Origin of the sequence: Winogradskyella sp. A3E31 (assembly GCF_046720935.1) — a bacterium.
Taxonomy (GTDB): Bacteria; Bacteroidota; Bacteroidia; order Flavobacteriales; family Flavobacteriaceae; genus Winogradskyella.
The window spans coordinates 115,344-168,331 of the sequence record NZ_JBHNWH010000009.1 but is presented as its reverse complement, the minus strand read 5'-3'; the positions used below and the strand labels follow the sequence as shown (position 1 = coordinate 168,331).

Annotated in this window: 60 protein-coding genes and 1 tRNA gene (1 of these 61 only partly in view); 24 read left to right on the top strand and 37 right to left on the bottom strand. The window is 34.2% G+C overall.

Translation table 11 applies throughout. The features are described from left to right. Both ACFEMA_RS12665 and ACFEMA_RS12660 read right to left on the bottom strand, forming a co-directional pair. A partial coding sequence (locus ACFEMA_RS12665; protein ID WP_411768579.1) for a hypothetical protein occupies positions 1-906 on the bottom strand: 906 nt, incomplete at its 3' end. A 306-nt stretch (positions 907-1,212) separates the two neighbouring features. After that, the gene (locus ACFEMA_RS12660; RefSeq protein ID WP_411768578.1) at positions 1,213-4,617 is read right to left on the bottom strand and encodes an amidohydrolase family protein; all 3,405 of its coding nucleotides are present in this window, start codon (positions 4,615-4,617) and stop codon (positions 1,213-1,215) included. Between the two features lie 237 nt (positions 4,618-4,854). On the opposite strand from ACFEMA_RS12660, the gene ACFEMA_RS12655 reads away from it, so the two are divergent. The 17 genes from ACFEMA_RS12655 to ACFEMA_RS12575 all read left to right on the top strand — a co-directional run bounded on the left by ACFEMA_RS12655 (position 4,855) and on the right by ACFEMA_RS12575 (position 16,501). After that, positions 4,855-5,331: a VOC family protein gene (locus tag ACFEMA_RS12655; RefSeq protein ID WP_411768577.1), complete on the top strand. Its 477-nt coding sequence runs from the start codon at positions 4,855-4,857 to the stop codon at positions 5,329-5,331. Positions 5,332-5,410: 79 nt separating this feature from the next. Next, positions 5,411-5,698, top strand: coding sequence for a hypothetical protein (locus ACFEMA_RS12650; protein ID WP_411768576.1), 288 nt, complete (start codon positions 5,411-5,413; stop codon positions 5,696-5,698). Then, the gene (locus ACFEMA_RS12645) at positions 5,695-6,387 is read left to right on the top strand and encodes a DUF6090 family protein (protein ID WP_411768575.1); all 693 of its coding nucleotides are present in this window, start codon (positions 5,695-5,697) and stop codon (positions 6,385-6,387) included. Before ACFEMA_RS12650 ends, ACFEMA_RS12645 begins: the two co-directional genes overlap by 4 nt. A 32-nt stretch (positions 6,388-6,419) precedes the next feature. Then, the gene (locus tag ACFEMA_RS12640) at positions 6,420-7,166 is read left to right on the top strand and encodes a DUF6090 family protein (protein ID WP_411768574.1); all 747 of its coding nucleotides are present in this window, start codon (positions 6,420-6,422) and stop codon (positions 7,164-7,166) included. Between the two features lies 1 nt (position 7,167). Then, on the top strand, positions 7,168-7,920 hold the full coding sequence (locus ACFEMA_RS12635; RefSeq protein ID WP_411768573.1) for a hypothetical protein: 753 nt from the start codon (positions 7,168-7,170) through the stop codon (positions 7,918-7,920). A 24-nt stretch (positions 7,921-7,944) separates the two neighbouring features. Beyond that, positions 7,945-8,709 carry a DUF6090 family protein gene (locus ACFEMA_RS12630; RefSeq protein ID WP_411768572.1) on the top strand — a complete coding sequence of 255 codons (765 nt, stop codon included), beginning with the start codon at positions 7,945-7,947 and terminating at the stop codon, positions 8,707-8,709. A gap of 3 nt (positions 8,710-8,712) precedes the next feature. Beyond that, entirely contained in the window at positions 8,713-9,456 is a 744-nt protein-coding gene (locus ACFEMA_RS12625; RefSeq protein ID WP_411768571.1) for a DUF6090 family protein, read from the top strand. Positions 9,457-9,491: 35 nt separating this feature from the next. Next, positions 9,492-10,220 carry a DUF6090 family protein gene (locus ACFEMA_RS12620; RefSeq protein WP_411768570.1) on the top strand — a complete coding sequence of 243 codons (729 nt, stop codon included), beginning with the start codon at positions 9,492-9,494 and terminating at the stop codon, positions 10,218-10,220. A 408-nt stretch (positions 10,221-10,628) separates the two neighbouring features. After that, positions 10,629-11,303, top strand: a complete 675-nt coding sequence (locus tag ACFEMA_RS12615; protein WP_411768569.1) for a hypothetical protein — start codon at positions 10,629-10,631, stop codon at positions 11,301-11,303. A gap of 166 nt (positions 11,304-11,469) precedes the next feature. Further along, positions 11,470-11,916, top strand: coding sequence for a hypothetical protein (locus ACFEMA_RS12610; protein ID WP_411768568.1), 447 nt, complete (start codon positions 11,470-11,472; stop codon positions 11,914-11,916). A 151-nt stretch (positions 11,917-12,067) separates the two neighbouring features. After that, on the top strand, positions 12,068-12,682 hold the full coding sequence (locus ACFEMA_RS12605; RefSeq protein ID WP_411768567.1) for a hypothetical protein: 615 nt from the start codon (positions 12,068-12,070) through the stop codon (positions 12,680-12,682). Positions 12,683-12,773: 91 nt separating this feature from the next. Continuing rightward, the gene (locus ACFEMA_RS12600) at positions 12,774-13,073 is read left to right on the top strand and encodes a hypothetical protein (protein WP_411768566.1); all 300 of its coding nucleotides are present in this window, start codon (positions 12,774-12,776) and stop codon (positions 13,071-13,073) included. Positions 13,074-13,328: 255 nt separating this feature from the next. Next, positions 13,329-13,994 (top strand): hypothetical protein, encoded by a 666-nt coding sequence (locus ACFEMA_RS12595; protein ID WP_411768565.1) that lies wholly within the window; start codon positions 13,329-13,331, stop codon positions 13,992-13,994. Continuing rightward, positions 13,991-14,308, top strand: coding sequence for a hypothetical protein (locus ACFEMA_RS12590; RefSeq protein ID WP_411768564.1), 318 nt, complete (start codon positions 13,991-13,993; stop codon positions 14,306-14,308). Before ACFEMA_RS12595 ends, ACFEMA_RS12590 begins: the two co-directional genes overlap by 4 nt. Before the next feature lie 387 nt (positions 14,309-14,695). Then, positions 14,696-15,322: a hypothetical protein gene (locus ACFEMA_RS12585; RefSeq protein WP_411768563.1), complete on the top strand. Its 627-nt coding sequence runs from the start codon at positions 14,696-14,698 to the stop codon at positions 15,320-15,322. Positions 15,323-15,442: 120 nt separating this feature from the next. Then, positions 15,443-15,859, top strand: a complete 417-nt coding sequence (locus ACFEMA_RS12580; protein ID WP_411768562.1) for a hypothetical protein — start codon at positions 15,443-15,445, stop codon at positions 15,857-15,859. A gap of 93 nt (positions 15,860-15,952) precedes the next feature. Beyond that, positions 15,953-16,501 (top strand): hypothetical protein, encoded by a 549-nt coding sequence (locus ACFEMA_RS12575; RefSeq protein ID WP_411768561.1) that lies wholly within the window; start codon positions 15,953-15,955, stop codon positions 16,499-16,501. Between the two features lie 506 nt (positions 16,502-17,007). Here the strand turns inward: ACFEMA_RS12575 and ACFEMA_RS12570 are convergent. Beyond that, a tRNA-Met gene (locus tag ACFEMA_RS12570) sits at positions 17,008-17,081 on the bottom strand. A 127-nt stretch (positions 17,082-17,208) separates the two neighbouring features. Here ACFEMA_RS12570 and ACFEMA_RS12565 point away from each other — a divergent pair. Both ACFEMA_RS12565 and ACFEMA_RS12560 read left to right on the top strand, forming a co-directional pair. Beyond that, the gene (locus tag ACFEMA_RS12565) at positions 17,209-17,601 is read left to right on the top strand and encodes an START-like domain-containing protein (protein WP_411768560.1); all 393 of its coding nucleotides are present in this window, start codon (positions 17,209-17,211) and stop codon (positions 17,599-17,601) included. Positions 17,602-17,664: 63 nt separating this feature from the next. Further along, positions 17,665-18,519 (top strand): aminotransferase class IV, encoded by an 855-nt coding sequence (locus tag ACFEMA_RS12560; RefSeq protein ID WP_411768559.1) that lies wholly within the window; start codon positions 17,665-17,667, stop codon positions 18,517-18,519. Here the strand turns inward: ACFEMA_RS12560 and ACFEMA_RS12555 are convergent. The 5 genes from ACFEMA_RS12555 to ACFEMA_RS12535 all read right to left on the bottom strand — a co-directional run bounded on the left by ACFEMA_RS12555 (position 18,516) and on the right by ACFEMA_RS12535 (position 23,043). Continuing rightward, entirely contained in the window at positions 18,516-19,076 is a 561-nt protein-coding gene (locus tag ACFEMA_RS12555; protein ID WP_411768558.1) for a YqgE/AlgH family protein, read from the bottom strand. The genes ACFEMA_RS12560 and ACFEMA_RS12555 overlap by 4 nt on opposite strands. 115 nt (positions 19,077-19,191) lie before the next feature. Continuing rightward, entirely contained in the window at positions 19,192-19,464 is a 273-nt protein-coding gene (locus ACFEMA_RS12550; RefSeq protein WP_296345964.1) for an HU family DNA-binding protein, read from the bottom strand. A 196-nt stretch (positions 19,465-19,660) separates the two neighbouring features. Next, positions 19,661-20,617 (bottom strand): methionyl-tRNA formyltransferase, encoded by a 957-nt coding sequence (gene fmt, locus ACFEMA_RS12545; protein WP_411768557.1) that lies wholly within the window; start codon positions 20,615-20,617, stop codon positions 19,661-19,663. Continuing rightward, positions 20,610-22,502 carry an ATP-dependent DNA helicase RecQ gene (locus ACFEMA_RS12540; protein ID WP_411768556.1) on the bottom strand — a complete coding sequence of 631 codons (1,893 nt, stop codon included), beginning with the start codon at positions 22,500-22,502 and terminating at the stop codon, positions 20,610-20,612. The genes fmt and ACFEMA_RS12540 overlap by 8 nt, the downstream gene beginning before the upstream one ends. Position 22,503: 1 nt before the next feature. Continuing rightward, positions 22,504-23,043, bottom strand: coding sequence for an AAA family ATPase (locus ACFEMA_RS12535; protein WP_411768555.1), 540 nt, complete (start codon positions 23,041-23,043; stop codon positions 22,504-22,506). A gap of 90 nt (positions 23,044-23,133) precedes the next feature. Here ACFEMA_RS12535 and ACFEMA_RS12530 point away from each other — a divergent pair, with 90 nt between their 5' ends. The 3 genes from ACFEMA_RS12530 (at position 23,134) to murA (ending at position 25,483) form a co-directional block, all read left to right on the top strand. Next, positions 23,134-23,427 carry a DUF493 family protein gene (locus ACFEMA_RS12530; protein ID WP_411768554.1) on the top strand — a complete coding sequence of 98 codons (294 nt, stop codon included), beginning with the start codon at positions 23,134-23,136 and terminating at the stop codon, positions 23,425-23,427. Positions 23,428-23,515: 88 nt separating this feature from the next. Beyond that, the gene (locus ACFEMA_RS12525; RefSeq protein ID WP_411768553.1) at positions 23,516-24,160 is read left to right on the top strand and encodes a DUF4290 domain-containing protein; all 645 of its coding nucleotides are present in this window, start codon (positions 23,516-23,518) and stop codon (positions 24,158-24,160) included. A gap of 6 nt (positions 24,161-24,166) precedes the next feature. Then, positions 24,167-25,483, top strand: a complete 1,317-nt coding sequence (murA, locus tag ACFEMA_RS12520; RefSeq protein ID WP_411768552.1) for a UDP-N-acetylglucosamine 1-carboxyvinyltransferase — start codon at positions 24,167-24,169, stop codon at positions 25,481-25,483. A gap of 230 nt (positions 25,484-25,713) precedes the next feature. On the opposite strand, the gene ACFEMA_RS12515 is transcribed toward murA, so the two are convergent. From ACFEMA_RS12515 to ACFEMA_RS12425, 19 genes are all read right to left on the bottom strand, one after another. After that, positions 25,714-27,018, bottom strand: coding sequence for a cryptochrome/photolyase family protein (locus ACFEMA_RS12515; RefSeq protein WP_411768551.1), 1,305 nt, complete (start codon positions 27,016-27,018; stop codon positions 25,714-25,716). A gap of 106 nt (positions 27,019-27,124) precedes the next feature. Further along, a complete protein-coding gene (locus tag ACFEMA_RS12510) occupies positions 27,125-27,586 on the bottom strand; it encodes an SRPBCC family protein (RefSeq protein ID WP_411768550.1) in 462 nt (153 codons plus the stop codon). Positions 27,587-27,598: 12 nt separating this feature from the next. Further along, positions 27,599-28,063 carry a TspO/MBR family protein gene (locus ACFEMA_RS12505; protein ID WP_411768549.1) on the bottom strand — a complete coding sequence of 155 codons (465 nt, stop codon included), beginning with the start codon at positions 28,061-28,063 and terminating at the stop codon, positions 27,599-27,601. A 1-nt stretch (position 28,064) separates the two neighbouring features. Beyond that, a complete protein-coding gene (locus ACFEMA_RS12500) occupies positions 28,065-28,238 on the bottom strand; it encodes a Lacal_2735 family protein (RefSeq protein WP_411768548.1) in 174 nt (57 codons plus the stop codon). 2 nt (positions 28,239-28,240) lie between these two features. Next, positions 28,241-28,780, bottom strand: coding sequence for a glutathione peroxidase (locus tag ACFEMA_RS12495; protein ID WP_411768547.1), 540 nt, complete (start codon positions 28,778-28,780; stop codon positions 28,241-28,243). A 3-nt stretch (positions 28,781-28,783) separates the two neighbouring features. Further along, the gene (locus tag ACFEMA_RS12490; protein ID WP_411768546.1) at positions 28,784-29,467 is read right to left on the bottom strand and encodes an SDR family NAD(P)-dependent oxidoreductase; all 684 of its coding nucleotides are present in this window, start codon (positions 29,465-29,467) and stop codon (positions 28,784-28,786) included. Between the two features lie 2 nt (positions 29,468-29,469). Beyond that, positions 29,470-29,697: a hypothetical protein gene (locus ACFEMA_RS12485; RefSeq protein ID WP_411768545.1), complete on the bottom strand. Its 228-nt coding sequence runs from the start codon at positions 29,695-29,697 to the stop codon at positions 29,470-29,472. A gap of 3 nt (positions 29,698-29,700) precedes the next feature. Next, a complete protein-coding gene (gene folE, locus ACFEMA_RS12480) occupies positions 29,701-30,387 on the bottom strand; it encodes a GTP cyclohydrolase I FolE (RefSeq protein ID WP_411768544.1) in 687 nt (228 codons plus the stop codon). Positions 30,388-30,442: 55 nt separating this feature from the next. Next, positions 30,443-30,715 carry a TIGR03643 family protein gene (locus tag ACFEMA_RS12475; RefSeq protein WP_411768543.1) on the bottom strand — a complete coding sequence of 91 codons (273 nt, stop codon included), beginning with the start codon at positions 30,713-30,715 and terminating at the stop codon, positions 30,443-30,445. Continuing rightward, on the bottom strand, positions 30,712-31,140 hold the full coding sequence (locus ACFEMA_RS12470; RefSeq protein WP_411768542.1) for a hypothetical protein: 429 nt from the start codon (positions 31,138-31,140) through the stop codon (positions 30,712-30,714). Before ACFEMA_RS12470 ends, ACFEMA_RS12475 begins: the two co-directional genes overlap by 4 nt. A gap of 77 nt (positions 31,141-31,217) precedes the next feature. Further along, positions 31,218-32,717 (bottom strand): deoxyribodipyrimidine photo-lyase/cryptochrome family protein, encoded by a 1,500-nt coding sequence (locus ACFEMA_RS12465; RefSeq protein WP_411768541.1) that lies wholly within the window; start codon positions 32,715-32,717, stop codon positions 31,218-31,220. Next, positions 32,707-34,242: a cryptochrome/photolyase family protein gene (locus ACFEMA_RS12460; protein WP_411768540.1), complete on the bottom strand. Its 1,536-nt coding sequence runs from the start codon at positions 34,240-34,242 to the stop codon at positions 32,707-32,709. Before ACFEMA_RS12460 ends, ACFEMA_RS12465 begins: the two co-directional genes overlap by 11 nt. Before the next feature lie 3 nt (positions 34,243-34,245). Next, on the bottom strand, positions 34,246-35,556 hold the full coding sequence (locus ACFEMA_RS12455; RefSeq protein WP_411768539.1) for a DASH family cryptochrome: 1,311 nt from the start codon (positions 35,554-35,556) through the stop codon (positions 34,246-34,248). Then, positions 35,535-35,666, bottom strand: coding sequence for a DUF2256 domain-containing protein (locus ACFEMA_RS12450; RefSeq protein ID WP_411768580.1), 132 nt, complete (start codon positions 35,664-35,666; stop codon positions 35,535-35,537). The genes ACFEMA_RS12455 and ACFEMA_RS12450 overlap by 22 nt, the downstream gene beginning before the upstream one ends. 12 nt (positions 35,667-35,678) lie before the next feature. Further along, the gene (locus ACFEMA_RS12445; RefSeq protein ID WP_411768538.1) at positions 35,679-37,100 is read right to left on the bottom strand and encodes an SDR family oxidoreductase; all 1,422 of its coding nucleotides are present in this window, start codon (positions 37,098-37,100) and stop codon (positions 35,679-35,681) included. Beyond that, entirely contained in the window at positions 37,097-37,738 is a 642-nt protein-coding gene (locus ACFEMA_RS12440; RefSeq protein WP_411768537.1) for a flavin reductase family protein, read from the bottom strand. Before ACFEMA_RS12440 ends, ACFEMA_RS12445 begins: the two co-directional genes overlap by 4 nt. Beyond that, entirely contained in the window at positions 37,739-39,049 is a 1,311-nt protein-coding gene (locus ACFEMA_RS12435; RefSeq protein WP_411768536.1) for an ABC1 kinase family protein, read from the bottom strand. After that, positions 39,050-39,706, bottom strand: a complete 657-nt coding sequence (locus ACFEMA_RS12430) for a TetR family transcriptional regulator C-terminal domain-containing protein (protein WP_411768535.1) — start codon at positions 39,704-39,706, stop codon at positions 39,050-39,052. 119 nt (positions 39,707-39,825) lie between these two features. After that, the gene (locus ACFEMA_RS12425) at positions 39,826-40,485 is read right to left on the bottom strand and encodes an MIP/aquaporin family protein (protein WP_411768534.1); all 660 of its coding nucleotides are present in this window, start codon (positions 40,483-40,485) and stop codon (positions 39,826-39,828) included. Between the two features lie 118 nt (positions 40,486-40,603). On the opposite strand from ACFEMA_RS12425, the gene ACFEMA_RS12420 reads away from it, so the two are divergent. Beyond that, on the top strand, positions 40,604-41,449 hold the full coding sequence (locus ACFEMA_RS12420) for a DUF2911 domain-containing protein (RefSeq protein WP_411768533.1): 846 nt from the start codon (positions 40,604-40,606) through the stop codon (positions 41,447-41,449). Positions 41,450-41,650: 201 nt separating this feature from the next. On the opposite strand, the gene ACFEMA_RS12415 is transcribed toward ACFEMA_RS12420, so the two are convergent. From ACFEMA_RS12415 to ACFEMA_RS12370, 10 genes are all read right to left on the bottom strand, one after another. Continuing rightward, positions 41,651-42,622, bottom strand: coding sequence for a Gfo/Idh/MocA family protein (locus tag ACFEMA_RS12415; RefSeq protein ID WP_411768532.1), 972 nt, complete (start codon positions 42,620-42,622; stop codon positions 41,651-41,653). After that, positions 42,615-44,426, bottom strand: coding sequence for a sodium:solute symporter (locus tag ACFEMA_RS12410; RefSeq protein WP_411768531.1), 1,812 nt, complete (start codon positions 44,424-44,426; stop codon positions 42,615-42,617). Before ACFEMA_RS12410 ends, ACFEMA_RS12415 begins: the two co-directional genes overlap by 8 nt. A 117-nt stretch (positions 44,427-44,543) precedes the next feature. Beyond that, positions 44,544-47,072, bottom strand: coding sequence for a PIG-L family deacetylase (locus ACFEMA_RS12405; RefSeq protein ID WP_411768530.1), 2,529 nt, complete (start codon positions 47,070-47,072; stop codon positions 44,544-44,546). Positions 47,073-47,150: 78 nt separating this feature from the next. After that, positions 47,151-48,242: a magnesium/cobalt transporter CorA gene (gene corA / locus ACFEMA_RS12400; RefSeq protein WP_411768529.1), complete on the bottom strand. Its 1,092-nt coding sequence runs from the start codon at positions 48,240-48,242 to the stop codon at positions 47,151-47,153. Next, positions 48,229-48,756 carry a mechanosensitive ion channel domain-containing protein gene (locus ACFEMA_RS12395; RefSeq protein WP_411768528.1) on the bottom strand — a complete coding sequence of 176 codons (528 nt, stop codon included), beginning with the start codon at positions 48,754-48,756 and terminating at the stop codon, positions 48,229-48,231. Before ACFEMA_RS12395 ends, corA begins: the two co-directional genes overlap by 14 nt. A gap of 48 nt (positions 48,757-48,804) precedes the next feature. Next, a complete protein-coding gene (locus tag ACFEMA_RS12390) occupies positions 48,805-49,743 on the bottom strand; it encodes a septum formation inhibitor Maf (RefSeq protein WP_411768527.1) in 939 nt (312 codons plus the stop codon). 25 nt (positions 49,744-49,768) lie between these two features. Then, entirely contained in the window at positions 49,769-50,365 is a 597-nt protein-coding gene (locus ACFEMA_RS12385) for a Maf family nucleotide pyrophosphatase (RefSeq protein ID WP_411768526.1), read from the bottom strand. After that, positions 50,365-51,291 carry a geranylgeranylglycerol-phosphate geranylgeranyltransferase gene (locus ACFEMA_RS12380; RefSeq protein ID WP_411768525.1) on the bottom strand — a complete coding sequence of 309 codons (927 nt, stop codon included), beginning with the start codon at positions 51,289-51,291 and terminating at the stop codon, positions 50,365-50,367. Before ACFEMA_RS12380 ends, ACFEMA_RS12385 begins: the two co-directional genes overlap by 1 nt. Positions 51,292-51,309: 18 nt before the next feature. Continuing rightward, positions 51,310-51,843 (bottom strand): KdsC family phosphatase, encoded by a 534-nt coding sequence (locus ACFEMA_RS12375; protein ID WP_411768524.1) that lies wholly within the window; start codon positions 51,841-51,843, stop codon positions 51,310-51,312. Continuing rightward, positions 51,840-52,658: a Rossmann-like and DUF2520 domain-containing protein gene (locus tag ACFEMA_RS12370; RefSeq protein WP_411768523.1), complete on the bottom strand. Its 819-nt coding sequence runs from the start codon at positions 52,656-52,658 to the stop codon at positions 51,840-51,842. Before ACFEMA_RS12370 ends, ACFEMA_RS12375 begins: the two co-directional genes overlap by 4 nt. Positions 52,659-52,728: 70 nt before the next feature. Here ACFEMA_RS12370 and ACFEMA_RS12365 point away from each other — a divergent pair, with 70 nt between their 5' ends. Further along, positions 52,729-52,988: the 5' portion of a group III truncated hemoglobin gene (locus tag ACFEMA_RS12365; RefSeq protein WP_411768522.1), read on the top strand. 151 nt of this gene lie beyond the right edge of the window; 260 of the gene's 411 nt are visible here — the first part of the coding sequence; its start codon is at positions 52,729-52,731; the stop codon falls past the right edge of the window.

Below are 52,988 nucleotides of genomic sequence, written 5' to 3'. Positions count from 1 at the left end.
GGAGGATCCGTTGTCTACTTGAGCGGCAGTAACAGAAGCGTTACCAGCAGCATCAAGTTGAATAGTTACATCTTGGCAAACCGCAGTCGGGTCTATATTATCTTCTACAGTTATTTGAGCTGTACACGTATCCGTTTGTCCTTGAGAATCTTCAACCGTTAGAGTAACAGTGACTGGTGTGCCGATATCAGCACAACTAAAAGCTGTTCTATCTAAAGAATAGATTAAGGAACCTCCATCAAAATCATCAGAACTACCATTGTCAACGTCACCTGTTGTAAGCGTTGCGTTGCCAGTACCATCTAAAACTAGAGTCACGTCTTGGCACATTGCAGAAGGCGGGTTATCAACTCTAAATGAAGCTCTGTAGTTTAATGAACTATTGCTGTAAAATCGAGTAGTGTCTGAAATATTATCAAACGTAAAATCTACTTCAGAACTCAGAAATACTTCTAAATAATAATCACCTGATGGCAGAGAGTTTAATATATCAATATTTGAACTAGTGGTAGTCCATCTCTGTTGTAAGGCAGGGAAACAATCAAAATGATTTGCGTTACCATTATCAAAATCAAAAGAAATATTTGTAGAGGAAAAGACTGGAGCAGTTGAAGACTGCTCGTATATCCTATAATTTAATGCTGAACTTAATACATTATCAGGATTGCATTTAGCTGTATTAACTTCTGCACCATTTAATATTAGGACATCTCCAGGTAAAAAAGTACCTAAGTTAGTTCCGTTAAAATCAAAGTTACCTGTTTGGGTACTAGGATTTAAATCATAATAATTATTACCTGAGCCGCTATCTATAACAACAAAGCCATCATAAATACCTGAAAATACTTGGGCAGGACTAGATATGACAAGAAAAAAGAATAATAAAACAAAGTAAAATTTCTTCATACGTAGGCAAATTAAATTTCATAAAACAAAGCAATACACCATAGCGTTTCCGCTAGGTTATGCAGTTTAAATTTTAGTTTGCTATTAATCGTATCTTTTGAGGGTATAGTAAAAGTACATAGGGAAACCCCATGTTTGAAATATTATCGGTGAACTACGAGTTTATTAGCATAAGATGTAATTTCCATCAATTCAAGGGGTTGTGAAGTTTATTTGTGTTTATAAATCTATCATTTTGTTAATAAATTGAATCAAAAAAGACTCCTATTTTAGGAGTCTTTTCGTACAAACAATGCATTTTATGAATTAGTTCTTAATTCCTGGGATATTTTTTGGCCGTTTGGTCTGCCAGGTAAAGGGTTCCGCTTTCTTTTCTTGAGGCGCAATTTCATCTAGCGTATCGGCATCATAAACGATTCCATTTTTAACCACATGGGTCAACGTATTCGTGTTCCGTAAATCGTCTAGTGGGTTCTTGCTCATGATCAATATATCGGCAATTTTACCTGTTTCAATGCTTCCTAAATCCGTGTCTAAACCTATGGCTTCAGTACCCTTAATCGTCGCAATTTTTAGGGCATCAATATTTCGCATGCCACCACTGGCAATGGACCATAGCTCCCAATGAAAGCCTAGTCCTTGTAATTGGCCATGACTACCAACTCCGCCAATACCATCAGCTTCAATTAAATCTTTCATGAATTCAGCATGTTTTTGGAACACATGTTCTTCATCCATAAACCATCCTGGACGACGTCTAGATTTTTGGGCTAATTCTTCATACGGTGTAAAATATTGAAGTTTCTTGTCACTATATGGGTTCTCTCTTGAATAAAAGTAATTTTCAGCCCATGGGCCACCATAAGACACTAAAAGGGTAGGAGTAACGGCCATCTGAGATTCTACTACAGTTTTAATAACGTCATCATATATTGGATATACAGGGAATGAGTGTTCATGACCAGGGTAGCCATCTATAAGATTCACCATGTTTTGTTTAAAGTCTAGACCTCCTTCAGTGGTTGGCATCAGTTTTAATTCCTTTGAGGCTTTAATGACCCATTGACGCTGTTGACGATTACCCACTAAATACATTTTTATAGACTTGGTATCGTAATATTCACTGTATTGTTTTAAAACCTCTTTGGCATGGTCATAATCTTCAATATTATAAGCCCAAAAACCAACACCTGGTCCTGTGCTATACACTCTGGGTCCGTGCATCATTCCGGCATCGACCATATCTGAATAGGTTAGTACATCAGTACTCGCCGTTTGTGGGTCGCGCGTAGTCGTCACCCCATAGGCAAGGTTTGCAGAGTAAATCCAAATTTGATTTTTATGAATCCCCCAATTTGGCCACATGTGAGCATGGGTGTCCACAAAACCAGGGGTTAAGGTTTTACCTGAAACATCAATAACCTTAGCATCTGAAGGTACAGAAAAGCTTCCCGAAGCACCGACGTTGATGATTCGATTGTTTTCAATAAGAATATCTCCGTTTTCGATCACCTCTTCACCTTTCATGGTGATAATTCGTCCGCCTTTTAACAACACTTTTCCTTTTGGGATAGAGCGCTTGTAGGTCACTTTTACTTTATATTCTTCAGCCTTAAAGGTCGGCGTGTCCTTCTTTTCTTTCTTCTCATCAGTTTTGGTTGAATCGGACTCTTTATTAGCCTCTTTCATTTCCTTTTCTGCTTTCTTAGCTAATTTTAAGCTGTCTGCAAAGGCTTTTCCTTCTGCAAGATCATAGATAAAGTGACTTGCCCCTAGAGACCAATGTACTTTTTTGCTATTGCTTGACCATGCAGGAAATTCTCCACCCATAACCGTTAATTTATCAGCAGGAAACGCAGCATTTTCTGCTTTAGCTACAGAAATAGAAGGTGTTTCACCAATCATCGGAATAATAACACTATACACATCATTATTGATTTTAGCCAGGGCGTGTGTACCATCCGGAGATATTTTGATGACTGTTGGTCTTGAGGCTGTGTTGTTTTCTCTCCAACCTTCTTCATGTGTTGGTAAGGAAGCATGAAGGATATCGTGCTCAATTCCGAAGACATCAGAAGACCCATACGTTTTAATTCCTGTTAACTTTAAATGCTCTTTTTCATCTGTTCCGTCCCAACGCAAAGAAATCAAACCTTTTGAGCCATGATTTAGATAAATGCGATCATTTACTTTTGTGAAGTGAGGAGTGTTTCGTCCTTTGGATTTGTCAATGATGTTGATTTTACCTCCGCTTGAAGAAATCCACGCTAAATCCTCTTGTGCTCTGGCAGCTCTTGGTCCAATAGCATCAATATAAGTCTGGGTGGTTCCTTTTGTAAAGGCAATACGATTGGAATTGTAAGACCAAGCTGGATCTGAATAAATACCAGATTCATTGGTTAGCTTGGTTGGGTTACCGCCAGAAGCATTCACTTTATATATATGGCCTTGATCCTTATTCCATGTCACAAATGCAATTTCCTTACCATCTGGAGACCAGGTTGGCATGGCTTCTGTGAAGTTATGCTTTGTCAATCGTTTTGGAGTGCCATTTGGTAATTCCATCACATATAGTCTGTTGAGTGCTGTAAAAGCAATCTGTTTTCCATCTGGTGATGGTACGGCATCTCTAATTTGTGTGACTAAACCTTCTTCAGCATCATCAATTGGGTATTTAAAGGACACCATCGGTCCCATATCCAAATCAATATTGACTTTAAAAGGAATCTCTGTCGCCTTGTTATCTGCTATTGAAATGGAATATATTTTTCCGCCATACGAAGCGATCAGGTTTTTATTATCTGGTGTAAATGACATGGCAGGGAGTACACCTAAAGGCGCAATAGATTCCTGCTCGTCTCTTTGTACTGGGTATGCTAACCAACGCTCATCTCCATTTTCAAGATTTCTTAAAACGAGTCCTGTGTGCTCTTCAAATCGGCTACCATAGACCATATACTTTCCGTCGTTAGAAAAGGTAGGGGTAAAAGCAGAACCATATCGCGATGTTATGGTTTGCGTATCTCCATCTTCTCTGTCGTAACTCATAATTTGGTATTGCGGCAATTGTGCGTTATAATTCCAAGCACCATTTCTGGTTGAAAAATAGATATGATTGCCATCTGCACTAAATGCTGGGTCTATTAATTTACGTCCTTTAGGTTCCTTTAAAATATCCGCACCAGAACCTCCATCTTTATGGACAATAAAGGGTTTAATATTTCTACGACCTCTTGTGCCTACTATATATTGCCCATCTGGACTCCAATCTGCAGAAACATGATATTTATTTTTGTCCTTAGTGAGCTGTGTTTGTTCCTTGGTTTCTAAATCCATAGTCCACACATTATCAGAGCCGCTCTTATCCGAAATAAACACAATGGACTTGCCATCTGGGCTATACCTTGGATGCACATCGTAAGGCATGCCTTCGGTAACACGCGTTGCGGTGCCACCACTTATAGGAATAGTGTACAAATCCCCCATCATATCGAACATAATGGTTTTTCCATCAGGGCTGACATCAACAGATATCCAGGTCCCTTTATCAGTAGTAAACTGTACTTTGCGTTCTGGTTCTAAGGGTAATTCTTTAGTTGCTTTTTTGGTAGAGTCTGCTTCTTTTTTTTCAGAATCTTGAGCATTTAGTAGGTTAGGCATTAAGAAAAGGGATAGGGCTGCAATGGTTAAATAGCGCAATTGAGTTTTCATAAAATGTGTTGGTTTTTGAAAATTAAGTGCTCTAAGTTAGTTAATTGGATTAAATGAGTAATTAAATACATTCATTTTAACGTTCTATTAGATGTGGTCCAAAAAGACAATTTTGCTTTTGTCTATTTAAATAATTTTAAGCATGATAAAAAAGCACATGCTTAAATGCTGAATTAACATTTAATAGGGAAATAGTATGCGAATCTAGTTTAACTTTATCTTGCTAATACAATGACAATGAAAGACAAGGTTATCTTAATCTTCATTATTCTAATTTCTTTTAAAGGATTCTCTCAAGACAAACCCTTACCAAGTCCAGAAGCTTATTTCTCAGCGATAATAGTAAGTGATATTGAGTCTTCCATCGATTGGTACTCTAATGTTTTTGGGTTTAAGGTGTTGAGTAATGTTGAATCTGAAGAGAGAGGATTTAAACAAGCTAATTTGAAATGCGATAACATATTGGTTGAATTGTTAGAGCTTAAATCAGCACTAACTCCTGAGAATGTATTGGAAAATTATCCGAAAGGCTCAAAGATCAATGGGTTTTTTAAGTTCGGTTTTATAGTTTCTGAATTTGATGCATGGGTTGAACATTTAAAGGAGTTAAATGTTGAATTTCATGGTAACGTAGTTATAGATCCTTTAGTAAACAAAAAAATGCTAATCGTTAAAGATCCTGATGGAAACAGGATTCAAATTTTTGAAAAATAGATAACTTAGAGCATGGAGCTATATTGCATTGAGAAGTCGTTACAGACGACGTTATTGTAAATAATTAAAATTATAAAAGATGAATCGGTTAATTATAGTTGTGTTTTCTCTTTTCTTAGTTACTTGCTCTATAGATAGAACCATTGCTGAACTATCAGAAGCGGAAATCAGTATCCATAGTGATTACCAGAATTTACCAAGTGAGAATAAGTTAAAAATCGCAAATAAAAATGAACCTGGAGAAAAACTTATACTCTGTCTAACATTTATTGATAAAGAAACCAAAAAGGCACTCTCTCATCAACAAGTTAAATTTTATCATACATCTGCAAACGGAAATTACGAACAATCCGATACAATCTTATGAATCAGAATAAAACAGGCAAATACATTAAATATGCCATTGGTGAAATTGTTCTTGTAGTTATAGGTATTTTAATTGCACTTTCAATTAATAATTGGAATGAAGCTCAAAAAGAAAAACTGAAGGCTATCACTATTTTGGAAGCAATTCGTTCGGATATGCTTGATGATTTAGAGGATATGGCTCGTTATAAAACACCCTGGGAAAGGCATATTATGTACTTTAAAAGAGTATTTCCTTCATTTAACCCAAATGATGAAATACCTCCCTTTGCAGACATTGATGCTATGAGTCAAGTGTCATATAAAACATTATTTAACTATATGGCACCATTTCGATATAGTACTAGTGCCTTCGATGGAATGATTTCAAATGGCAATTCTGATCTTATAACAAATGACACCCTTTTTTCAAATATTCAAGAATTCTATACTTTTAATGTACCTACTAATGAAAATCTATTTGAAATTCTTAGGCAACAATCATCAGATTTAAACTATAAGTATGCTCACATAATAACCTATAGACCCTATAAAAATATAAGCGATTTAACAGATGAATATTTAATAGCTGATCTTAATATTTTTTTTCAATCAAAAAACTTCTATTATTCGAGAACATTTGTCAAAAACAAAAAAGATCTTACAGATATTATTTCTCAGATTGACAAAGAACTAAAAAACACTAAATGATAAAGTTTTTTAGACATATAAGACTAAACCTTATGGAAACTGGAAAAACAAGCAAATATTTCAAATACGCCATAGGCGAAATCGTGCTTGTGGTTATTGGTATTTTAATCGCCTTACAAATTAATACTTGGAATACTAACAGAATAAATAAAGACAAAGAACAAGAGTATTTAGTTGGACTTAAAACTGATTTAGAAAGTCAAATCGCTTCCTTTAATGGAAGACTTAACATTTTTGACTTCATAATTGATAAAGCAGAGACGATTATTTTTGAATTCAGTGTCACTGGAAAATTGACTGAAATAGACAGTATCAACCATAAATTGAACTTTATGATCTACACTTTAGATTATCCTGAGGCAAAAACAACATTTAATGAACTCAATACTACTGGTCAGATAAATTTAATTCGCGATAAATTAATCAGGTCAAAAATAATCGCGTATTACCAATACTCTGAAGAAACAAAGTCCCAAGTAAGTAATAATGTTGAAAAGGTTTATTACGATCAAGTATTTCCAATTATTAAAGCTTCAGTGATGATTAACCCTGAAGGTCTTGGTTTCCCTCTTGAAAAAATTGACCAAGAACTTCTAAAAAGTAGATTAAATTCTGAATTCGAAAATAATCTTAACAACCCTGTAAAAGCGTTTGAAATCGTTAATGCAGTTAGTTTACATCTTATTGAAATGAAGACTAATAAAGGATTTATAATTCTGGCTAAAAATGCTGCAGAAGTGCTACTAAAGGATATCGTAGCAGCATTAAATAAACAATAGTATGATCAAGTTCTTTCGACACCTTCGCCAAAAAATGCTTGCTGAAAACCCGTCTACGGGACGGGCAGGCAAAATCAGTAAATATCTACTTTATGCCATTGGTGAAATTGTACTTGTGGTTATCGGAATTTTGATAGCTCTTCAAATTAATAACTGGAATCAGCAGCAACTAGAAAAAAAGCAAATCAGAAATATTTATGCTCGAATTGTTAAAGATTTTGAAAATTCTGCTAATGAGATTGAACGCGATATTGAAAAAAAGGATAATTTTTATCCTTTACTGCAAAACATTCTTAAAGGTGAGGTTAATAGTGATTCGCTTTTAACAAATCTGGAGTATTTTAATAAATATTTTAATTCAACAACTGGATTTCCCGATATTCAGATTACTGACACTGGAATTAGGTTACTAGAATCTAAAATAGAACTTAATTACGAGCTAAATAATGAGCTAACAGAAGCACTTACATTGTTGTATTCGGAACATCTATATGAAATTGAAATTGATAAAGAAGCTTTTAATAAATGGTGGTGGCAATTACAAACCTATATCGTTGAAAAAGGAATACGAGTAGATTATAGAATCCATGGTATTAGAACCACATTTGCAAATATGATTTTTGAAGATGATATGTTTAAAAACTACTTACATAGATACGCTGGATCATGGAGAGGATATAGTAATAAACTGAAAAAATTTAAAACTCAGGGTGAAATTTTAATTGAAGAAATTAAAAAAGAATATCATTTATAATAGTTTAAACTTTAATTATAACCAATGATAAAGTTCTTTAGAAAAATACGATACGACCTTATGGAGCAAAACAAAACCGGAAAATATTTTAAATACGCCATAGGCGAAATTGTACTTGTAGTAATAGGTATTTTAATAGCCCTTTCTATTAATAACTGGAACGAGAGTAGAAAGGAAGCCATCCAAGAGCAGTTTATTTTAAAGCGTTTGCGCACTGACATTTCTTCCGATATAAATCAAGTGTCACTTGAAATTGATTTGATTGACAAAAATACTAAAGAACTGAAATTTTGCATAGACGTGATGCTAGATAAGAAAGAAGCAAGTATTGAGGCATTTCGTGAAAATTTAGAGTCTATGCTTAATCTCAGTTCGTTTGACCAAAATAAAACAACATTCAATAATATTATATCATCTGGTCAAATCGAGTATATAAAGAACCAAAATTTAACGGACTCTATTACAGTATATTACAATTACAGATACCAAGGTTGGGATACTGCTATGTTAGATTATACACGAAATATTATAGCCCCCTTTATATTAAATTTCGATCATACTCCACAAGCTACACCAGGCTTAGTTGGGTATGATGATTTTACAAGGGTTGATATAATGCAGTCTAAAATCCCACCTAAAACTATTGAAGACTATAGAAATGAGATTTTTGTATTAAATATGTTACGTCAAAAATTATATAATTTGGAGGGTCAGAAAACGGCATATAATATGTTAAAAATAACTATGCTAGAATTAATAGAACAAATAGATGTTGAAATTGAAGACTAACCAATGATTAAATTCTTTCGAAAAATACGATACGACCTTATGGAGCAAAACAAAACCGGAAAATATTTTAAATATACCATAGGCGAAATTATCCTTGTTGTTATAGGTATTTTAATAGCTCTATCTATTAATAATTGGAATGAAAAAGCAAAGGATAGTGTAAGGGAACGAGAAATTTTAGTGGATTTAAAAACATCCTTAGAAGACAATTTAGATTTGTATTCTGAGGTTTTTGAACCTCGTTTTGCAATTAAGAACAAAGGTCTAGAGTATTTAAAAAAAGCGACCTATGAAAATCAGAATCTACCAAATGACACCTTAATTATATATATCAGAGCTATGCAACGAGATGTTATTTTTAGATACGATAGCGGTCCTTATGATGCTTTAAAATCATCAGGTTTTGAATTGATTAGGAATAAAGAATTGAGAAAGCGAATTATTAAAACTTATGAAGTGATCTTACCTGGATTTAGCTCGTTCATAAATAAATATAATGATGAACGCGTAGCATTAGAACAGCAATACGAAAATGACATATTGAAGGAAGTCATTGTAAAGGAAGAAGATGGTACACTAGAAATTTATGGAAGGATAAAAGTGGATAACGTATTAGAACATCCTTCGTTTATATCCTTAATAGCCTTAGAAGAGGATAAATATGAAAACTATATATACCGAATGGATTTTGTAATAGAGACGATGAATTTGCTTATTGGCCAAATAGAAAACGAACTTAGTCCATGATAAAATTCTTTAGAAAAATTAGACAAAACGTGCTTATGGAAAATAAGACTGGAAAGTATTTTAAATACGCTATTGGCGAAATTATCCTTGTGGTTATTGGAATTTTAATCGCGCTCTCAATTAATAACTGGAATGAAGACAGAAAAAACAATATTACAGAATCTCAGTATTATTGTAAACTACTTTCAGACTTTGAATTGGATCGTGTGAACATTGCCGAGCTTTATAAAGAATCTGAGTATAAAATTACTGTCAGTAAAAGACTCCTATTAGATTTAAACTCTAAAGGCAAGGATAAAACCTATTTGGTAAATGGCTATCTCCAAGGCTTAAGAACTAATGCCTTTGTGCCGAGCAAAGTGGCTATGACGGATTTAATATCATCCGGAAAATTAAATTTATTAACTAAGGATGCTTTAAAGAATGATTTAGTGAGATATTATGGTGAGCTAGATAAACTGCTTTATCAACTAGAAATCAATCGCTCAAAAAGCTTGGAAAGAGCGTTTTTATATGATGACGTTAATCAATTTGGACATCAGTATTTTGATTACGTAGCCAAGTCCTTAGGTCCTGAAATTTTACAGACCTTGCCTATTAATAATTGGCATTTAGATAGTGACTCAAAATATTACAGACAATTTCAAAATGATTTAGTGTTTTTTGTAACAATGAGCGAACGCGAAAAACAACATTACAGTAACATACGTAAAGAAATGGAATCTGTGTATCAAAAACTAAAGGTAGAGTGTACTAGGAATTGAAATAACTGCTGCCCATATAATATTATTTCAGTTATTTATCAAAGATGAAAGTTTTAGATTAATAAGTTAATTTTTTTAGTCTTGGAATTTACGTTTATATCAATTAAACATAGGAGAAATACCTAGGAGCAGCCTGTTCTTAAGGTTTTGATGCATCCTGAAAAAAGAATATAATCTTATAAATGTACTATTGATGATAGAGTTTATATGGGTTCAGAACCATGGCAATTACAGATAAAAACGATTATATTATAAATTAACAATCATTAAAAGATTTTCAATCTAATTATTAGTAATTCACTATATTTCGATTTCAATAAGAAAATATTTATGCATATCATTTATATGCCATACAAGGAACGCTATTAATATTAAATATAAAAAATGATAAAATCAAGACAATTATGTATGCTGTTAATTATTGCAGTTATTGGGTTTGGGTGTAGTAATGATGACTCAGAACCAAATCCAAACACCAATTTTAATAGTTCGGACTATTTGTATTTTGTTTCTGGTAAATTAAACGGAGATGATTTTATATATGGTCAACGTATAGACGATACAACATTTAATTACCAAATCATTTCAAATATACCATTAGAGTCTGCCACATGTTCATTTAGTGCAGATCAAGGTTTGGACTATAAGTTAAGTTATGGGTCTTCTATTTACCCTGGTTTTGAAAATGAAGATTCCCAACCACTTATCGGAATTAATTTTATTAGGTTTTACAGATGCTCAGATACCGAAAGTTCTACTGATGTCTTCAATAGTTTGTTTCCGGTTGACGATTATGATTATGCGGTAGATGATAATGATGGGGGAACAATGGGGCAAATCGGAATAGAATATGCGCCAATAGCTAACGGTGATAACTACTATGAATCTTATGGAACTATTGCATCAAGCAATACATTTAAAATCACAGATTCTCAAGAAAACAATAGTTTTTTATTAGGTGACCTAGTGACTCAAAGTCAACTAATTGAAGGCGAGTTTTCGGTTACGCTATTTAACAATGATGACAGCTCGGATGTTATAGAAATTACTGAGGGTAGATTTAAAATAATAGTAACAAAATAGCTGTTCGGCTTGTGTTCACTTTAATAATAATTCAAACCTACTAAAATGAATTTTGTTGAAGGGTTATTCTGATGTTTTATTTAGCTTTGAGGAAAACCATATAAGAAGGATATAGTTAATAACTATATTCGGTTGTTGTGCTACATTTGAGAAAATGAGAATATTATTGATTTTATTAATTGGATTTTTAGGTCTGACGGCTTTTTCGCAAAATTCGAATTCTGATAACAGTTACGAATTATTGTCTAAGCGAAAAGATAACCTTTTATTTTCGTTCTTTTCTACAAAAACTCAACTGAATATTGTTTTAGAGACTAATGGAAAAGATAAAAACACCTATTCGATTAACTCAAATGAGACTCAGAAAATCTTAGAAATATTTAAAGGATTCGAACTTTTAAAAACTGAAAACCTTATTCCTGCGGATAATCCTGACTTTGACTATCAATATAATGATTCTACAAAATTGCTTGTTATTATTGGTAGAGAGGATTTTGACTTCTATTTGGTCATTCGTGATTTAAAAATGGCGGAATTAGTACTCGAAAAATTAATTGAGGTACTTGAATACGATGAAGTTTTTACAAAATTTAAAAAAGAAATAAAAACGTAGCACAATATTGTATAACCGCAATTACAGTGGATTTTGACTACATCCGAATCCACTCGGAATTGCTACAGTCGATCTCTGCCTTAAGATTGTTTAACTTTAAGCCGTAACTGACGGTTATACGAGACCGCTGTAAAACAAGTTAAACAAACATATGAACTTCATTAAAAAACTTTTTGGAATAGACAGAAGTGAAGAAGCAGAAGACTCTGGAAATTTTATCGTTGCGACCTTGAATGATAAGGTAATGCCAATCGACCGAGGAGAAATTTATGAAGATCCGTTAGATAAATTTCTTCAGGCAAATGGAATTGGTGAGGTGACAGGTGGAGGAACTATGCAATTGAAATCTGGAGAATTAGAATATTGTGATGTTGAAATCCAACTAAACTCTAATGAAATTGATGATATCCAAATAAAATCGATTATCGAAAAGTTAGAAGAACTTGGTGCGCCAAAAGGTTCTAGACTAACTATCGAGAAAATAGAACAAAAACTAGAATTTGGTAAAAAAGAGGGATTAGGGATATATCTCGACGGAATAAATTTATCGGATGAAGTTTATAAAAGCTCCGATTCTGAAGCTTTGGCTGTTGAAATAAGAAGATTAGCTGAAATAAAGGACAATACTCTTCGATATTGGCAAGGTAACACAGAAACTGGACTTTACTTTTACGGAGATTCATTCGAACACATTAAGAGTTCGATTAATGACTTTGTTCTTTCTCATCCAGAATGTGAAAATTGCCGAATTGAAAGAATTGCCTAAGGTTTGTTTAAAACAATATATAACTGTAATTGCTATTAATTCGAATACGTCCATATCCATTTGAAAATTCTAAAGACTATACAAATCCAACATGACTTATAATCAACTTATAATAGAAATAATAAAGAATGTGCGTTCGCGAATAACGGATCATACAGATGTAGCTTGGACAAAGTATAATGACGCAAAAGAACTAAAGGAAGAATTAGATTCTGACATCAAGGAGCTCGAAGGTGGAAATCTTAAACTATTAGAAAAATATAAAATTTACTTTCTACCAACAGGAACATTTCAAGAAATATCGATACCGAACGGTTGGGCAGAAGATTTTGTTAAATTGGCAAATAGTTTTGATCAAATGTATGAACTAATAAAATCCGACATGCAATAAAGGTTATGGTTGTAAAGAACTGACTTTTTTTCTCTAAAATCTTATCATAATTATGTTTAGAATAGTTTTAAGTATTTTAGTGCACAACTCTCAGCTGAATGAACACCACCAGTTAAATAGAATTTAAACATGAGCAATATGTATAGAAAAGTACTTTTAGTAATAGTTTTGATCTCCGCTGCAAATATTGGATTTTCTCAATCCGAAAAAATTACAATAAAATCAGGTAACCTTAGTGAAGTAAATTACCTGAAAATGGATAATTTCTATTTGACTCATTATCTCTATATCGATTTGTTTTTAAGAGAGAATTTATTCCCTGAAGCTACTCCTGAGGATGTTTCATCAATATTGAAAGCATTGAAAACATATGTTTCAGTAGAAAACAATTTAGATATTGAAATAGAAAAACCTGGTAAGAATAATTATTTAATAAGGTTTGCAATTTGGAAAACAGATGATGGTAATGAACTATTGATTGCCTTTACAAATTGGAGTGTAAAGGAAAAAATGTTCGAAAAAGAAATAAAGCGAGAGAATGATTCTTATACCAGATGGTATTTTCTCAATGGAAACAAAATGACCTATAGAAAGGATATGTCTGATCAGAATGACTATTCTAAAATGAGCCAAACGGATTTGGCTAATGCCTACCTATTAGATGAGTTGTCTGATAATGATTCTGAGATCACAAAAACAATAGATGACATACTAAGCCAAAGCGATTTGAGCGTATCAGATAAAATTATGGCTAATTTAATCCTATTGAAGTATCAAATTTACAAAGGAGATGATGACATGGCCGAAAAGCAGAAAGAATATATAAATGAACTTTTTGTAACCAATTCATCAGAGTCTAATCTACGTGGTTTAGAGATGGCCTTTGATGCCACAAAATTTCAAATGAAATTAATGAAATGATGTTGAATGTAATTTTAGAAAAAACTAAATTTATTTTTAGCATTGGGTTTTTCTTACTCACTTCTTTTTTATATTCACAAGTCACCTTAAAATTTGAAGAATTGTATGTCAACGGTGATTTGGCGTTCAAAATTTCTAACGATTCAATTTTCACTGGCATTGCTGAGGGTAGACGTCGAAACGGACATTTAGTATATGAAGAATATTATAAAGCAGGCGAGTTAATAAAATCAATTTCCTACTATAACAGAACTGAGACACCGGTTTCTGCCATGATTACAGAATATTACAGTAACTCATTCGACAGGAATTAGAGTTTGCTAAAAACAAAAAGTCAAGAATTGATGAAGTTCTTAAATTGTATAGAATTGACTACGATATAGAAATAAAATTTGGCGAGAAATATCACGGGAATCAAGATGTTTATGTAGAATTAAAAACAAGTAGAATACGATAAATTAAATCAAAATATTCGCAAATGAAATTTTAGAATTCGTTTAAATCTATTAAGAGTTATTAACTCGATTTCTAAAGCGAAAATCACTTTAACTAAATGAAGAATAAAATTAATTGCCTGTTTAAGTTTACTCAAATAAATCCCTGTGAGTTTTGTAATTAATTTGTATTCTATAAATTTAATGTTTATTCCTTTTGATGATCTTTTACAAATCTGTTGATAGTAATACAAACAAATTATATAAATGATAAAACTATTTTTAAAAGCTAAGCATTGGCAATTATTCACACTAATGTTTGGTCTTCCTATAGTATTCCAGATATTCATTATGATTTCTATGTTTGCGAATATAGGTGCAAATGGTAATCCAAACCCAGAAACCTTTTTTAACTTGTTTAAATTGTTTCCAATTGTAATGCTACTCTACATGGGACTATTCTTTGGCTGGTTTTGGTCGATTGCAATTGGCTTACAGGGAAAAGTGCCAGTAAACATAAAAATGAAAACTAAGAAATTTAAAATATTTTTCTTTATACCATTAGTGTATATACTTAGCATTTCTATTTTTATTGCTGGTTTATTTGGTGGAATCATGGAAAGTGGAAATGAGCCTAATGTTGCGTATATAGGTGGAGTTTTTGGAATAATTATACCATTACACCTATTATCTATGTTTGGAATATTCTACTCCATGTATTTTGTAGCAAAAACATTTAAGACAGTACAATTACAAAAGGAAGTCGGTTTTGCAGATTTTGCAGGAGAATTTTTTATGATATGGTTTTACTTTATTGGAATTTGGATTTTACAGCCGAAAATTAATATGATGCAAAATGAAAAAAGCGAAATTACAACTGACAAGGATTTCTAATAGTTACTACTGTAGATTTACTATGTTAAAACCTATAAAAATTGCTAAGTAGTTTTTAGGAAAAACGGCATCAAATTGAAAGCCAATAAGACCCATTTTAAACAAATTTATTAGTTTCTTATGAAAAAACTTTTAATACTATTATTCCTTATTCCATTGCTCTCATTTAACTCTAATCAATCGGAAATAAGTATTATTGGAAAATGGCAAGGTGTAGATGAAGCCAGAGAATTAGGTTACATGATTTTTGATAATGATGGATACGCAACTATTGAAATTGAAGGTGTAGTTTATGGTGGAAAAGAGTTTGAAATAAATGGAAAAACAGGGTCGATGACTTATTCCATTAATTCGGATATTGAACCTGTTCAAATTGATTTAATTATGACGATAATGGATTCTATTAATCAAATGAACATGTTATTCATTGCAAAATTTAAAGACAAAAACACAATGATATTAGCTAGCAATTTCAACTCTGAAAGACCATTTGAATTTAATTCTGACAACTCAATTACACTAATCCGGATAGAATGAAACATGGTCATGCCCCCTTATTAAATTATTTAACGCACGTTTAGACTTGATAGAGTTTTTCAAAATCTCCATTTTCTATAATAAAACTGATTAATGAAATACACTTTACTTTTAATGTTATTAGCATCATTTTCAAGTATTTTTTCTCAAGAAAAAGAATATATAGTCACAAATAGTAATGATACTATTTATGGAGAAGTAATTAGAGGAACAAACTGGCTTAATACGTCGAAGGTTATTTTTAAAATTAAGGGTGAAGAAGGGAAGAAGTCCAAGGTTAATCCAAGTGAAGTAAAGACTATAAGATCTATTAAGGGGTTAGATGGTGACTGCTATATTACAACCATTTATGGTGAGAGATTTATTAAGAGAATTATTGAGGGCAGGATAAAAGTGTACCAATTAGTCGATGGTACAATTTTTTATGTATCAAAGGATGATTCTGATATTGTGTCTACTGACATTGGATGGTTTTTTGCTGGTAATAAAGCCCATTCTCAAATAAGACCTTTATTAGAGGATAATGCTGAGATTCTAAAGGAATTTGATACCCTTAGAGGGAATCAAAAAAATATAATGCACATCATCGAGAAATATAATAAAGCAGAGAAAAAAGCTATCAATGGTACTTTAGATCATTAGTTATCACACTAATCGATTAAATACTCTCAATTTAATCTTTTGTCAATATATTTATTTACTTATTGATTTGGCTTTAAAGTATTGATAACCTTTTGATTTTTTAAAATAGCAATCTTAATATTACCTAAAACTACTACTTACTTAGTGTTTCGTTTGTAGGAAGAACGAGAATTACCTATCGATGATTTTCAACAATGGGAGATTTAAAATAATAAAAGTCAACAACTCTAGCTCATTATTTCATCTTTTTAATACTTATGTGCCTTAAAAGCAAGCTTCAGCGTATTACATAAAAAAAAGTCCAGCACTTCCGTGCTAGACCTTTATTTCTGTAGCGAGAACGAGAATTACCTTTAGTGATTCTTCGCAGATAAGCTATACAATACTAAAAACCCGCAACGCCATAGCATTGCTCAGACTTTTTTTATGCATTCTCATTTTGAAGCTAGCTTCAATTCAGCGCATAAAAAAACCCTGCACTTGTCAGTGCCGGGCTTTTACTGCTGTAGCGAGAACGAGAATTGAACTCGTGACCTCCGGGTTATGAATCCGACGCTCTAACCAACTGAGCTACCTCGCCGTAATTGCGGCTGCAAATATATAAACAAATTACATCGCAGCAAACAGAACATTCCAAAAAATTATTTAAGAATTATCTTTTAAGGACTTTACAAAATGTTATATATTGAGCACAGAATAATATTTTTATGGAAGATAGGATTAAATACGAAATGGAATTCCCAATACACGCCTCACCACAATTGTTATATCAATATGTGTCAACACCTTCGGGGCTCTCAGAGTGGTATGCTGACAATGTAAATAGTCGAGGCGAAATTTTTACATTTATCTGGGATGGTAGTGAAGAAAAAGCCAAACTTTTAGGAAAGAAAAGCGGTGAGCGTATTAAGTTTAGATGGATGGCCGATGAAGAGGAATTAGAACCATATTACTTTGAAATTAGAATTCAAGTCGATGAGATCACCAAGGATGTGTCTTTAATGATTACTGATTTTGCAGAAGAAGATGAGGTAGAAGAATCTAAAATGCTATGGGAAAACATGATTTCTAGCCTAAAACAAGTCTTGGGATCTACTTAAAATAGAATTACTCTTAATATCTTTGTCTCGAAATTCAAATTATCGAATATCGAGACTTTTTTTATGGTAAATAATAACGGAAACATTGTCGATTCTAGTCAAGCAACAACTCCCTTTAATAATCGAGGTTATAAATATGGGGACACGCTTTTTGAAACATTAAAAGTGATTAATGGAGTAGTGTTCTTCTGGGAGGATCATTACTTTAGGCTAATGTCCTCTATGCGAATTTTACGAATGGACATTCCTATGAACTTTACTATGGAATTTTTAGAGGGAGAAATACTTAAAACGCTTGATGCTAATAATTTATTGAACAGTTCTGCAAGAGTTCGGCTAAATATAGATAGAGGTGAAGGAGGAAAGTATATGCCAAGTGATAATGCTTCAGTTCAGTACAATATTGAAGTTGAACCCCTCGAAAATCCTTTTTACAGCATTCCTAAATTTGAAGATTATACAGTAGAACTATATAAAGATTTTTATTTGGCTCCAGGCCTTCTATCTGGATTAAAATCCAATAACAAAAACCTCAATGTCATCGGGAGTATTTTTGCCAAGGAGAACGATTTTGATAATTGCTTGTTGCTTAATACTAATAAAAGTGTAGTAGAAGCTCTAAACGGAAATGTGTTTCTTGTTAAGGGTGATACTATTAAAACACCACCATTAGAAGATGGCTGTCTAAAAGGAGTCATGCGAAAACAGATTTTAGATGCTCTTAAAAATAATCCAAATTATAAAGTTATTGAAGAATCTATTTCGCCTTTTGAGCTTCAAAAAGCAGATGAGCTATTTATAACTAATGTTATCAAAGGTATTCAACCAATCGGGCGATACCGTAAAAAGAAGTATACTGCTTCAACAGCAACAGAAATTTTAAAATTGGTAAATGCTAAACTAAGATTGATGTCTTAGTTATAACTCGGATTTTCGGGAGCGTTGGACCAAATGCTGTATTCGCCACCTAACTCTAACATCTTTTCTTTCCAGAAGGTTGTTTCTCCTTTAGAGATAATCTTATTTTTATAGGTGTTGTTACTAACCAACCATGCATTAGACCTTAATTCTGAATCTAATTGGTTTTCATCCCAGCCAGAATAACCAAGAAAAAATTTAATGTCCTCGTTGGTGATTTTCTGATCATTTATAAGGTTTAACACTATTTCAAAATCTCCTCCCCAAAAGATACCATTGGCAATTTCCACACTATCTGGAATCAATTCTGGGGACTTATGGATAAAATACAAATTATCCTGTTCCACAGGACCACCATTATATATTGGAAATTCAGAGTTGGTGCCTTCAACTAAATCTTTTAAAATGTAGTTTAAAGGCTTATTTAAGATGAAGCCTACCGATCCAAGCGCATTGTGATCAGCCAAAAGAATGACAGCTCTATTAAAGGATAAGTCACCAATAATAGAAGGTTCAGCAATAAGAAGATGTCCTTTTTTTGGTTGCTTCAATGCCATTTTTAGGTCGATTTGAATAGAAATCTACTACATATTTATGACATAAGCAAGTTTAATAAGGGCTAACAAAAAAGCCACGCAGAGCGTGGCTTTACTATATAATGCAAAATATGGCTTAGTTTACAGCATCACTTAAGTCAGAACCTGCCTTAAATTTTACTACGTTTTTAGCTTTTATTTTGATTGTTTTTCCAGTTTGTGGGTTTCTTCCATCTCTAGCAGCACGTCTAGTCACTGACCAAGATCCAAAACCAACTAAAGAAACTCTGTTTCCTTTTTGTAAAGCACCTTCAATATCGATTAATAAACCGTCTAATGCTTTTTTTGCAGCTGCTTTAGTAATACCTGCATTCTCTGCCATACTGTTAACTAAATCTGTTTTGTTCATAAAATGTAAATTTTAAATTATTAAAAATTAGGTTTTAAATGTTTGTGTTAAAAAACACCATAACAAATTTATCAGTATAATTCACCTATGCAAGTAATAGCGTGGGAAATCGGGGATTTTGTTGATAACTCGAGCCAAATGTTAATAAAGGAATGTATTTCGTCGGATATTTGCCAACGTCAATGCTCATAGGCTATTAGAGCATTTTAGCATTTTCTTTAAATTCATAACCATTTAAAAGCGATTTTGAATCCATTTTTCTTTTGTTCGGCAATTGTAGTTTTTCAATTTTTATAAAGCCGCTTTTGCAGGCGACAAATAATTCTTTTTCCCTAACAACAACATCACCTACATTATAATTATGTGTCTCTTTTATTTTTTTAGAGTCATATAGTTTTATGGTTTCTTTTGCATCTCCATTAATTAAATAGCACCAAGCGGATGGAAAAGGATTTAAGCCTCTTATTTTGTTGTAGATATTATTGAGCGAGTCTGACCAATCTATTTTGCAATTCTCTTTATTCAACTTATAAGCGGTCTTTAAATCATTTGAATTTTCCTGTTTTTTAGTTGAAACAGTATCTGATTCAATTTTTATAACAGTTTCTATAACAACATCACTTCCAATAGCCATTAGACGGTCATGCAGTTCACCTACAGTTTCGTCCTCACCAATTAAAATCTCTTTATTCATTATGATTTCACCAGTGTCAATTTTATCATCAATAAAAAATGTGGTGACACCAGTTTTGGTTTCACCATTTATAATGGCCCAATGTATTGGTGCAGCACCTCTATAATCAGGAAGTAAAGACGCATGTAAATTAAAAGTGCCGTATTCTGGCATTTGCCAAACTACTTTTGGGAGCATCCTAAATGCTACAACAATTTGAAGGTTAGCTTCTAAATCCTTTAACTCTTTGATGAACTCCTCAGATTTTAGGTTAGTAGGCTGAAGGATCTTTAAGTTCTGGTCTAAAGCGTATTTTTTTACAGCAGAGGCTTTCAGCTTTTGGCCACGTCCGGCAGGTCGGTCTGGAGCGGTAATCACTCCAACGATGTTGTAATTGCTTTCTATCAAAGCCTTTAATGTGGCAACAGCAAAGTCTGGAGTGCCCATAAAGACAATACGTAAGTCTCTTTTTTTAGTCATTTAATTGGTAGGTGTTATAATGGGTAACAACGATTTTATTCTGTTCTAATAGTATTGAAAGACTATGTAATAATTCGGTTTCAGAGCACTTTAGTTCCTCTTGTAAACGTCTTGATGAAAGGTCCGAAAATTTAAGACATTTTAAAATCGCACTCGTAATTTCAGTCGCATTGCCTGTTTTCTTATCCAACTTTATACATACTGAACATTTTCCACAGGCTTCAGCACTAGTATCTCCAAAATAATTTAAGAGTTGTGCCGACTTACATTTTTTGTCATTATTAATATAAGTAATAACATCCTCAACCTGCTCTGTTTTTAAATTGTGTTGCTGGTTTATGATGTGGATTATTGGGTTAATCGTTTTTTCATCCTCTCGTGGTTTTACAAAAGTGATTTCAGAATCTGTATTAGCAATATTGAGTGCAATGATCTCGTCTTTTTCTAAACTTTTTAATATTGAAATAGTCTGCTTTTCATTTAGGCTAGATTTACGACTTACTATTGAAAGGTCAATTTTAGTTTCAAAATCAAAGACACCACCATACGTTCTTAGTAAAGCTTTTACAACCGTTGCTTTTGAAGGATTCTTTTCTAAATAACTAAACAGAGCTTGGTTAGAAACTATAAACTGAAGTTTAGTCTTAAAATTAAAGAGTTGGTTTAAAGTAATAATGCTATTTCTATCTAGAATGTTTAAGCTATTATAGGTCATCGTGTATTTTAGATCATACGTTTTGCAAAACTCAGAAAAGTTTAAATGATGTACACTGTGTTCACCTTCTCCATAGGAAATTTGAAAATAGTTACAGAGTTTCTTATACACATGTTTTATATAATCTACGCTTGGCAATGCACTTAAAAATTGTCCCTTTAAGTGTGACTGATCAATGGATTTTGTAACGATGATGGCTTGCGCTTCATTACCATTTCTACCTGCACGGCCAGCCTCTTGGTAGTAACTTTCTATACTTTCGGGCAGATTAAAATGGATAACAGTTTCAACATCGGATTTATCGATGCCCATACCGAATGCCGTAGTGGCAACCATAATGCGTTTTTGGTTTTTGGTCCAAGCCTCTAATCTGTCGTTTTTTTCCTTGCTAGTAATACCACCATGGTAAAAGGTGGCTTCAAAACCTTTGTTCTCAAGATAACTCGATACTTGAAGTGTCGCTTTTCGACTTCGAACATAAACAATGGAAGACCCAGTATAGGTCTTTAAAATATGCTCAAGTTGATATAGCTTGTCCTCTGTTTTAATAACATTATACGATATATTCGGACGATTGAAAGAACCTTTAAATATGTCGGTGTCTAACAAATCTAGTTCTTCAATAATGTCGTCAACAACATTTGGTTTGGCAGTTGCCGTCAGCGCAATGCAATTTACATGTGGATGTAACTGTCTTAAAATAGAAATTTCTTTATAAGCTGGTCTAAAATCATTGCCCCATTGGCTGATGCAATGCGCTTCGTCAATAGCAATAAGGTTGACATTCATCTGCTGAATACGCTCTTGCACCAGTGTTTGTTGCAAACGTTCTGGTGATAGGTACAAAAACTTATAATTACCATAAATACAATTGTCTAATTGAGTGTCCAGATCGCTGTAAGACATGCCAGAGGTTAATGCAATGGCTTTGATGCCCTTACTTTTTAATGTTGAAACCTGGTCCTTCATTAAAGCAACCAAAGGTGAAATCACAATACAAATGCCTTCTTTTAGTAGTGCAGGAATCTGAAAGCAAACCGATTTACCTCCGCCAGTTGGCAACAGGGCAAAAGTATCTTCATTATTTAATACCGAAGTAATAATATCTTCTTGTAAAGGTCTAAATGCCGTATGGTTCCAATACCGCTCAAGGACTTCGATAGGATGCATATTACAAAGGTATAGACTCTAAAATAAAGTCGGTACGTTTTTCAACACTTTCAAATGGCACATTAATTAAATCATAGCCAAACCGCTTGTAGGTATCTATTAAATGTGTATGAATGACTTGGGATTGCTCAAAATTTTCGTAACGCTCATTGTCACTTTTAAAAATGCTCTCCCATGGAGCAAGTATAAAAGCTTTATCGTAGGTGTAAGCTTTACATGTTTCAATGAAATTATCAGGATAGGTGTCACCGATATAATCCATGTAAGCCAATATGTCTGGCAATCCACGATCTAAAAAAACAAGGTCTTCATCAGCCTTTATAGCTTCCAAAAATTGATTTTTACGACCTTCCAATAACTTTTCACTAAACAATAGCGGTTTTGTTAAGAATAGCTGCTCAATACCTTGTTGCCTTGCTTCTAAGGTTACCTGTCTAGAAATTTCCTCAAAACAAGTGTACCCTCTTTTGAGAAGTTCATTTATAATCGACGACTTTCCTGTTCCTGGGCCACCTGTAATAGTGATAATTTTAGTATTCAACCGGTAGATTTTAGAATGTAAAATTCGGTATTTAAAAATGAAATAAAAAATGTAAGTTAAATGTATCTTTGTAAGCGAAAATTTGCACAAATGAAATCACCTGAAGAAAAAGAAGCCTTTTACAAAAAACTGAAGTCCCAATTATCGGATACGGCGATGTGGCCATCAGAGTATTTATATAAGTTTATTGTAAAAACAGATACTGTTAAAATTGAGAACATAGAATCGATATTTAATCATTTAGGAGCTGTTATAACGACGAATGCGTCTAAAAACGGAAAATACACAAGTGTTTCTGTTAATGTTCGCTTAAAAAATCCAGATCACGTTATTGAAAAATATAAAGAGGTGGCAGAGAAAATTCCAGATGTAATTTCATTATAATTTATCGCTATCGTTAATATTTTTTGTATTTTGCACAAAACCTAGTTTCTACGGGTTAACAATTATTTACTACACATTTTTTACAATTTTGATAGACAATTTAGAATACAACACCGAGAGAGAACATTTAATTATTCCAGAGTATGGGCGTCACCTTCAAAAGATGATTAACCATGCCAAAGCCCTTGAAGACAAGGAAGAGCGCAATAAAGTGGCTAAATCCATTATTGCTGTTATGGGTAACTTGCAACCACATTTGCGTGATGTGCCGGATTTTCAGCATAAGCTATGGGATCAGCTTTTTATCATGTCCAATTTTGAATTGGATGTTGATTCGCCTTATGATAAACCAGAACGAGAAGTGATTTACGCGCATCCAGAACCTTTAAAATACCCTCAAAACCATCCCAAATATCGCTTTTATGGTAACAACATCAAAACGATGATTGATGTTGCCATAACATGGGAAGATGGGGAATTAAAGGAAGCTTTGGTTTATACCATTGCTAACCATATGAAGAAGTGTTTTTTAAATTGGAATAAAGACACTGTTGAAGACGATGTTATTTACGACCACTTATTTGAACTGTCCAACGGTAAGCTGAACTTAAAAAATACCGAAGAAGATTTAACTGATGCGACTAGCTTAATGCGCTCAAAATCAAAATACGGAAAAAGTAGCAAGGGTAAAAAAGGTTCGAAAAAGAAGTATTCTAATAGAAAACGCTATTAAGAGGTAATGGGTACATTTAGAATTGAAGGAGGGCACCAACTCAAAGGCGAAATAACTCCACAAGGTGCAAAAAACGAGGCATTGCAAATTTTATGTGCTGTGCTTTTAACGCCAGAAAAAGTTACAATTAAAAACATCCCGGACATTGTAGATGTCAATAAGCTAATAAAGCTACTTGGAAATTTAGGTGTTGAGATTGAAAAATTGAGTTCAAATTCTTATTCCTTTAAAGCCGAAAACGTAAACCTCAATTATTTAGAATCTGCAGCCTTTAAAGAAGAGGGCAGAGGTCTTCGTGGTTCTATTATGATTGTTGGGCCTCTATTGGCACGCTTTGGTAAAGGCTACATTCCAAAGCCTGGAGGTGATAAAATCGGGCGCAGACGTTTAGATACACATTTTGAAGGTTTTATTAAGCTAGGGGCAAAATTCAGATATAATCGAGAAGATTATTTCTATGGAGTGGAGGCCGATGAGCTTAAAGGGACTTATATGCTTTTAGATGAGGCCTCTGTTACAGGGACCGCTAATATCGTTATGGCAGCAGTGCTAGCAACAGGAAAAACGACCATTTATAATGCTGCTTGTGAGCCTTATTTGCAGCAGCTATGTAAAATGCTCAATAGAATGGGAGCTAATATATCTGGTATTGGTTCTAATATGCTCATTATTGAAGGTGTTAAAGAACTTGGTGGAACCGACCATACCATGTTACCAGATATGATTGAAATTGGAAGCTGGATTGGATTAGCCGCTATGACCAAAAGTGAGTTGACCATAAAGAATGTAAGCTGGGATGATTTAGGACAAATACCTAATGTGTTTCAAAAAATAGGAATTACGGTTGAAAGACAAGGAGATGATATTCATATCCCTGCACATAAAGATGGTTATGAAGTTCAAAGTTATATCGATGGTTCAATTTTAACTATTGCTGATGCTCCTTGGCCTGGGTTTACACCAGACTTGTTGAGTATCGTTTTGGTTGTATTGACTCAAGCTAGAGGAAGTGCATTAGTCCATCAAAAAATGTTTGAAAGTCGTTTGTTCTTTGTTGATAAGCTTATTGATATGGGAGCAAAAATTATTTTATGCGATCCTCATAGAGCGACAGTTATAGGTCATGATTTTAAATCTAAGCTGAAAGCAACGACAATGACCTCTCCAGATATTAGAGCAGGTGTATCACTTTTAATAGCTGCACTATCAGCGAAAGGAACATCTACCATTCATAATATTGAGCAGATTGATCGTGGTTATGAAAATATTGATACGCGCCTTAAAGCTATTGGTGCTAAGATTGAAAGAATAGAAGGAAACTGAGTATAACTCGGTTGTCTGAAAAATATAAAAGCTTCAAGTTTAACTTGAAGCTTTTTTTATTGTACGTTAAAGAAAAAGCTCCGAGACCAACCGGAGCTTTAAAATTGTTTATTGAAATGGTTATTTCAAAAGACCGAGAGGTCTTTGCTGTTGATAACGCAACATTTTTTTAAATATTGTATTTAATTTAAAAAATTAAATAAAAAACAATAAATAATAAACAAAGCATGTTAATTTAATGCAGATTTATAAGTGTTTAAACAGCGTTCTCTAGCCTCTTTGTGGTCTACCATTTTTTTAGGGTAGGCATCAGTTTTATATTCTTCTACCCATTTTTTAATATACTCTCTGTTCTTGTCGAATTTATCAATTTGTGTAGTAGGGTTAAAAATCCTGAAGTAAGGTGCAGCATCCACACCCGAGCCAGCAACCCATTGCCAATTACCCACGTTGCTTGCCATTTCATAATCATGAAGTTTTTCTGCAAAATAGGCTTCTCCCCAGCGCCAATCGATTAATAAATGCTTACACAGAAAGCTGCCAACAAGCATACGCACTCTATTATGCATAAACCCAGTTTTATTTAATTGACGCATACCAGCATCAACTAATGGATAGCCTGTTTTTCCTTGGCACCATTTTTTAAATTCATCTTCATTATTACGCCATTCAATGCGGTCGTATTTAGATTTGAATGCTTTGTCTTTTGTTTCTGGAAAGTGCCAAAGAATCTGCATAAAAAACTCTCTCCATATTAATTCTTGCCAAAAGGTTTCGTTTTTTTCAGCAATAGCTTTTTTCATCATTTTTCTTACGCTTACGGTTCCAAAACGTAAATGAGGACCTAAACGTGATGTGCCTTGTTTCGCTGGATAATTGCGTGTCTTTTCGTATTCTTGAATTAAAGTCGGAGTGACATCATAATCATGAATTTGTTGTGATGTAGGCTTGAACCCAATGTCCGATAAGCTAAGATTAGGTAATCTTATATTTTCAACCAAATTGTCTAAATGTTGACTGGTATAGTAAATATTTAGATCATGATTTTTAAAATTCTCTTTCCATGTACGCATGTAAGGTGTATATACTACATAGGGATCTCCGTCTTTTTTAACGACCTCGTCTTTTTCAAAAATGACTTGATCTTTAAAGGTCTTAAAATCGATAGATTGCTTCTCTAGAAGATTTGAAATAGTAGTGTCTCGTTCTTTTGCATAAGGTTCATAATCATGGTTTGTATAAACCGTATCTATATCGTAATCCTCAGAGAGTGTTTTAAAAATATCTTTCGGAGTACCATAGTACATTGCAATACTACTGCTATAATCGTCTTGTAATTCTTTTCGCATTTTTTGAAGCGTATCAAAAATAAAATTGACACGAGCATCATCTTTTGGTAATTCGTCTAAGATATGTTTATCAAAAATGAATATTGGTAAAACTGGATTATCTGACTTTAATGCCTCTAAAAAGCCAACATTATCGTCTAGTCTTAAATCGCGTCTAAACCAGAATATATTTACTTTTTTTGTCATCAGTGTTGTGTTTTGTCATTCCGCATGGAGGTTGAGGCTCTCGAAACCTTGATGCGGAATCTAAATGAGTAAAATGGATTCCTGCCTACGAAGGAATGACATATACTTAATAAGTTCCAAATAGCTTTTCGAGTTTTTCTTTTCTAAAATTAAAAATTTCTTCAAGTTTTGGTTTCACTAAAATAGGGTGAACCAATTCACCTAGCCAGCCCATCGGAATTTTATAGTCTATAATATCTTCCATTTCAACACCACCATCAATAGCTTTTATAAAGTGTTTATGGTGCCAAAGTGCATAGGGCCCGAATCGCTGTTCGTCTACAAAATATTCTTTGTCTTTAATATGGGTAATTTCTGTTACCCATTTTGTTTTTATGCCTAAGACTGGCGTAACAATATATTGTATGATTTGACCCTGGTACATGTCTCTATCGGCTCCAGAGAGAATATGAAACCCCATATAAGGTGGTGTGATAGTTTTTAGATTTGCTGGGTCTGATAGAAAGTCCCAAGCTTTATCTACCGAAATAGGTAGGTTTTGCTTTTTGTGTAACGTATATATTTTCAAGTTTGAATAATTTTAGTTGTATAAAACAATATAGGCATTTAAGGAAGTTGCAAGACTGAGCCATATTAAATAGGGTAGCAGTAGCATCCGTACATTGCTCAAGGTATTATCTCTAAAGCTAATGAAGAAATAGGCTATTAGAAGCGTCAATAAAATAATATTAATCAGGGCTACCATAGTTAGGTGCTGATTGAAAAACCAGTAATTCCATACAATATTTAAAAGAACTTGAATAACAAATAGTGTTTTAACATATTTTGAATTCCGAATAGTGAAAAGAAACGTCAAATAGATAGAGAAGCAGATCATTATAATAGTCCAGGCAACACCGAACAGCCAACCTGGTGGATTCCATGGTGCTTTATTTAAGTTTTGATACCATTCTGATGATGGACCGTCGGACATAAGTAAGCTTCCTAAGGCCAATGACCCAAAATTTATGAAGAGGAAAAACGCTAAATAGCCTATTCTCTTCATGCTAATTAGATTTTAAAACTTCAATTTGCTCAATAACTTTTTGGGCTTCTGCATATTTTTTATCGCTTTCAGAACGATTTGTTGTAGAAAGTTTGTGCCATTCCGACATCAGTTTTTCGTATTCTTTTTGAAGTTTTTCTAATTTCGATGTTTTTTTTTTAAATAAGCCTAACATAATTATTTTATGTGTTTTGTGATACGTGAATTCGATGGTCTTGTAATAGAGTAGAAGTAGTCCACCAAGTTTCCATTGTCGTCCACCAAATATTTTTGAAAATTCCACTTTACTTTAGAACTTTTATTACCGTTGAGACTTTTATCCGTTAACCATTTATACAATGGGTGCTGACCAGTTCCCTTTACATCAATTTTTTCAGTTATAATAAAAGTTACTCCGTAATTGACTTCACAAAATTGTTGAATTGTCTCCGCTGAGTCCGGTTCTTGACCTCCAAACTGATTACACGGAACACCTATTACCATCAGTTTCTCTTTGTGCGTTGTGTACAGTTTTTGGAGCGCTCTATATTGTGGAGTATATCCACAATGAGATGCCACGTTAACGAATAGGATGTGCTTTCCTTTTAATTCAGAAAGGTTTAAAGGTGAACCGTCTAGTTTATTGATTTCAATATCGTAAATAGGTTCGTTTGCTACTTTCTGAAGAGGATCATTAGTTGTTTTCAAAGTCGATGCAAATGTTGTAATAGGGTTCATAAATTAAACTTTTAAGCTAACAATACCACAGTCCATTTCAAATACCTGTCCTGTTAGTGAAGCTGCTTTATCAGAAATTAAAAATGTAGCCATATCAGCAACTTCTTCTGGCTCTAAAAATTTCTTTAGAGGGTGACGATCGGTAATATTCTCAATCATTTTGTCATTTCTTAATAGTTTTGATGCCAAATCTGTATTTGTTACTGTAGGTGCAATAGCATTAACTCTAACTGTTGGAGCTAATTCAGCTGCCAAAGATTTCATTAAACCTTCAACGGCTGATTTAGATGCGGCAACACTCGAGTGGAAAGGCATACCTAATTTAGATGCGACAGTACTAAATAATAAAATAGATGGTTTATTACCCTTTTTTAAAATTGGCAAATACTTCTGAGTGGCTTTTACTGCACCAATAACATTAATATCAAAGTCTGATTTAAAGTCTTCTACATCTAAACGATTTATTGGCTTTAGATTAATACTACCAGGACAATAAATAAGACTATCAGCCTCGTCAATATCAGGTAAGTTATCATTTAGTACATCACATTCAAAATGCTGAAGGTCAGAACTTTCTAATTCTGGTTTTGTTCTACTTATGTTTATGATATTATGGTCTTTAATAAGAGCCTTGACAATGGCATTACCAATACCCTTACTACCACCAATAATTATTATTTTACTCATGTTTATGCTGCTGTTAATGGGCGTCCTTTGAGACGCTTTTCAATTTTCTGTTTTATTTTAGTAAGACGCTTCATAATGTCCATTATTTTGGCGTCTTTTTTCTTTTTATAAATTTCATTCAGATCTAAGATCAGTTCTTTAGCTTCTCTAGAAGCTAAAATTCGGTCACTTGTGGTTTTAAAAGAAAGCTTTCTTTTTTCAAATTCTAGGGCTTTTTCGATTGTTTCCATGACTTAATTGTTTATATAATTCTGTAATTCATTTATTTTTTCAGAAGTATTAAATTCACCTCCATAATAGGTGGTTACAGTTGCAGAGGTGTCGTCTTTAACGCCTCTTGATGATACACACAAATGCTTGGCATCGATGATTACTGCAACATCTTCAGTATTTAAAACAGCCTTTAATTCACTTGCAATTTGGTTTGTTAACCGCTCTTGTACCTGAGGTCTTTTGGCATAATACTGAACGATTCTATTTAGTTTTGAAAGTCCAATGACCTTGCCTGATGATTTATAAGCAATATGTGCTTTACCAATAATTGGTACAAAATGATGTTCGCAATTAGAATAGAATGTTATGTTCTTTTCAACTAACATCTGATTATACTGATACTTGTTATCGAAAAGTGCAATCTTTGGTTTATTTTGAGGGTCTAAGCCTGAAAATATTTCTTCAACATACATTTTTGCAACTCTATCTGGCGTACCATTTAATGAGTCATCTGTAAGATCTAAACCAAGCACATCCATGATCTCAGAGAACAATATGGAAATCCTTTTCTTTTTCTCTTCGTTGGGCATATCGAAAGCATTAGCTTTCATCGGGGTTTGTAAACTTGTGAATAAATGATCGTCGCCAATGTCTTCTGGTGAGAAACCTTTAAGTTCATTGGTCTTGGTAAGAGTTTGAGTTTTCATAAAAATCTTTTTTATGTGCTGTCTTTAAGGGCTCTAATCTTAAATCAAAGCACGATTAACGTTTTGAAATAGAGTTGTGTGTAATTGTTTTCTGTCGGCTACACTTAAATCGACCTTTATCAAAATTTCTTTTCTTTATATGTTTAGTTTGCCTGCCTTGAACTCGCTTTCGCCATAACCTAAAACTGCTAGGCTTCAGTTCTCTTCTCATTAACTCAATGACATTTTGTTCTTTTAAATCAAACTGGAATTCAATAGCTTCAAAGGGTGTTCTGTCTTCCCATGCCATCTCAATAACTCTATCTGTTTGTCTATCATTTAAAGTCATAGAGCAGGTGCTGAGTATTGGAGGTCATATCTTACTTTGTGATCCAGAAGCTTATCAAAAAACTTTTTATTCTCCTTAAAGGTCTTATTGGCTTTAAAATGAACAAACTTTCCCTGAGCATGAATACTTGAGCCATTAACTTTATAAATAACCAATTGATAGAAAGGGATGACCCACGTAAAGTTTTTCAAACCTTTTGTAATTCTAATAAGGATACCTTTTGGCCTAAGTTCTATACTAGCGTAGTTAATATCGCTGACGGTATTGATTACCGATGCTAAATTTGGACTTACTTCACTTATCATCATGCGTTTTGACCCTATACCACCCAATCGCAATTTCTGTACCAAAGAATAGGGTTTGCCTACCAAGTCTTCAATGAGATCCTTATCATCTTTGTTGTCGTACGTTGTATTAAGTAGCATATCTCAAAGCTACAAAATGTTTAACGTTTAATTGCAATAGTTAAACAAAATTAACATAGAATTATGAGCGTAGCTATTTAAGAATCTTCATCGCTTAATAAACGCCTTCTGTCTAGTAGTGTATGTCGCTTTAAAATCCTTAAACTTTCACCCCTTACTTTAGGGTCATCTTTTAGGTTCCATAGTATACTACTCGCTTTTTTTCGATTTTTAGAAATATCAACAATGGGGTTAGGATAATCCTTACCTAATTCAAAATTATACAGCCCTTGTTCTAGAGCTGTCATTAAATATGGCTCGTGTATAAATGGAATTGGTAATTCGGCTAATTCTGGCACCCATTTTTTTATGAATGTGGCATCGGGATCGTGTTTTAAACTATTTACGGTTGGATTATAAATGCGAAGCGTATTTATCCCTGTTTCACCTGCTTGCATCTGGAGTTGAGGAAAATGAATACCTGGTTCAAAGTCTAAAAATTGTTGAGAAAGATGTTCTGAAGCATCTTGCCAAGGTTGCCAGAGAATATGTGTAAAAAACGAAACAAGCATAGCACGCATTCTAAAATTAATATAACCTGTTTCTATTAAGCACCGCATTGATGCATCAACTAAAGGAAAACCAGTTTGTCCTTTCCGCCAGGCTTTTTGATATTCTGAAGAAATACGTTTCTTTAATTTTCTATAGCCCTTATTTACACTTTCGTTTTCCATGGTATGTTCCATTTCAAACTTTTGAATAAAATGTGCCTGCCATCTCAATCTAGAAATAAACCCCTTAATCTGTGATTTGTTTTTTAAATTACTTGAAAGTGCCTTAGCTTTTTGATATACCTCTCTTACAGAAAGGTTTCCCCAGGCAATGTAAGGTGATAAGCGACTACAGCTTTGTCGTGATGCTTCAGGTTTGGAGATGTTAAAGCTATATTCTTTATAACGTTCTTTTAAAAATGATTCGAGATATTTTTGACCTGTTGTTCTTCCTCCGTTTTGAAATGACCTGTCTTTTTTTGTAGAGAGATTACTTATGGTTAAAATGCTTTCAAGGTTTTCAATAGCTTTTAAACTTAAAAATTGATGCTGTTTTGGTTGAAAAGGAAGTATAGAACTATTCATGTATTCATCCCATTTCTCAAACCAATCTGTTCTATTCACCAAGCCTCGCTCAACACCATTATTTTTATTTTCGTTCCATTCTATAAAATTGTTTCTACAATAACGTTGAAACTCTTTATCTCTATTGTACGTAATCAAAATTCCAGTCTCAGAATGAGAATACACTGCTTTAACTTTATACAGAGATTGAATTTGATTAAAAGCATTTGTAATATCTGATGTAACTGTTAATACCTTTGTGTTATATGGTTTGAGTCTGTCGTTAAGGTCTACAATGGACTGTTTTATAAAATCAAAATGACGTTTGCTATAGTGGTTATCATTTAAAATAATATGCTCAAACACATATAACAATAGCACAGGTCTATCACTCATCAATGCGTTGTAAATGGCTTCATTATCATGTAGGCGTAAATCTCGCTTAAACCACACAACTGATATGTCTCTTCGATCAGTATTCATCTGCGTTTTCGATTATATGTTGCGCCCTCTCTTTTAGTTCAGTAAGTTTATCAGCATTCATTTTATCTAATAAACTATACATCATACCCATTCTGTGATTATTTCCTAATTGTTGACGTTTATCATCGAGGAAATTCCAATACAAACTATTAAACGGACATGCGTCTTCTGTTACTTTCTCTTTGTGACTGTAATGACAATCTTTGCAGTAATTACTCATTTTATTGATATAACTGCCTGAAGAGACATACGGTTTTGTTGCTATAAGACCACCATCTGCGTATTGACTCATACCTCTGGTATTTGGTAATTGCACCCACTCTATAGCATCAACATAAATACCCAAATACCACTGGTCAACTTCGTCGGGATTAATTTGGGTTAACAAGGCGTAATTACCAGTCACCATTAAGCGTTGAATATGGTGTGCATATCCATTATCTAAGGAGTTGTTAATTGCATTTTTTAGGCAGTTCATTTTGGTGTTACCAGTCCAGAAAAAATCTGGAAGGGCATTAGTGTTTTCCAGCTCATTTTTCTTTTTGTAATCTGGCATCAACGCCCAATACATACCTCTCATATACTCTCGCCATCCAATAATCTGCCTTACAAAACCTTCTACCTGAGAAATATCGATATCATTTTTATGTTCGTAGTAATAATCAATGACCGTATCAATGACTGTTTTTGGATTAATGAGTTTTAAATTCATTGCAAATGAAATACGTGAATGAAATAAATTGACTTCATTAGTATGCATTGCATCTTGAAAATCCCCAAAATGAATCAGTAACTGCTCGCAGAAATAGTTTAATTGCTGTAACGACTGTTCTCTGTTTATAGGATAACTGAATGTTTTTGTGCTTAATGTACCAATCGTTTCGATTTCTGCTTTTTTTATATCACTTACGATTTCTGAGACATCGTTAACAAACCATTTGTAATGTGGAATACTTGTGTTGCCTTTCCATTTTTTTCGATTACTCTTGTCATAATTCCACTTGCCACCTTCGGGTTGTTCGCCTTCCATAAGGACTTCGTGTTTTTTACGCATGTGGCGGTAAAAGTTTTCCATGAGGTATTGTTTCTTACCCTCATAAAATGTTTTTAACTCATTGCGTTTGGTGTAAAAGTGTTCGGTATCCACAGCAGTGGAATCAATTGCAATAGAAGTACAAAAATCCTTTAATTGTTGGTCTAGGCGATACTCATCGGGTAAAAGATATTCAAAGCGCTTAATACCTTTTTCTTCTATAATCTTTGAAAGATTATCAGTTAGTTTTTGAGTGTTTTTTGTATCATTGATTTTATAATAAATGACATTATAACCATTAGATTTCAACTCTTTTGAAAAATTGCGCATAGCTGAGAAAAAGCCAATGACCTTTTGGATATGGTGAGTAACGTAATCTGTTTCTTGTCGCATCTCAAACATGCAATAGATTAGGTTGTCATCTACTTCTTTAAACCATGAATGCTCACTGTTGAGTTGATCTCCGAGAAGTAGTCGTAGTGTTTTACCCATGGGTTAAAATAATTGTGGTTGAAGCCATAGATTTCTGAACTTTCCATTAGGATCATACCGCTCGGCCTGTGATTTTACATTAAACTTTCTATCTCTTGGGTCATTACCAACTCCAGCGACATACATCCAATTGCCGTAATTGCTGTGTACATCGTAGTCGAGAAGAAGGGACTCAAAATAAGCTGCACCAATGCGCCAGTCGAGTTTAAGTTCTTTGGCAAAGAAAGAGGCCACATTTTGTCGTCCACGATTGCTCATCCATCCGGTTTGAGCGATTTCCTTCATGTTTGCATTAACAAAGTCTGATGCTGTATTGCCATGTACCCATTGATTAATCGCTTTTTTATCTGTCGACCAATTGTATTTCTTATGTAAAATACCACCGAGCTTAAAAATAGAGTTACCGTATTTTAACGACACATATTTAAAGTAATCTCGCCAAATCAATTCAAATACAAGCCAGTACGTAGATTGGTTTTTGAAGTGCTCTTTTTCAAATTCTTTCACTTTCCAATATATGGTTCTAGCAGATAAACTTCCGTTGGCAAGCCACGGTGAAAATTTAGAACTATAATCTGTTCCTAACAGGCCATTTCGAGTTTTCTTGTAGAAGCCAAGTTTTTTCGTTTCAAAGAAGTAATTGTTCAACCTTTCTAGAGCGGATGATTCACCACCTTTAAATGGAAATGCTGAATTTGGGTTTAATTCAAAATCTTCAAACCCTAAATTTTTTAAAGTAGGAACTTTGGTCGTATTTTTTAAACGATTCTCGTCTGAAAATTGGGTAATTGATACTGTTTTCCTAACTGAAATTTGTTTTTCTAATTTTTTTCTGAAAACAGTAAATACCTGTGGAATTTTAGAATAATCGTTGGTTACATCTTCTGGGTGATAGAGAAATTGATTGTAAAGACTTGTCCAACCAATGGGCTTATCAATTTTATCTTTCACTTTTTGTTCAACATCAATTTCTTCTTGTGTCCATTCTTTTTGAATGTAGACACCTGTAACTCCATACTCATTGCAAAGTAATGGAATTACATTTTCAGGGTAATCGTTGTAGACTAATAATTCAATATTGAACTTGCTTAATGAGTCTTTTAGACCTTTAACAGTGTCTATTAAAAATTGAGCTCTGAATTTTTCTGTTTTCCTAAAGCCGTAGTCTGATATTTTAAAATGCCTTGGGTCGAAACAATATACTGCAAGAACTTTTGCACTTTTAGAGCTTGCGGCTTGGAGAACGTCATTATCCGCGACTCTTAAGTCATTTCTAAACCAAACTAAATGTGTTATTTCTTGTTTCTCCGACATTGTTCACTACAATATTTCACATTCTCCCAATCCTTTTCCCATTTTTTACGCCACGTAAACGGACGTTTACAAATGAGGCATATCTTTTTGGGTAGATGTTGCTTTTTAATCGCTTTCACTTATTAGACTTTTTTAACTAAAGCATTAATCATCCCGTTAAACACAAAAGCATGAAAAGGTAAAACCGTATACCAGTACAAGCGGCCAAGTAAACCTTTTGGTCTAAAAACAGCTCGTTGATATAATTTGTCTTTAACTATTTTGAACTCTAGCCATGCCTCTCCAGGCAGTTTCATTTCGGCAAAAAGTAAAAGTCGTTTTTCGTTCTTATCTGCAAAAAGGACACGCCAAAAATCCAAGGGGTCACCAGGCTCTAAATAACTGTCATGAGTTCTTCCACGTCTTAAGCCTACCCCGCCAAAGACCTTATCCATATAGCCTCTTAATTTCCAAAGGTTGTTATAACTGTACCAGCCATTTCGGCCTCCAATACTCCAAATTTTGTTGAGGGTGAATTCTTCATCTTCGATGTCACGAGATCTTACATCTTTAAAGCAACCATATTGAGGTAATTCAATGTGTTTTGAGAGCTGGTCTTTAAAAACACCACTGCTTACTGCATCTTTCCAACTTGATATTACCGAATTTTGTTGAATTTTTTGAAAAGCCAATTCTACGGCAGTTTTATAAGACATAGGCTCTATGTCTATAATTGTATTAATGTCGCTTTGTTTTCCAATCACTTCGACCTTCATACTATCTACGAGTGCTGAAGCGAGTTGAAAGGACGTAGATGTTACAAAATACAACCAATACGAAGACAATTTAGGAGTTAAAACAGGCAGTGTAACAATGTAGCGCTTTAACTCTCTCACTTCTGCAAATTGAAGCAACATTTCTTTGTAGGTCAAAATTTCTGGACCAAAGATGTCGTAATGCTTATTGTATAATTCTTTCTTTCCTAAAGCTTTTGAGAGGTACGTTAAAACATCTCTAACGCCAAGTGGCTGTGTCTTTGTGTTTAGCCATCTCGGGGTAATCATAAATGGCAACTTCTCTACAATGTCTCTTATGATTTCAAATGAGGCACTGCCACTACCAACAATAATTCCGGCTCTAAAAACGGTTAACCCGTAGGAATCCGATTTTAGGGTTTTCTCAACCTCTAAACGCGACTGAAGGTGTTTAGATAAAGAGTCATCATTGACAATACCACTTAAATATAGAACCTGATTACAATTGGTTTTTTCAACTAAGTTTTTAAAGTTAACTGCACATTCTTTTTCTAAACTTTCAAAGTTATTAGAAGATGTTGCCATACTATGGATAAGATAGTAAGCTGCATCTATATCCTTTGGTAACTCAATGTCTTCGGGTTTTAGAAAATCAACCTTGATAAAACTTGCATTAGTATGATCTTCTATTTCATCAGGAATGCGACTTAAATCACGCACACAGCATACCAAATGATGTCCTTCTTCGAGCAATTGAAGTGCGAGCCTTTTGGCAATATAGCCAGTTGTGCCTGTAACTAAGATTTTCATTGCTCGTCCCGTTTTTTAAATTCTGACTTAGGTTGTTGATATCCTAATCTTGTTTTAAACTTTGGGATGGTGTAGCCATCTAAACCATTTATTGAGGCCACGTTTGCCTTGGTAAGATCAATGTAGCCATCAGTGTCTAAAAGTCCTTCTTTAATGTGAAGAGCCTTTATTTTACCCACAACAAGTATCGTGTTGTTCGCTTTAATTTCATAGTCTTCAACAAATCGCATTTGCAGTTGAACCGGAGATCCTTTCACGAATGGAGCATGGCACTCATCATGAAACTCTGTTTCTAAATTTGTAACATCGAATTCGGATATGGACTCATGATATTTAGCAGAAGTGTGATGAGCGTCCTCTATGATGTCTTCAAAAACGTGATTAACAGTGTAAGCGCCCGTTTCTTTTATGTTGGTATAGGTATGACGACTTACAGTGGTTGGTCGAAGAAAAAAGCCAAGCATTGCAGGATTAGACCCTAAGTGAGTAATTGAACTAAAAACTGCAACATTTGTTTTTCCATCTTTACTTTTTGTGCCAATTAGATTTGCAGATTTAAAACCACTACAACTATTTATGAGATTGATGCGGTAGATATGATGTAATTTTTCTAAATCTGAAGTTGTGAAACTAGGCATCTATAGCGCTGTAAAATTATTGATTTTTATATTTTTTGCCTTAAGGTCGAACATTAAATTATATAAGCCAAAGAAGGTGCGATTGATATATATGAAGTGTTTAGAACCTCTATTACCATTCATGTTTCTTAACTCAGTGCTTTTAGAGTAGCGTTGCCCCATTTCTGAAATTTGATTGAAAAAAGCAGGGTCGGAAAAGTCGAAATTTTCTGAATGAAAGGGTTGCGTAAATAAACTCAATAATTCATGAAACATAGCACTGAAAAAGTCTAATTCTTCTTGTGAGTCTTCTGGTTTTAAAATTTCTAACTCATAAAGTTTTTGAGTAAAGATATCAGCGTCTTCTATGGTTTCTTTTTTTGCTAATTCAAAATATGGGGTGTAAAAGTCTTCAGGAATTGTTTTCATGCAACCAAAATCAAGTGCAATCAATTGTCCATTGTCAGAAACCAAGAAATTGCCAGGATGTGGGTCAGCATGCACTTTTTTTAGATTATGAATCTGAAACATGTAGAAATCCCAGAGTGCTTGTCCAAGAGTGCTTGATAGTTCTTGGTTCTCATTGTGAGAAACAAATTCTGATAGATGCTCACCCATCATATAGTCCATAGTAATTATGCGCTCTGATGAAAATTCAGGATAATACTTAGGGAACAATAAATTTGGAATGTGTTTGCAGGCGTCAACTACAGCTTTACTCTGTTCTAATTCTAAAATGTAATTGGTTTCTTCTGTGAGTTTATTTTCTACCTCCTTAAAATATTTATCGGAGTCTTTACCTCTAATATTGAACATTTTGATAGCAATGGGTTTTACCAAAGCTAAGTCTGAAGCAATACTTTCTGCAACCCCAGGATATTGGATTTTCACAGCAAATTTTTTCCCATCCTTTTCAGCTTTATGTACCTGACCGATACTGGCAGCATTGACTGAGGTTGCATTGAAAGTATCAAAAAGTTCTTCGGGATGTTTCCCGAAGTATTTTTTAAATGTTTTTATAACTAATGGTGGCGATAGTGGAGGCACGGAAAATTGAGAAAGGGAAAATTTTTCCACATAAGCCTGTGGTAAAATACTTTTCTCCATACTTAGCATCTGTGCAACTTTTAGGGCACTACCTTTTAATTGTTTTAGGCTGTCGTAAATGTCCTCTGCGTTGTTTTTGTCTAACCTGTTTTTGGCATCTGTGGGCGAATTAACCATTTTGTCGCCATAATATTTTAAGTAATTGACACCAACTTTAGCACCAGTAGATACTAATTTTGAGGCTCTCGAAATTTTTGAAATAGGAATACTATCTATACTTTTCATCTATTGGGCGTGCATTTTTTCTTTAAATAAAAATTTTCCAAGATCGATAATGCTCTTCAATGGGGTAGTGTCGATAAGGTCAAAACTTGCTTTTACTGATTTTTCAATAAAAATATCTGTCTTTTCAAATGATGGTGATGTGTCATCTAACCAAAATCGCATGGTGACTAAGAGTTGAAACCAGGCCGATTCTTTTAACCCACGCTGTTGAATTTTTTCGAGTTGTTCTTGTTTTAACTCTAGAGTTTGGATGTCTAAAGATTCTATATACGCAGAAAAGCTTTTCTTTAATTTTTTAAAGAGTTGTAGCGTTTTAAGTTGATTTTTATTGGCGTGCAACACATGGACTACATAGCTTCTGTTCGCCGTAAGATTTTCGAAAAACGTGTAATAGAAACTCAGTAATTTATTGCGAGCATCAAAATGAGCATAGTCATCACTTTTATTTAATGCTGCAAGGGTGTTGTCAAAAAACGCTTTAAAAATATCTTGTTCTAAAGCTACAAATGAACCGTAAAAGGCATAGAATTCTTGTTCATTAAACTTATGCTCTTTTGCAAATGCATATACAGAGTTCGGTTTGTTATTGTGGGTTAACACATAATCCATATAATGTGCTATAATATTCTCTTTTTTAACTGATTTTTTCTTTGCCATCTTAGTATTTTAATAACAACAAAGATAATATTGTTTAAGTATTTACAGTAATAGTTAAACAATATTTAACAGTATGAAGAGAAGAAGTTATGTTGATTGGTGAAAATTAAGACCTAATCTTAATCACAGCAATCTTTGCCTTTCACAAATCTACAGCTCAAAACTGCAAGTAGGGCACCAATGCATGGCGCTATAAGATATAGCCATAAATCAGTTAAATTTCCAGAAACTATGGCTGGTGCAATAGATCTAGCAGGATTCATGGAAGCTTTGGTCATGGGACCTGCAAACATGGCTTCTAATAAAATAACAGCTCCCACAGCTATGGCTGCAGTTGTACCAATTTCCTTACTTCCAGTAGAGACGTTGATTATTACGACCATTAAGAAGTAGGTGAGGAGTAATTCAAGAATAAAGGCTTTATAAGGTTCAAACCCTTCAGCGGCATACGTATGGCCATAACTTTGACTTTCTGGGAAAAGTAGCCATAATATGGCAATAGCTAAAAAAGCACCACCAATTTGAAACACTATATATTTAGGAACCTCTTTCCATTCAAATTTTTTAGCTGCAGCAAAACCTATGGTTACTGCAGGATTGAAATGGGCTCCCGAAACTTCACCAAAGGCATAAATCATAGCCATGACGATAAGACCCCAGGTAATGGCTACACCAACATGTGTTACAGAGCCACCTGTAATTTCATTGACGGTCATCGCTCCACAACCGCAAAAGACCATTGAGAATGTTCCTATGAATTCAGAAATATATCGTTTCATAATTTTATTAGCTTCATGCAAATATACATTCTCTTCTTTTAAGGATATGTTAACATTTAAGAGAGCGCTGAATTCTTAACTTTATAGAATTAATAATCAACACTAACACTTTATAAATATGAAAAAATTAGTACTTATGGTATTTGCCTTTACTTTAATGGTATCGGTAAATGCTCAAATTGAAACCCCACAGCCAAGTCCATTCCAAAAAGTGGAACAAAAAGTGGGATTAACGGATATTACTTTAGAGTATTCTCGTCCAGCAATGAGGGGTAGAACGATTTTCGGCGATTTAGTGCCTTTTGGTTCTATGTGGCGTCTTGGAGCTAATGCTAACACTAAAATTACATTTAGTGACCCTGTAACAATAGATGGACAAGAATTAAAAGCTGGCTCTTACGCTGTTTATGCTACACCAAATGAATCTTCTTGGGATATAGTATTTTATACAGATTCTAACAATGGAGGCCTACCGAGAGAATGGGACGACGCTAAGGTTGCAGCAAAAACTACAGTAGAAACACAAGCACTACCAATGGACATTCAATCATTTACGATGACTTTTGATGATGTCACAAGTTCATCTGTTCATTTAGGGATGCTTTGGGAGAATACCTATGTAGGTGTGCCGATTGAAGTGCCTACAGATAAGAAGGTAGATGCTGCAATTAATCGAGTAATGTCTGGTCCATCTGCTGGTGATTACTATAATGCTGCAGTATATTATGCTTCAGAAGGTAAGGACATCAATAAAGCTGGCGAGTGGATGGAAAAAGCAATGTCTATGGTTGAAAAGCCAGCATTCTGGCAATTGAGACAGCAATCATTGATTTATGCTAAAATGGGTAAAAAAGATAAAGCAATTGCTACAGCTAAGAAGTCATTAGCTGGTGCAAAAGATGCAGGTAATGAAGATTATATTAAAATGAACAAGGATTCCCTAAAAGAGTGGGGTGCAATGTAATTTATTTACAACATCTTTTATAATACAAAACGCAACTGATTCAGTTGCGTTTTTATTTAATGACTCTTTTGTCATTCAGAGCTGTCGGGCTGAGCTTGTCGAAGTCAAAGCGAAGAATCTTTTCTTTGTAATTACAGTAGTCTATGCTTTATTGAGATTCTTCATTTCATTCAGAATGACACTTTTAAGATAGGCTCTTTTCTAATAATCTAATCCAATTGTAGACCTAACACTATCAAGGGTATTTATAAGCAATCTGCTGAAATTATATGTCATAATATCACTTTCAGTTTTACCTTCTCGCAGCAATTGGTTGAAATGCTCAATTTCATAATTGTAACCAAAAGTGTCTTTAGGAAAGTGCTTAGTTTGGACTTCACCATTGGAATATGTCAATGTAACCGAAGAAGGTTCATGCCAACGACCATTAATTTTAATCGTTCCTTTCTCGCAAGTGAATATAGCTTCAGTTGGTGTTTCTTCTAAGAAGGTGCTATTCAAAGAGGCTTCTGCTTTATTATATGTAAATAACATATCACATTTAGAGTCTGCACCATTATTATAAAATTCGGCTGTTGCTGAAATAGAATCTGGCTTCCCCAATGAAGATAACGCAGCAAAAATTGGATAAATACCTATATCTAATAAACTTCCGCCACCAAGTTCTTTTTTAAAAACACGAGAGGTTTCGTCATATTTAGGGTGAAAACCAAAATCTGATTTTAAACTTAAAATATCACCAAATTTCTTAGATTTCAGAGCATCCAACACATACTGATAATGTGGTAAAAAATAGGTCCAAAGGGCTTCCATTAAAAGTGTGTCATTCTCTTTAGCGCAATGTATCATCTCTTCCACCTCTTGGCTGTTCATAGCAAAAGGTTTTTCGCACAGTACAGCCTTTTTATGATTTAAGCAGAGTATACTGTGTTCTTTGTGAAAAGAATGTGGTGTCGCTATGTAAACAGCATGTATATTAGAATCTTTTACAAGAGCTTCATAACTACCATAAGCTATTTGAGCACCGAATTCATTTTGAAATTCTTGTGCTTTATTAATCGACCTTGAAGCTATTGCTATCAACTTACAATCAGCTATAGTGTTTAGGTCTGATGCAAACTTTCTGGCGATTTTACCGGCTCCAATAATGCCCCAATTAATAACTTTAGACATTCAGATCAGTTTTTTTGGTCAGTACTTGAATGCTATTTGCAATAAGAATAACCAACACGCATCCAAAAAGATTCAACCATAAATATGGCATCCAATCGAACCACCAACCAATAATCACAATCACTTGTGTTATTAACGCTGCAATAAATACAGCATTAGCCTGTAGTTTTTTAAAGAAGAATGCAAGCAAGAATATACCCAAAACGTTACCATAAAAAATAGAACCAATAATATTTACCAATTGGATAAGATTCTCTGCCAAATCTGCGACACATGCAATAATGATGGCAATAACACCCCACATTAAGGTAAACCATTTGGTCATTTTTACCATGTGTTCTTCCCCCTTATCTTCTTTTTGGTTCCTCCCATATAAATCGATAGAGGAAATGGTGGCTAAGGCGTTAATTTCAGATGCCGTAGAAGACATGGCTGCAGAAAGGATAACGGCTAGCAATAAACCAATTAAGCCTGTTGGTAAGTGCTTTAATATAAACCTGATGAACATATAGTCCCGATCATTGGTCTGTGTATCCTTTGCTGCGTCAGCATATAGTGTATCTAATTCTTCAGATTTTGCAATAAAAGCGTCACTAGTTGGATTTGCCCTCAAAGCTTCTAGTTCATTGCTCAGTCTATTAAAGTCTGAAGCATATTCAGAATCTATAGCTTTTTTGATTAAAAATTTGGATTCTGCCCTATACGTTTTTTCAATACTGTCAAGAGAAAATAGTTGTTGCTTTAATGCCGGGTTATGGGATTCGGCAAGCTGCATACTAATCGTTTTCTTTTCAGAAAAGAGTTCGTTCTGTTTTTCTTGTAGTTGAATGTAATCGTTTCTATATTCAGACTGTAACACCTTTTCAGTAGAGGCGTCGATAAAATTAAGAGGTGCAGGGTTAAACTGATAAAATACAAATACCATAACACCACAAAGCAGAATAAAAAACTGCATAGGCACTTTAAAAAGACCGTTGAAGAGAAGCCCCATCTGCATTTCCTTCATACTTTTACCAGACAGGTATCGCTGTACTTGGCTTTGGTCTGTCCCAAAATAGGATAGCATTAAAAAGGTACCACCCAATAAACCCGTCCAAACGGTATATCTGTTTTCGAGGTCGAAGGAAAAGTCTAGGACTTCCATCTTGCCAGTAGCACCCGCAATGTCTAAAGCTTCTGTGAAACTGACTTCGTCCGGAATCATATTAAGAGTGATAAATAAAGCCGCTAACATACCTGCAAAAATGACAAACATCTGCTGTTTCTGGGTTACGGTTACTGCTTTAGTTCCTCCCGAAACGGTGTAGATAATCACTAGAATTCCTATGATAATGTTGAGATAGACAATATTAATCCCCAAGACTACCGATAAAATAATTGCTGGTGCAAAAATGGTAATCCCGGCTGCCAGACCTCGCTGTATCAAGAACAAAATAGCAGTAAGGCTTCTGGTTTTTAAATCGAATCTATTTTCTAAAAATTCATAAGCTGTATAAACTTTTAACCTATGGTACAAGGGAATAAAAACAATACAAATGATAACCATAGCAATTGGTAGCCCGAAGTAAAACTGAACAAAGCCCATACCGTCAGTAAAGGCTTGGCCGGTTGTTGAAAGGAACGTAATAGCACTTGCTTGGGTTGCCATGACGGACAGACCTATAGTCCACCATTTTGAGGTGTTACCACCTCTCACATAATCCTGAACATTTTTTCTTCCTCTGGTTTTCCATGTTCCGTAACCTACAATAGCTAAGAGTGTGACTATGAGTACAAGCCAATCGATCCATTCTAATTTTGTCATCTTAAAAAGCTTTCATTATGAGGTAAAAAGCTAAAATGTATAAGATATTAGCCACTAAAACTATGGTGTAAATTCGCAACCACGGTTGTTTTTGAAGTACTTGTTTTTCATCCATAATTAATCCGTGATTTTTTGATCGGTATTAATATTTTCTTTGCCTGCTGATAAAAGATTAGTGAATAGGCGGTAGGCTCCAGATACACCAGCAGGGAACTCCCTAAAGAAACTTAAACCCGTATAGATGTAATTACCCTTACCATACTTTGCTACAACTAAACTACCTTTTTTGCTACTTTCGCCTTTATCGTTTGAAGATAATAGGGGTGTGTATTCTTCGGACCATTCATCAGGAAAATACAAGCCACGCTCCTGTACCCAACCTTTAAAATCGCTTTGGGTTATTGTATTAGGGAAATTTAATAAAGGATGCTCTGGTTCTAATATGGTGATTTCTGCTGTTTCGTCCGTTACTCTATCTCTTGACAATTTTAAGGTGTATGGGGCATAATCGTCAGTAACCAAGCCACGACTAGTGTTATATTGCACAATAAGGTTTCCCCCTTGTTCAACAAAACCTAGCAGATATTTTTGTTTGAATTTTAATTCATCAACGACATTATAAGCTCTAATTCCGGTCACAATTGCATCGAACTGTTTTAAATTTTCTGGTGTGATTTGCTCAGGTTGAAGCATAGTAACATTATAACCGATTTGGCGTAAGCTTTCGGGCACAACATCCCCAGCGCCTTCAATGTAGCCAATATTATTTCCTCGTTTTGAAATATTTAGTCGCACTACTTTACTTTCTGAAGGTAGAAGTACAGTCTGAAATGGAATATGGTTATAGTCTATCTCAATTAATTCGTCAGTGTATATGCCATCATCAAGAACGACCATTGGTGATATATAACCTTCTGACTGGTTTTTAGGTGGAATTACGGTAAACACCAATGTTTGTATATCACCTTTATTGGCAATGGATACTTTTTGCTGTTTAGGATACACGCTCCAATTATCCGGGTACGCCATTTGCACATAGCCATCAACATTATCCTTGCCAGCTCTTACCGTAACTTCGATATCTTTTTGTTGATCGTTTTCGAATATGAAGACTTTATCTTTAATACTTGAAGTTACAGGTGGCACAATTTCAAAAGGACGGTACAATTCGCCTTTATCGGGTTCCGAATAGCGATAGACTATAGGTTTTTTGAACGCTATAGGAATGTTGTTTATCGTTAAATTGAACTCAGCAAACAAAGCTCTTGGAGTTTCTGGTAAGCCTATTAATTCTTGGTCAGGTACTTTGTAAGTCCCCAGTGTTCCTTTTTCCTTTAACCAATACGGTGAGGTGTATTCTGTATCTTCTGGTATTGTTAGCGCTTCTTCAAAATTAAACCTCGTATTAGATTCTAAGCTTATATTTTTTGAAACCGGATTATTGAGGCCTGTCAGCGTATAGGCATCTAATAAAATAGTTGCGCTACTCCTGTTTAAAACTTCTAATCTTAAATCTATTTCACTACCTGGTGTAGCAGAAGATGAATTTGCCGAAGCTTCCAGATACAGACCAGCACACGCTTGGATAATGTCTTTTATTTCTTGTGACTTAATAGTCTTCCAATGCTCATTTTTAATGTTTTGAAGCATTTTGTATGCTCTTAACAGCTGTGGTAGGTGAGAGGAAGGGTCTTTAAAATCAAAGTTTTGTTCTATCGGTAAAAGAATATCGCTTATGGCTTTACCGCCTTCAACACGATTCCAGGAGGTGTCAATGCCTGCAAAAATATCATTGTTACCATCTAAAGGATCTCCCTTTAAAAACTCAACATATTCATCTTGAGAACCACGTTGGGATAATCGCCCGAAGCCTTGACACAAATGCTGACTGCTTGCTAAGGAAGCGACTTCGTTATTTGAGAGGCCTTTCATGGGATAATATACACCAACATCAAAATTGATCATGTTAGATTTATCCGCTTTTTCAAAATTTTCTTGACTACCATAAAACCACCAAGACGTGTTAAAAAACAAACGTTTTGGTTGCCATGTAGAAGTGTAATTTAATTGCTCATTGTATTTTGACGCATCATTGGCCAATTCAAAAGCTTCCATGCTCAACATTGCGGAAGACGTGTGATGACCATGAGTTCTTCCTGAGGTGCGGTGGTCAAATCTATTAATGATGACGTCTGGTTTAAAGGTTCTGATGGCCCAAACCACATCTGCCAAGACCTTGTCTTTGTTCCAAATTTCTAAAGTTTCATCTGGGTGTTTTGAGTAACCAAAATCATTAGCACGTGTAAAGCGTTGTTCTCCACCATCAATGCGTCTTGCAGCTAACAACTCTTGTGTTCTAATAATTCCGAGTAATTCCCTGATTTCTGGACCAATTAAATTTTGTCCACCATCGCCTCGGGTTAATGATAGATACGCTGTTCTGGCTTTTTTCTCATTAGCCATATACGAGATTAGTCGTGTGTTTTCATCATCTGGATGGGCAGCAACATATAAAACAGACCCTAAAACATTGAGTTTTTGGATGGCTTCATAAATTTCTGAAGAATTAAGTTTTTTTGGTTGTTGGGCTTGTGCAGTAAAAAGTGCGAATAGAATTAGTAAGAAACAACTTCTAATTTGTTGCATATATGATAGTGTTAGTCAGAACTCAAATATATAAAAGTTGAACACCTATCAGTTTGGATTTAGATTTTCTTTAACGGTTTATAGCCATTTTTTTCGCCTGAAGTAAATGAGCATTCCTACAAAAAGCAGAATCATAATTCCCCATAGAATAAAATAACTGTATTTATACTGTAATTCAGGAATGTACTCAAAGTTCATCCCGTAGATACCAGCAATAAAGGTTAGCGGAATAAAAATGGTAGCTATAATTGTCAAAACTTTCATGACCTCATTCATCTTATTACTCACAGTAGTCATGTACATATCCATTAAACTCCAGATCATTTCACGATAGATATCAATGTTTTCTGATACTTGAATTAAATGGTCGTAAACATCTCTAAAATAAGTAATTGTACGCTTATAGATTAATGGGTGCTCTATTTTTTCAATACGACTTACGACTTCTCGAAGCGGAAATATAGCACGTCTTACTTTTAGGATTTCGCGTTTTAATTGCTGAACTTCTATATTAATATCTTCCCGTGGCTGGCCTGCAAAAAGTTCGGTCTCTAAATCTTCAATTTTATTGCCTAAGATTTCGATAACACTGAAATAATGATCCACAACGGAATCCATTAAAGCGTACAGCAAATAGTCTGAATGCTGAGTTCTGACGCGCCCTTTAGCATGTCTTAATCGGTCTCTAATACTGTCAAAAACATCTCCTTCTGCTTCTTGAAAGGAAATCACATAATTCTTCCCCAAAACAAAGCTGACTTGCTCTAAAATCATTTTTTCTTGATCGTCGTAATGTAACATTTTAAGAACTACAAAAATGTAATCGTCATATTCATCAATCTTGGGACGTTGATTTGTATTGACGATATCTTCTAGCACCAAAGGATGTAACTCATAATGGTTCCCGATGGTTTCGATTTCATCTGTAAAATTAAGACCGTTGACATTTATCCAGGTTATTGAGTCTGTATCCCTGAACAATTTTGCATCATTTATATCAATGATTTGTGTTTCTTCAAGGCGATCTTTGTTGTAATCAAAGGAATCAATTTTTAAAACATTATCCGTTTTTTTACCAGTATAGACAAGAGTTCCAGGTACTTGACCAACATGTTTTTTATAATCTTGGGACCTTATTTTCAACTTAATTTTTTTATTAAATAATTTCATCAAGAGCGTCTTTTTCTATTAGGGTAACTGCTTTTTGAAGCATTAAATTATTAGGGTAAGTTACTAAATCTCCGTTTTCTTTTCTGAGATGTAATTGAAAAGGCCTTATATCTTCGATAATGGCTTCCAAGGGAAAATCATTATCGTGTATTTTAATCTTATCCCCAACTTTATACGGAAAGGAAAAAAACATAATAACCCCCGAAGTGACATTACTTAAAATAGACCAAATAGCGAAAAGACCAATACCTATAACTGCAAAAACGGAAGAAAATACTAATGAAATTTCACTAAACTCAACTCCAAGTATAAAAGCCTCTATTAAAAAGGCAATTAAAACAAGGGTAACTGTTACATAGCGGCCAATAAGACCAGCTCTTGCTTCCGTGGTGCCGCTTCTAGCTCCAATTTTTTTAACAGTAATGACAATGATAGCTCTGATAATAGATAGAACAATTATAAGTGCTATAGTATTTATAATCTCAAATTTATAGAGGGATAGGAAATCTTGCATAGTAATGAAGTTGGTACTTAACAAATATAACCCAGAAGATTAAAACTTTTATTCTAATTGAAGTGTTTCTCTCAAAGATTCGTTAGCATTACTGTTCTTAGCCCAATATGCTGATTTTATAGATTCTAAACGTGTGGCTTTTGTGGTTAATGTTTTGGCATTTGCACCGAAACCACTTCTAAAAGATTCTTCCCAGCTTAATATATCATAGGGAAAAGCCGAATTGAAGTCAATGGTTAAAGTACGATTGAGATTAGGGTATTCTAATGAATATTGCCCGTCTTTAAGAGTAGCATTAGCCTCGTAAACCATAATTTCTTTATGTTTAAGCCTTATGTACTCGAGAGAAGGAACAACTTTTATTGTACCTGTAGGAAGTGATTTTGGATCGACTCTTAGTTTAGTCCATAATTCATTTTCGGTAAATGTTTTTTCAAGGGTTATGGTTTGATCTGCTTCACCCTGAAAGTAGGAGTGGGAGTCAATTTCAAATTGTGAACGATTGTTTAATTGTGTATATACTTGTCCGCACCATTCTTGAATCGAAGCCGAAACTTTAATGGCATGTTGATTATTAGCAACAGGAAAAAACGTGCTCTGCATTATGGAATATGGATAGATACCAGTATTAAAATTTTTAGTGGCATTCAGCTTTAAAACAGGGATGTTACTTTCTTTATAAGTGTCTGCTTTCACCTGTTCGTCAGGTAGAAAATCTTCTGTAACATATACCAAGACCGCTTTACCATTGCGTATTTCTCCATATCGAGCTTGTTCAAGTTTAAACGATGTGATTTCAGCTTCACCAGTATACCAGTAATCTTTAAATTCTTTAGAAAGGGGCTGTGCTTGCTTAATTGTTTTAGTCTCTGTATTGTCAGCAATATCAACAATTTCAGAAGTTTCTTCCACTGCCTTTTTGCAATTACTTAAAGACAAGGCTAAGCAAAGCAGGATTATAGGTTTTAAAAAATAAGTAGAATTCATAACGCTTTTTCTTAAAAATACAATGCTATTGGCGGTCTGCAATGGCATTTAACGTTTCGTAAAGAAGGTGGGTTGGTAGGCCAACGACATTATTGTATGAGCCTTCGACAGAAGAAATGGCTACTGCCCCAATCCAATCTTGAATACCATAAGCACCAGCTTTATCCAAGGGTTGGTGTGTGCTGATATAATGTTTGATGGCTTCATCCGAAAGTGATTTAAAAGTGACCTTAGTCACCGTATTTTTAATGATTTGCTCTTTCGTTGTTGTGATGCAGATAGAGGTAACGACTTCGTGAGTATCATCACAAAGCCGTTTTATCATTTTAAAAGCGTCATTTTCATCTTTTGGTTTTTCGACCGCTTCATTATTATGCCAAACTATGGTATCACTTGTAATTAGAATATCTTTTGATTTCAAATCAAGTATAAATGGTTCAGCCTTTAATTTTGAAAGGTAATCCGTAATGCCCCCTTTTTTTAGATCGTTTGGATATACTTCTTTAACGGGCTTCAATTGAATAGTAAAATCCAAATCTAAAAGCTTCAAAAATTCATGCCGTCTTGGGGAAGCAGAGGCTAAAATGAGATTAAATGGTTTTAATTTATCTTTTAAAAGCATTAGTTCAAAATCAAATTATAAAGTAATAAAGACAAAATTCCGGTAAGCATAACCACTTTTAAAACAGAACTAATATGCTTGTATTCTGTTTTTGAATCTGCGCTAAAGAGTTTAATATTAGCGTAAATCAGCGGAGCCACTATTAAAGCTAAAAAATAACCAACAACCAAGGTTTGCTTAAAAAGGTAGCTAGAGACATAGAAAATAACAAGTAGAGTCGGAATTAAAGACAACAGAAAGATAAGTTTAGTTGCTCTCTCTCGTCCTAAAACAATAGGCAAACTTTGCACGCCTACTTTATGATCTCCTTCAATGTCTTCAAGACTTTTAACAAACTCCCTAAGCAGATTAATCATAAAAGCGAAAATGGCATAGTCTAAAATTAATTCTAAAAAGAAGACCTGTATCTCACGATTGGTATCTGTAATCATTGGTAACAAATCAAATAACGCTACCATAATAAGGCTAAATCCAACCAAAATAGAAATAACCACATTACCAATAATCAATAGTTGTTTCAGAAATGTAGAATAGAGGTAAAGTAAGCCCGAAATAATAACAAATAGTGCAAAAAACCCAGTTTGGTTTATGGAATAAGCTAAATAATAGCCCAAAGCAACTCCTATAACATTGAAGACAATGAAAAGATTGGTTGCATTTTTTTCTGAAATGTGTTTGTCTATGACTACCTTCTCTGGTTTATTGATGAGATCTGCTTCCACATCTTGGATGTCATTAATAATATAACCAGCGGCTGCGATACACAAGGTGGCCAAAACTAAGACTACCATTCCTATTGGGGTCAACGCAGTTTCGACTCCGTAGGTTTCTTTAAAAGGATCTAGTAAAGCATATTTAATTAGTACTTGGGCCAAGGCAATGAGTAAAAGGTTTTGCCATCTTATCAGCTTAAAAAAATGTGTCATAAGGATTGATTGGTTGGATTAATCGTATTTGGCATCAAAGTTAGCATTCCATTTATCCTGTACTTTTAGGACTTGTTCAATAATATCCCTAACACAACCTTTTCCACCATTTTTGTGAGAAACATATTTTGAGATGGCCTTTATTTCTTGAACAGCATCCTGTGGAGAACAGGGCAAACCAACCATTTTCATTGCTGGGACATCTGGGATATCGTCGCCCATATACACCAATTGGGATGCCTCTAAATTATACTTTAACATAAAATCTTTTAAATGCGTAACCTTATCATGAGTGCCTAAGCTAATATTGCCAACACCTAAACCTTCTAAGCGTTTACGGACACCTTCATTAGAACCTCCAGAAATGATACAAATATGAAAACCAGCATCAATAGCAGTTTTAAGCGCAAAACCGTCTTTAACATTCATGTTTCTTAACATCTCTCCTTGAGTTGTTATTATAATGGTGCCATCCGTAAGGACTCCATCGACATCAAAGGCAAAAGCTTTAATGTCATTAAGGTATTCTTTGTAGCTTTTATCGTCGTTCATTTATCGTTTCTTTTTTTGGTCACTGAGTTCGCCTGCACTGAGTCTTGTCGAAGTGTCGAAGTGCCATGGGTTTTTTGGATTGATTTAGTAAGAAGCTTATAAAGCTCTTTATGCTCTTCTTTTTCTAACTGTTTCAGATGCCTTTTTATGGTTTTTAGGTCGTTGCGCTTTGCAGGTCCTGTCTGTGCCATATAAGGTGACAGTTCTTGTACTTTATTTGCTGTTTCAGAAATCAAAGGTTTCAATATTTCAAAATTAATACTTTTAGAATCACTGATTTCATGAGCAATTCTGTATAATTGGTTTGTAAAATTATTGACAAATACAGCAGATAGATGTAATGTTTGTCGCTGTTCGGTATTTATTTTATAAACAGGACTTCCTAATGACCCTGCAAGTTCTTTTAATAGTTTTAATTTGGATTTATCTTCAGATTCAATACAAAACGGAACGTTCTTAAAATCAATAGCTGCTGACTTGGAGAATGTTTGAAGCGGATAAAAGACCCCTCTTGTGTTCTTCTTATCTAAATCATGGATATTAACGCTTCCTGAGGTATGCACTACAAATCGACCTGAAAAAGGTAAATTTTGTGACACTTTAGAAATACTACTATCACTTAATGCTAAAATATAAATATCAGCATCTTTTAAGTCTTTAAGGTTGTCCGTTATGGCAACACTGTTTTTAAATGACTTTATGGATCCAATAGATCGATTATACCATTGGGTAACCTTAATGGTTTTGGATGTTGAGAAAGCATTGTATAAATGTGAGGCCACATTGCCAGCACCGAGAAGTACAACTGATATCATAGTGTAAAAATACTAAGATTATCTGTTTTGGGTTAACACTGGCAGAATTAAAAATAATAACTTTGTAGCAATGACAAAACACGACATAAAAACTAGAGATGATGTCTTTAAATTGGTGTCTACTTTTTACGGAAAAGTAAAAAAAGATAGCGTATTAGGCCCTTTTTTTAATAATACGATTAAAGATTGGGACGTGCATCTAGAACACCTCACAACGTTTTGGGAATCGAGCTTGTTTTTAAAGACCAAGTACTCCGGAAATCCATTAGAAGCCCATGTTAAGCTAGATGCGGCGACTAATAATAGTATTACTGAATTGCATTTTGGTTT

Excerpts from the sequence above, each read along its gene's own strand:
- ACFEMA_RS12660 (WP_411768578.1), bottom strand. The coding sequence starts at position 4,617 with ATGAAAACTCAATTGCGCTATTTAACCATTGCAGCCCTATCCCTTTTC.
- ACFEMA_RS12655 (WP_411768577.1), top strand. The coding sequence starts at position 4,855 with ATGAAAGACAAGGTTATCTTAATCTTCATTATTCTAATTTCTTTTAAA.
- ACFEMA_RS12650 (WP_411768576.1), top strand. The coding sequence starts at position 5,411 with ATGAATCGGTTAATTATAGTTGTGTTTTCTCTTTTCTTAGTTACTTGC.
- ACFEMA_RS12645 (WP_411768575.1), top strand. The coding sequence starts at position 5,695 with ATGAATCAGAATAAAACAGGCAAATACATTAAATATGCCATTGGTGAA.
- ACFEMA_RS12640 (WP_411768574.1), top strand. The coding sequence starts at position 6,420 with ATGGAAACTGGAAAAACAAGCAAATATTTCAAATACGCCATAGGCGAA.
- ACFEMA_RS12635 (WP_411768573.1), top strand. The coding sequence starts at position 7,168 with ATGATCAAGTTCTTTCGACACCTTCGCCAAAAAATGCTTGCTGAAAAC.
- ACFEMA_RS12630 (WP_411768572.1), top strand. The coding sequence starts at position 7,945 with ATGATAAAGTTCTTTAGAAAAATACGATACGACCTTATGGAGCAAAAC.
- ACFEMA_RS12625 (WP_411768571.1), top strand. The coding sequence starts at position 8,713 with ATGATTAAATTCTTTCGAAAAATACGATACGACCTTATGGAGCAAAAC.
- ACFEMA_RS12620 (WP_411768570.1), top strand. The coding sequence starts at position 9,492 with ATGGAAAATAAGACTGGAAAGTATTTTAAATACGCTATTGGCGAAATT.
- ACFEMA_RS12615 (WP_411768569.1), top strand. The coding sequence starts at position 10,629 with ATGCTGTTAATTATTGCAGTTATTGGGTTTGGGTGTAGTAATGATGAC.
- ACFEMA_RS12605 (WP_411768567.1), top strand. The coding sequence starts at position 12,068 with ATGAACTTCATTAAAAAACTTTTTGGAATAGACAGAAGTGAAGAAGCA.
- ACFEMA_RS12600 (WP_411768566.1), top strand. The coding sequence starts at position 12,774 with ATGACTTATAATCAACTTATAATAGAAATAATAAAGAATGTGCGTTCG.
- ACFEMA_RS12595 (WP_411768565.1), top strand. The coding sequence starts at position 13,329 with ATGGATAATTTCTATTTGACTCATTATCTCTATATCGATTTGTTTTTA.
- ACFEMA_RS12590 (WP_411768564.1), top strand. The coding sequence starts at position 13,991 with ATGATGTTGAATGTAATTTTAGAAAAAACTAAATTTATTTTTAGCATT.
- ACFEMA_RS12585 (WP_411768563.1), top strand. The coding sequence starts at position 14,696 with ATGATAAAACTATTTTTAAAAGCTAAGCATTGGCAATTATTCACACTA.
- ACFEMA_RS12580 (WP_411768562.1), top strand. The coding sequence starts at position 15,443 with ATGAAAAAACTTTTAATACTATTATTCCTTATTCCATTGCTCTCATTT.
- ACFEMA_RS12575 (WP_411768561.1), top strand. The coding sequence starts at position 15,953 with ATGAAATACACTTTACTTTTAATGTTATTAGCATCATTTTCAAGTATT.
- ACFEMA_RS12565 (WP_411768560.1), top strand. The coding sequence starts at position 17,209 with ATGGAAGATAGGATTAAATACGAAATGGAATTCCCAATACACGCCTCA.
- ACFEMA_RS12560 (WP_411768559.1), top strand. The coding sequence starts at position 17,665 with ATGGTAAATAATAACGGAAACATTGTCGATTCTAGTCAAGCAACAACT.
- ACFEMA_RS12555 (WP_411768558.1), bottom strand. The coding sequence starts at position 19,076 with ATGGCATTGAAGCAACCAAAAAAAGGACATCTTCTTATTGCTGAACCT.
- ACFEMA_RS12550 (WP_296345964.1), bottom strand. The coding sequence starts at position 19,464 with ATGAACAAAACAGATTTAGTTAACAGTATGGCAGAGAATGCAGGTATT.
- fmt (WP_411768557.1), bottom strand. The coding sequence starts at position 20,617 with ATGACTAAAAAAAGAGACTTACGTATTGTCTTTATGGGCACTCCAGAC.
- ACFEMA_RS12540 (WP_411768556.1), bottom strand. The coding sequence starts at position 22,502 with ATGCATCCTATCGAAGTCCTTGAGCGGTATTGGAACCATACGGCATTT.
- ACFEMA_RS12530 (WP_411768554.1), top strand. The coding sequence starts at position 23,134 with ATGAAATCACCTGAAGAAAAAGAAGCCTTTTACAAAAAACTGAAGTCC.
- murA (WP_411768552.1), top strand. The coding sequence starts at position 24,167 with ATGGGTACATTTAGAATTGAAGGAGGGCACCAACTCAAAGGCGAAATA.
- ACFEMA_RS12515 (WP_411768551.1), bottom strand. The coding sequence starts at position 27,018 with ATGACAAAAAAAGTAAATATATTCTGGTTTAGACGCGATTTAAGACTA.
- ACFEMA_RS12505 (WP_411768549.1), bottom strand. The coding sequence starts at position 28,063 with ATGAAGAGAATAGGCTATTTAGCGTTTTTCCTCTTCATAAATTTTGGG.
- ACFEMA_RS12500 (WP_411768548.1), bottom strand. The coding sequence starts at position 28,238 with ATGTTAGGCTTATTTAAAAAAAAAACATCGAAATTAGAAAAACTTCAA.
- ACFEMA_RS12495 (WP_411768547.1), bottom strand. The coding sequence starts at position 28,780 with ATGAACCCTATTACAACATTTGCATCGACTTTGAAAACAACTAATGAT.
- ACFEMA_RS12490 (WP_411768546.1), bottom strand. The coding sequence starts at position 29,467 with ATGAGTAAAATAATAATTATTGGTGGTAGTAAGGGTATTGGTAATGCC.
- ACFEMA_RS12485 (WP_411768545.1), bottom strand. The coding sequence starts at position 29,697 with ATGGAAACAATCGAAAAAGCCCTAGAATTTGAAAAAAGAAAGCTTTCT.
- folE (WP_411768544.1), bottom strand. The coding sequence starts at position 30,387 with ATGAAAACTCAAACTCTTACCAAGACCAATGAACTTAAAGGTTTCTCA.
- ACFEMA_RS12475 (WP_411768543.1), bottom strand. The coding sequence starts at position 30,715 with ATGACTTTAAATGATAGACAAACAGATAGAGTTATTGAGATGGCATGG.
- ACFEMA_RS12470 (WP_411768542.1), bottom strand. The coding sequence starts at position 31,140 with ATGCTACTTAATACAACGTACGACAACAAAGATGATAAGGATCTCATT.
- ACFEMA_RS12465 (WP_411768541.1), bottom strand. The coding sequence starts at position 32,717 with ATGAATACTGATCGAAGAGACATATCAGTTGTGTGGTTTAAGCGAGAT.
- ACFEMA_RS12460 (WP_411768540.1), bottom strand. The coding sequence starts at position 34,242 with ATGGGTAAAACACTACGACTACTTCTCGGAGATCAACTCAACAGTGAG.
- ACFEMA_RS12455 (WP_411768539.1), bottom strand. The coding sequence starts at position 35,556 with ATGTCGGAGAAACAAGAAATAACACATTTAGTTTGGTTTAGAAATGAC.
- ACFEMA_RS12445 (WP_411768538.1), bottom strand. The coding sequence starts at position 37,100 with ATGAAAATCTTAGTTACAGGCACAACTGGCTATATTGCCAAAAGGCTC.
- ACFEMA_RS12440 (WP_411768537.1), bottom strand. The coding sequence starts at position 37,738 with ATGCCTAGTTTCACAACTTCAGATTTAGAAAAATTACATCATATCTAC.
- ACFEMA_RS12435 (WP_411768536.1), bottom strand. The coding sequence starts at position 39,049 with ATGAAAAGTATAGATAGTATTCCTATTTCAAAAATTTCGAGAGCCTCA.
- ACFEMA_RS12430 (WP_411768535.1), bottom strand. The coding sequence starts at position 39,706 with ATGGCAAAGAAAAAATCAGTTAAAAAAGAGAATATTATAGCACATTAT.
- ACFEMA_RS12425 (WP_411768534.1), bottom strand. The coding sequence starts at position 40,485 with ATGAAACGATATATTTCTGAATTCATAGGAACATTCTCAATGGTCTTT.
- ACFEMA_RS12420 (WP_411768533.1), top strand. The coding sequence starts at position 40,604 with ATGAAAAAATTAGTACTTATGGTATTTGCCTTTACTTTAATGGTATCG.
- ACFEMA_RS12415 (WP_411768532.1), bottom strand. The coding sequence starts at position 42,622 with ATGTCTAAAGTTATTAATTGGGGCATTATTGGAGCCGGTAAAATCGCC.
- ACFEMA_RS12410 (WP_411768531.1), bottom strand. The coding sequence starts at position 44,426 with ATGACAAAATTAGAATGGATCGATTGGCTTGTACTCATAGTCACACTC.
- ACFEMA_RS12405 (WP_411768530.1), bottom strand. The coding sequence starts at position 47,072 with ATGCAACAAATTAGAAGTTGTTTCTTACTAATTCTATTCGCACTTTTT.
- corA (WP_411768529.1), bottom strand. The coding sequence starts at position 48,242 with ATGAAATTATTTAATAAAAAAATTAAGTTGAAAATAAGGTCCCAAGAT.
- ACFEMA_RS12395 (WP_411768528.1), bottom strand. The coding sequence starts at position 48,756 with ATGCAAGATTTCCTATCCCTCTATAAATTTGAGATTATAAATACTATA.
- ACFEMA_RS12390 (WP_411768527.1), bottom strand. The coding sequence starts at position 49,743 with ATGAATTCTACTTATTTTTTAAAACCTATAATCCTGCTTTGCTTAGCC.
- ACFEMA_RS12385 (WP_411768526.1), bottom strand. The coding sequence starts at position 50,365 with ATGCTTTTAAAAGATAAATTAAAACCATTTAATCTCATTTTAGCCTCT.
- ACFEMA_RS12380 (WP_411768525.1), bottom strand. The coding sequence starts at position 51,291 with ATGACACATTTTTTTAAGCTGATAAGATGGCAAAACCTTTTACTCATT.
- ACFEMA_RS12375 (WP_411768524.1), bottom strand. The coding sequence starts at position 51,843 with ATGAACGACGATAAAAGCTACAAAGAATACCTTAATGACATTAAAGCT.
- ACFEMA_RS12370 (WP_411768523.1), bottom strand. The coding sequence starts at position 52,658 with ATGATATCAGTTGTACTTCTCGGTGCTGGCAATGTGGCCTCACATTTA.